This is a genomic window from Acidovorax sp. NO-1, assembly GCF_000238595.1.
Lineage (GTDB): Bacteria > Pseudomonadota > Gammaproteobacteria > Burkholderiales > Burkholderiaceae_C > Acidovorax.
Genome location: NZ_AGTS01000099.1, coordinates 1 through 43,917 on the forward strand (window position 1 = coordinate 1; position 43,917 = coordinate 43,917).

General features: G+C 64.9%; 35 protein-coding genes and 1 tRNA gene. 22 read left to right on the plus strand and 14 right to left on the minus strand.

The features are described 5' to 3' along the window. Nucleotides 1-46: 46 nt before the first annotated feature. Nucleotides 47-826: an IclR family transcriptional regulator C-terminal domain-containing protein gene (locus KYG_RS15680; RefSeq protein ID WP_008905907.1), complete on the minus strand. Its 780-nt coding sequence runs from the start codon at nucleotides 824-826 to the stop codon at nucleotides 47-49. Between the two features lie 201 nt (nucleotides 827-1,027). On the opposite strand from KYG_RS15680, the gene pobA reads away from it, so the two are divergent. Further along, nucleotides 1,028-2,239, plus strand: a complete 1,212-nt coding sequence (pobA, locus tag KYG_RS15685; protein ID WP_008905908.1) for a 4-hydroxybenzoate 3-monooxygenase — start codon at nucleotides 1,028-1,030, stop codon at nucleotides 2,237-2,239. Nucleotides 2,240-2,470: 231 nt separating this feature from the next. Next, nucleotides 2,471-4,249 carry an alkaline phosphatase gene (locus KYG_RS15690; RefSeq protein ID WP_008905909.1) on the plus strand — a complete coding sequence of 593 codons (1,779 nt, stop codon included), beginning with the start codon at nucleotides 2,471-2,473 and terminating at the stop codon, nucleotides 4,247-4,249. An 87-nt stretch (nucleotides 4,250-4,336) separates the two neighbouring features. On the opposite strand, the gene purH is transcribed toward KYG_RS15690, so the two are convergent. The 4 genes from purH to KYG_RS24495 form a co-directional block, all read right to left on the minus strand. Then, the gene (gene purH / locus KYG_RS15695) at nucleotides 4,337-5,944 is read right to left on the minus strand and encodes a bifunctional phosphoribosylaminoimidazolecarboxamide formyltransferase/IMP cyclohydrolase (RefSeq protein ID WP_192810333.1); all 1,608 of its coding nucleotides are present in this window, start codon (nucleotides 5,942-5,944) and stop codon (nucleotides 4,337-4,339) included. A 92-nt stretch (nucleotides 5,945-6,036) separates the two neighbouring features. Continuing rightward, the gene (locus KYG_RS15700; protein ID WP_007853190.1) at nucleotides 6,037-6,270 is read right to left on the minus strand and encodes a Fis family transcriptional regulator; all 234 of its coding nucleotides are present in this window, start codon (nucleotides 6,268-6,270) and stop codon (nucleotides 6,037-6,039) included. Next, a complete protein-coding gene (dusB, locus tag KYG_RS15705; protein WP_008905911.1) occupies nucleotides 6,267-7,313 on the minus strand; it encodes a tRNA dihydrouridine synthase DusB in 1,047 nt (348 codons plus the stop codon). The genes KYG_RS15700 and dusB overlap by 4 nt, the downstream gene beginning before the upstream one ends. A 150-nt stretch (nucleotides 7,314-7,463) precedes the next feature. Further along, nucleotides 7,464-8,051, minus strand: a complete 588-nt coding sequence (locus tag KYG_RS24495; protein ID WP_139019401.1) for a M15 family metallopeptidase — start codon at nucleotides 8,049-8,051, stop codon at nucleotides 7,464-7,466. Nucleotides 8,052-8,212: 161 nt separating this feature from the next. Between KYG_RS24495 and KYG_RS15715 the strand changes: the two genes are divergently transcribed. Next, on the plus strand, nucleotides 8,213-8,737 hold the full coding sequence (locus KYG_RS15715) for a YqaA family protein (protein WP_008905913.1): 525 nt from the start codon (nucleotides 8,213-8,215) through the stop codon (nucleotides 8,735-8,737). Here KYG_RS15715 and KYG_RS15720 read toward each other — a convergent pair. From KYG_RS15720 to KYG_RS15750, 7 genes are all read right to left on the minus strand, one after another. Further along, entirely contained in the window at nucleotides 8,712-10,352 is a 1,641-nt protein-coding gene (locus KYG_RS15720; RefSeq protein WP_008905914.1) for a bifunctional aminoglycoside phosphotransferase/ATP-binding protein, read from the minus strand. The genes KYG_RS15715 and KYG_RS15720 overlap by 26 nt on opposite strands. A gap of 14 nt (nucleotides 10,353-10,366) precedes the next feature. Beyond that, complete coding sequence (locus tag KYG_RS15725; RefSeq protein ID WP_034694950.1) at nucleotides 10,367-11,611, minus strand: efflux RND transporter periplasmic adaptor subunit; 1,245 nt, start codon at nucleotides 11,609-11,611, stop codon at nucleotides 10,367-10,369. Between the two features lie 45 nt (nucleotides 11,612-11,656). After that, entirely contained in the window at nucleotides 11,657-14,026 is a 2,370-nt protein-coding gene (locus KYG_RS15730) for an FtsX-like permease family protein (protein ID WP_008905916.1), read from the minus strand. Between the two features lie 67 nt (nucleotides 14,027-14,093). Further along, a complete protein-coding gene (locus KYG_RS15735) occupies nucleotides 14,094-14,840 on the minus strand; it encodes an ABC transporter ATP-binding protein (RefSeq protein WP_008905917.1) in 747 nt (248 codons plus the stop codon). A 240-nt stretch (nucleotides 14,841-15,080) separates the two neighbouring features. Then, on the minus strand, nucleotides 15,081-15,989 hold the full coding sequence (rarD, locus tag KYG_RS15740) for an EamA family transporter RarD (protein WP_034694952.1): 909 nt from the start codon (nucleotides 15,987-15,989) through the stop codon (nucleotides 15,081-15,083). Nucleotides 15,990-16,123: 134 nt separating this feature from the next. Further along, the gene (gene ychF / locus KYG_RS15745; RefSeq protein WP_008905919.1) at nucleotides 16,124-17,218 is read right to left on the minus strand and encodes a redox-regulated ATPase YchF; all 1,095 of its coding nucleotides are present in this window, start codon (nucleotides 17,216-17,218) and stop codon (nucleotides 16,124-16,126) included. 83 nt (nucleotides 17,219-17,301) lie between these two features. After that, nucleotides 17,302-18,171, minus strand: a complete 870-nt coding sequence (locus tag KYG_RS15750) for an MOSC domain-containing protein (protein ID WP_008905920.1) — start codon at nucleotides 18,169-18,171, stop codon at nucleotides 17,302-17,304. Nucleotides 18,172-18,261: 90 nt separating this feature from the next. Between KYG_RS15750 and KYG_RS15755 the strand changes: the two genes are divergently transcribed. The 12 genes from KYG_RS15755 (at nucleotide 18,262) to mdoH (ending at nucleotide 32,474) form a co-directional block, all read left to right on the plus strand. After that, nucleotides 18,262-19,395, plus strand: coding sequence for an FAD-dependent monooxygenase (locus KYG_RS15755; RefSeq protein ID WP_008905921.1), 1,134 nt, complete (start codon nucleotides 18,262-18,264; stop codon nucleotides 19,393-19,395). A 53-nt stretch (nucleotides 19,396-19,448) separates the two neighbouring features. Continuing rightward, the gene (locus KYG_RS15760; RefSeq protein ID WP_008905922.1) at nucleotides 19,449-20,174 is read left to right on the plus strand and encodes a DsbC family protein; all 726 of its coding nucleotides are present in this window, start codon (nucleotides 19,449-19,451) and stop codon (nucleotides 20,172-20,174) included. A gap of 82 nt (nucleotides 20,175-20,256) precedes the next feature. After that, a complete protein-coding gene (locus KYG_RS15765) occupies nucleotides 20,257-22,071 on the plus strand; it encodes a M61 family metallopeptidase (protein WP_008905923.1) in 1,815 nt (604 codons plus the stop codon). 73 nt (nucleotides 22,072-22,144) lie between these two features. Beyond that, nucleotides 22,145-22,924, plus strand: a complete 780-nt coding sequence (locus tag KYG_RS15770; RefSeq protein WP_008905924.1) for an enoyl-CoA hydratase — start codon at nucleotides 22,145-22,147, stop codon at nucleotides 22,922-22,924. Nucleotides 22,925-22,949: 25 nt separating this feature from the next. Beyond that, nucleotides 22,950-23,026 (plus strand) — tRNA-Met (locus KYG_RS15775). Nucleotides 23,027-23,199: 173 nt separating this feature from the next. Then, nucleotides 23,200-23,637, plus strand: coding sequence for a hypothetical protein (locus KYG_RS15780; protein WP_008905925.1), 438 nt, complete (start codon nucleotides 23,200-23,202; stop codon nucleotides 23,635-23,637). 126 nt (nucleotides 23,638-23,763) lie between these two features. Beyond that, entirely contained in the window at nucleotides 23,764-25,107 is a 1,344-nt protein-coding gene (gene miaB, locus KYG_RS15785; RefSeq protein ID WP_008905926.1) for a tRNA (N6-isopentenyl adenosine(37)-C2)-methylthiotransferase MiaB, read from the plus strand. Nucleotides 25,108-25,129: 22 nt separating this feature from the next. Continuing rightward, nucleotides 25,130-26,593, plus strand: a complete 1,464-nt coding sequence (locus KYG_RS15790) for an ATP-binding protein (protein ID WP_008905927.1) — start codon at nucleotides 25,130-25,132, stop codon at nucleotides 26,591-26,593. Nucleotides 26,594-26,651: 58 nt separating this feature from the next. After that, the gene (locus KYG_RS15795) at nucleotides 26,652-27,281 is read left to right on the plus strand and encodes a hypothetical protein (protein ID WP_237707278.1); all 630 of its coding nucleotides are present in this window, start codon (nucleotides 26,652-26,654) and stop codon (nucleotides 27,279-27,281) included. A 30-nt stretch (nucleotides 27,282-27,311) separates the two neighbouring features. Next, nucleotides 27,312-28,727: a sigma 54-interacting transcriptional regulator gene (locus KYG_RS15800; RefSeq protein WP_008905929.1), complete on the plus strand. Its 1,416-nt coding sequence runs from the start codon at nucleotides 27,312-27,314 to the stop codon at nucleotides 28,725-28,727. A 238-nt stretch (nucleotides 28,728-28,965) separates the two neighbouring features. Beyond that, nucleotides 28,966-30,480, plus strand: a complete 1,515-nt coding sequence (locus KYG_RS15805) for a glucan biosynthesis protein G (RefSeq protein ID WP_008905930.1) — start codon at nucleotides 28,966-28,968, stop codon at nucleotides 30,478-30,480. An 8-nt stretch (nucleotides 30,481-30,488) separates the two neighbouring features. After that, nucleotides 30,489-32,474 (plus strand): glucans biosynthesis glucosyltransferase MdoH, encoded by a 1,986-nt coding sequence (mdoH, locus tag KYG_RS15810; protein ID WP_034694955.1) that lies wholly within the window; start codon nucleotides 30,489-30,491, stop codon nucleotides 32,472-32,474. Nucleotides 32,475-32,586: 112 nt separating this feature from the next. Here mdoH and ffh read toward each other — a convergent pair whose 3' ends face one another. Continuing rightward, nucleotides 32,587-33,963 carry a signal recognition particle protein gene (gene ffh / locus KYG_RS15815; RefSeq protein WP_008905932.1) on the minus strand — a complete coding sequence of 459 codons (1,377 nt, stop codon included), beginning with the start codon at nucleotides 33,961-33,963 and terminating at the stop codon, nucleotides 32,587-32,589. Between the two features lie 69 nt (nucleotides 33,964-34,032). Here ffh and KYG_RS15820 point away from each other — a divergent pair, with 69 nt between their 5' ends. From KYG_RS15820 to KYG_RS15850, 7 genes are all read left to right on the plus strand, one after another. Continuing rightward, nucleotides 34,033-34,830: an inner membrane protein YpjD gene (locus KYG_RS15820; RefSeq protein WP_008905933.1), complete on the plus strand. Its 798-nt coding sequence runs from the start codon at nucleotides 34,033-34,035 to the stop codon at nucleotides 34,828-34,830. Then, entirely contained in the window at nucleotides 34,827-35,045 is a 219-nt protein-coding gene (locus KYG_RS15825) for a PP0621 family protein (RefSeq protein ID WP_008905934.1), read from the plus strand. The genes KYG_RS15820 and KYG_RS15825 overlap by 4 nt, the downstream gene beginning before the upstream one ends. Nucleotides 35,046-35,053: 8 nt before the next feature. Beyond that, complete coding sequence (locus tag KYG_RS15830) at nucleotides 35,054-36,757, plus strand: nitrogen regulation protein NR(II) (RefSeq protein ID WP_008905935.1); 1,704 nt, start codon at nucleotides 35,054-35,056, stop codon at nucleotides 36,755-36,757. 11 nt (nucleotides 36,758-36,768) lie between these two features. Beyond that, nucleotides 36,769-38,286: a sigma-54 dependent transcriptional regulator gene (locus tag KYG_RS15835; protein WP_008905936.1), complete on the plus strand. Its 1,518-nt coding sequence runs from the start codon at nucleotides 36,769-36,771 to the stop codon at nucleotides 38,284-38,286. Continuing rightward, nucleotides 38,270-38,899 carry a 1,6-anhydro-N-acetylmuramyl-L-alanine amidase AmpD gene (gene ampD / locus KYG_RS15840; RefSeq protein ID WP_034694958.1) on the plus strand — a complete coding sequence of 210 codons (630 nt, stop codon included), beginning with the start codon at nucleotides 38,270-38,272 and terminating at the stop codon, nucleotides 38,897-38,899. Before KYG_RS15835 ends, ampD begins: the two co-directional genes overlap by 17 nt. Nucleotides 38,900-39,264: 365 nt before the next feature. Then, entirely contained in the window at nucleotides 39,265-42,207 is a 2,943-nt protein-coding gene (locus KYG_RS15845; protein ID WP_008905938.1) for a ribonucleoside-diphosphate reductase subunit alpha, read from the plus strand. Between the two features lie 136 nt (nucleotides 42,208-42,343). Then, complete coding sequence (locus KYG_RS15850) at nucleotides 42,344-43,540, plus strand: ribonucleotide-diphosphate reductase subunit beta (protein ID WP_008905939.1); 1,197 nt, start codon at nucleotides 42,344-42,346, stop codon at nucleotides 43,538-43,540. A gap of 162 nt (nucleotides 43,541-43,702) precedes the next feature. On the opposite strand, the gene KYG_RS24855 is transcribed toward KYG_RS15850, so the two are convergent. Then, nucleotides 43,703-43,917: hypothetical protein (locus tag KYG_RS24855; protein ID WP_008905940.1), on the minus strand; the 215-nt coding region annotated here is incomplete at its 5' end.

The window sequence follows — 43,917 nt, forward strand, 5'->3', positions numbered from 1 at the left end:
AGGCTGTTTCTATTAATATTTCCAACTTCCAACTCCACGGTAGCGTTCACAGCAGCCCGCGCAATTCGCGGGCGGCCTCCTGCAGCAGCGGCAGCATGTCGCGCTGCAGGCTGCTCTCATCCACCTGCTTGGGCGACGCCACCACATTCAGCGCCGCCACCGTGTCGCCCTGCAGGTTGCGCAGGGGCACGGCCAGCGCGTGCACGCCCAGCTCGTGCTCTTCCACCGCCAGGCAATAGTCATCGCGCCGCACCTTGGCAACCACCTGCCGCAGCGGGCCGACCTGGGTGATGGTGTGGGGCGTGAGGCGGTGCAGTGAGCAGGCCTTGAGCCACGCAGTGAGTTGGGCAGGAGGCAATGCCGCCAGCAGCACGCGCCCCGTGGACGTGGGGTGCGCCGGCAGCCGCGCCCCCAGGTGCAGGCCATAGGCCAGCACGCGCGACGGCGTGCCGTACACCCCGCTGCGCGCCACGATCACCACCTCGTTGCCATCCAGTACCACGGCCGAAAACGACTGCTGGGTCTGCGCCGCCAGCCGGTTCAGCGTGGGCTGCAGCACGCGCGGCAGCCGGGCTGAGGCCAGGTAGCTGCCTGAAAACCGCAGCACCTTGGGCGCCAGCCAGAAGTAGCTGCCATCCGTCTCCAGATACCCCAGGTGCGCCAGCGTCAGCAGGTGCCGCCGCGCCGCAGCGCGCGTGAGACCCGTGCGCTGCGCGGCCAGCGTGGCATTGAGCCGCTGGCGCTCGGTGTCAAAACTCTCCAGCACGGCCATGCCCTTGGCCATGCCTTCGATGAAATCTGCCTTGGCGATGGGAAAGGTGGTCATGGTTTGCCTGGGGCGCCTGGGATCGGTAGCCTGGTCGAAGACTGGAGGTGAGCCGAGGCCATGGAAGATTGCGCGATGATCGCACATCAGATCCATCAATCGCACGATAGCGGCGCGGGCCGGGCTTCAATTGACATGGATCAACCTACGCTTGGCCCTGTTCCTTTACCGCTCTCTAACGCCTTTGTGAGGTTGTCCACCATGCGTACCCAGGTTGCCATCATCGGCGCAGGCCCCGCCGGTCTGCTGCTCGGCCAGTTGCTCTACAAATCCGGCATTGACGCCGTCATCATCGAACAGCGCAGCCCCGACTACGTGCTGGGCCGCATCCGCGCTGGCGTGCTGGAGCAGGTCAGCATGGACCTGCTGGACCAGGCTGGCGTTGGTGACCGTGCCCATGCCGAGGGGCTGCCCCACGATGGCATCGAACTGCTGTTCAAGGGCCAGCGCCACCGCATCGACCTGCACGAGCTGACCGGCGGCAGCCGCGTGACGGTGTATGGCCAGACCGAAGTGACGCGCGACCTGATGGACGCGCGCGCGGCAGAAGGCTTGACCACCGTGTACGACGCGCAGAACGTACAGGTGCACGACTTCGACAGCCAAAGCCCCCGCGTGGCCTACCAGAAGGACGGTCAGACGCACGAGCTGGCCTGTGACTTCATCGCAGGCTGCGACGGCTACCACGGCGTGTGCCGCGCCAGCGCCCCGGCCGATCTGCTCAAGACTTACGAACGTGTCTACCCCTTTGGCTGGCTGGGTGTGCTGGCCGATGTGCCGCCGGTGTCGCACGAACTGATTTACGCCAACACCGAGCGCGGCTTTGCGCTATGCAGCATGCGCAGCGCCACGCGCAGCCGCTACTACGTGCAGGTACCCAACACCGACAAGATCGACAACTGGACCCTCGACCAGTTCTGGACCGAGCTGGGCAACCGCCTGGACCCCGAGGCGCGCGCCAATCTGGTCACCGGCCCGGCGCTGGAGATGAGCATTGCCCCGCTGCGCAGCTTTGTGGCCGAACCCATGCGTTTTGGCCGCATGTTCCTGGCGGGCGATGCGGCCCACATCGTGCCGCCCACCGGCGCCAAGGGCCTGAACCTGGCCGCCAGCGACGTGGGCTATCTGTGGACCGCGCTGTCCGAGTTCTACAACGACAAATCAGCCGTTGGCATCGACACCTACTCCGAGCGCTGCCTGCGCCGCGTGTGGCGGGCAGAGCGCTTTTCGTGGTGGTTCACCTCGCTGATGCACCGCTTCCCCGAGACGGGCGAGTTCGGCCAGAAGATCCAGGAGGCCGAGCTGGACTACCTCGTCAACTCGCGTGCAGCCTCGGTGTCGCTGGCGGAGAACTATGTGGGCCTGCCGATGGACTTTGGACAGCGCAGCGAGCGCGACGACGCAGCAGCCTGAAAAACAAGCGACGCAAATGGACGAGCGGGCCCGGTACAAAGGACGCGCCCCATCGGTCACCACAACCGCTTGAGGCGCACGCTTCGGTTTCGTGGAATCGCCACACCGGCTGGGTCGACAAAGGCAGGCGCAGAGTCGCCGCGGGCAGGGCGGTGCGCGCCTCCCTTCAGCCTTCACGGCATCGTCATATCGGAGTGCGAACCTGTCTGGCTTTACCAGGACTCCAGCCCCATGAATCGCCCTCCCCGTTCCGACCGCCCATTGACCCACCTGCTGCGCCACGATGGCGCAGAAGACCCCTCCTCGGCCCCCGCCGATGTCGGCCGCCGAGTGTTTGTGCGCCAGCTCGCTCTCGGCGCCACGGCATTGGGCACATTGCCGCTGGCTGCCTGCGGTGGCAGTGATGATGACGCTCCCGCTGTCAGCTTTGTGCATGGTGTGGCCAGCGGCGACCCGCTCAGTGACCGCGTGATCCTGTGGACGCGCATCACGCCGCCCGGGGGCCACACGGCGGACATCCCGGTGCAATGGGAAGTTGCGACGGATGCGGCCTTCACCACCGTGGTGGCCAAAGGCCAGGCCACCGCCACTGCCGCCAAAGACTTCACCGTCAAGGTCGATGCCACTGGCCTCAAGCCCGCCACGGCCTACCACTACCGCTTCAAGGCCTATGCGGCCCAGTCGGCCGCGGCACGCACCCGCACGCTGCCCACCGGCAGCGTGGCACAGGTCAAGCTGGCAGTGTTCTCGTGCGCCAACTACCCGGCGGGTTACTTCAACGTGTACGCCGACGCCGCGCGCCGCAACGACCTCGATGCCACCGTGCACCTGGGCGACTACCTTTACGAATACGCGCGCGGAGGCTACGCCTCGGCCAGCGCCGCGCAGCTGGGCCGCCTGTCGCAACCCGCCACCGAAATCCTGTCGCTGGCCGACTACCGCCTGCGCCACGCGCAGTACAAGACCGACCCCGACCTGCAGGCCCTGCATGCCGCCGCCCCCATGATCGCCGTATGGGACGACCACGAGATCACCAACGACACCTGGGCCAACGGCGCCGAAAACCACCAGGCCGCCACCGAAGGCAGCTTTGCGGCGCGCAAGGCGGCAGCCCTGCAGGCCTACCACGAGTGGATGCCCACGCGCAATGCGCAGCCCGATCTTATCTACCGCAGCTTCAACTTTGGCAACCTGGTGGCGCTGCACATGCTCGACACGCGCCTGATCGGGCGCGACGAACAGGCCGACTACACCCGTTTCTTCACCGCCACCGGCTTTGACGCAGCAGGCTTTACCGCCGCCGTGGGCGCCCCCGCCCGCCAGATCCTGGGCAGCACGCAGAGCCAGTGGCTCCAGCAGCAAATGGCCGCATCCACCGCCACCTGGCAAGTGCTGGGCCAGCAGGTGCTGATGGGGCGCATGAACATTCCGGCGCCCATCCTCATCGAGACCATCCAGCCCGGCGCAGGCGTGACGGTGTCGCAATACGCAGCCATCATCGCCAAGGCCCAGACGGCCCCCGCCACGCTGACCGCCGCCGAAAAAGCCATCCTGGCCCAGCCCTCGATTCCGTACAACCTCGACGCCTGGGACGGCTACCAGGCTGCCCGCGAAACCGTGCTGGGCACGGCCCGCAGCCTGGGCAAGAACCTGGTGGTGCTGTCGGGCGACACGCACAACGCCTGGGCGAATGAACTGGCGGACATGGGTGGCAATGCGGTGGGCGTTGAATTCGCCACCTCGTCAGTGTCGTCGCCGGGCTTCGAGGAATACCTGCCCAAGGAGAACCCGGCCACGCTGGCGGGCGCGCTCCAGCAGCTGATCACGCCGCTCAAATACTGCGACACTTCGCGCCGGGGCTACATGGTGGTGACCGCCACCGCCACCGAATGCCGCGCCGACTGGGTGTATGTCAGCACCATCACCAGCCGCAACTACACCGCCAGCACCGACAAATCGCTCAAGGTGCTGGCCGGTGTCAGCGGGCGCGGTCGCATCGTGGCGGCCTGACCGCCATGTGCTCCGCGCAGGCGCGCAGACAACAAAAAAGCGGCCAAGGCCGCTTTTTTTCAGGGAGTGATGATCAGCACCCTGACATCAGTGGCGGAAATGCCGCACACCGCTGAAGACCATGGCCACGCCACGCTCGTTGGCGGCGTCGATCACTTCGTTGTCGCGCATCGAACCACCGGGTTGGATCACGCAGGTAGCGCCCGCATCGACCACCACGTCCAGACCATCGCGGAAGGGGAAGAACGCGTCGCTCGCCACGACCGTGCCTTGCAAGGTCAGGCCTGCGTGGCCTGCCTTGATGCTGGCGATGCGGGCCGAGTCCAGGCGGCTCATCTGGCCCGCACCAACGCCCATGGTCATGCCGCCCTTGCAGAAGACGATGGCGTTGCTCTTGACGTACTTGGCGACCTTCCAGGCGAACAGCAGGTCTTCCATTTCTTCCAGCGTGGGCTGCTTCTGGGTCACGACTTTCAGGTCGATGAGAGACAGCTCGTGGTTGTCAGCGGTCTGAAGCAGCAGGCCCGAGCCGATGCGCTTGGCGTCCATGGCGTTGCGGCCGCGTTCCCAGTCCGTCTTGCCGCCATGCGCGGGCAAGGCAATTTTGAGCAGGCGCACATTGGCCTTGGCCTTGAAGATCTCTAGCGCCTCGGCCGTGAAGTCGGGGGCCATCAGCACCTCGACAAACTGTTTGCTCACCTGGGCCGCAGCCTGGCCGTCCACCACGCGGTTGAACGCGATGATGCCGCCGAAGGCGCTGGTGGGGTCGGTCTGGAAGGCCTTGCTGTAGGCGCTGAGCGCATCCAGTCCCACGGCCACGCCGCAGGGGTTGGCGTGCTTGACGATCACGCAGGCAGCGGCTTCAAAGCTCTTCACGCATTCCCACGCCGCGTCGGCATCGGCGATGTTGTTGTAGCTCAGTTCCTTGCCCTGCAGCTGCACACCGGTGACCAGCGAGCCGGGCGCGGGGTGCAGGTCGCGGTACAGGGCGGCTTGCTGGTGGCTGTTTTCGCCATAGCGCAGGTCCTGCACCTTGGTGAAGATGCCGTTGCTCTGGCCGGGGAACTGGGTACGCGTGGGCACGTAGGTTTCCGACAGTTTTTCTTCTTCGAACGTGACGGAGGAGAGGTAGTCGCTGATGGCCCCGTCGTACTGCGCGATGCGGTTGAACGCGGCCACCGACAGCGCAAAGCGCAGCTTGTCGGACAGCTTGCCGCCCGCTTTCAATTCAGCCAGCACGGCCTCGTACTGGTCGGCCGAGGTGATCACGCCCACGTCCTTCCAGTTCTTGGCGGCGCTGCGCACCATGGCGGGGCCGCCGATGTCGATGTTCTCGATGGCGTCGGCCAGCGTGCAACCGGCCTTGGCCACGGTGGCTTCAAAGGGGTAGAGGTTGACCACCAGCAGGTCGATGGTGTCGATGCCGTGTTCCTTCAACGCCGCCATGTGTTCGGGCAGCTCACGGCGCGCCAGCAGGCCGCCGTGCACCTTGGGGTGCAGTGTCTTCACGCGGCCGTCGAGCATCTCGGGGAACTGGGTGACCTCGGCCACTTCGGTCACGGGCAGGCCCTTGTCGGCCAGCAGCTTGGCGGTGCCGCCGGTGGACAGGAGCTTGACGCCCAGCGCATGCAGCGCTTGGGCGAATTCGACGATGCCGGTCTTATCGGAGACGGAGAGGAGTGCGTTCATGGCAATGGTGGTGCGGAGGTTTTGAATAAAAACAGGCCCCAGCGCTTATCCATCAAGCGCTAGCAGCTATAAATTTAATAGTATTGAGCCCGCGGATGCTAGAGCAGCTTGTGCTCGACCAGCTTCTTGCGCAGGGTGTTGCGGTTCAGTCCCAGCCATTCGGCGGCACGCGACTGGTTGTTTTCGGCCTGCTGCATCACGACTTCCAGCAGCGGCCTTTCGACCACCCGCACCAGCATGTCGTACATGCCATCGGGCGTCTCGCCGCCCAGGTCGCGAAAGTAGCCCTGCAGGCTCTCGCGCACGCATTCCTCAATGTGTTTCTTGCTCATGCAGCCATTCCCTCTTGTTCTTCTGAGTCAGCGTCCACGCCGGTGGCGGCGGGCAGCCGGTCCATCTGCTGCCCCAGGGCATCCAGGTGGTCGGCCACGGCCTGCCACTGCGTGGCGCTGTCTTCGATCGTATTGATGTGTTGCCTGAAGGCCTCGCCGCCCGGCAGCGCGCGCAGGTACCAGGCAATGTGCTTGCGCGCACTGCGCACGCCGGTCAGCTCGCCATACAGGCTGTAGTGGTCTTGCAGGTGGTCCAGCAGCAGGCGCCGCACCTCGGCCACCAGCGGTGGTGCCAGGTGTTCGCCCGTGGCCAGAAAGTGGCCGATCTCGCGGAAGATCCACGGCCGGCCCTGGGCAGCGCGGCCGATCATGATCGCGTCGGCGCCGGTGGCGGCCAGTACATCGCGCGCCTTTTCGGGCGAGGTGATGTCGCCGTTGGCCACCACGGGCACCTTCACCGCCGCCTTGACGGCAGCGATGGTGTCGTACTCCGCATGGCCCTTGTAGCCCTGCTCGCGCGTGCGGCCGTGCACGGTGAGCATCTGGATGCCCACGCTTTCAAACTGCCGCGCCAATGCCACGGCGTTCTTGTGCTCCTGGCACCAGCCGGTGCGCATCTTCAGTGTGACGGGCACATTAAAACGCGCGCAGGCCTCGACCACCGCAGCGGCAATCTCCACCGCCAGCGCCTCGTTCTGCATCAGGGCGGAGCCCGCCCATTTGTTGCACACCTTCTTGGCCGGGCAGCCCATGTTGATGTCGATGATCTGCGCGCCGCGTTCCACGTTGTAGACCGCAGCCTCGGCCATCATCGGCGCATCGGTGCCGGCGATCTGCACGGCAATGGGCCCCGGCTCCCCGTCATGGTTGGCCCGGCGCGAGGTCTTGAGGCTGTTCCACAAATCCTTGCGCGAGGTCACCATCTCGCTCACCGCATAGCCCGCGCCCAGCGCCTTGCACAGCTGGCGAAACGGCCGGTCGGTGACGCCCGCCATCGGGGCGACGAACAGGCGGTTCGCCAAAGGAATGTGGCCGATGTGCATGGGCGGAGTGAAAGGCGGGCGCAGCAGATGCTGAAAAAGGAGGCAGGATTGTACCTGCTCAAAATTTCAGCAGTTGAAATGATCCGCGCGCGTGCTGCAGGGGCTGCCCGCCCTGTCAGCCACCCTCAACGGCCAGTGGTTAACCCGGTGTCAGCGGGACGCAATGTCGGTCGCCACCACGGCAGGTGACGTCGCGCCGCGCTGTGCGAAATGCCACCAGGCGTCTTGCAGGTTGCGGAAATCGTGGCGCGCCATCAGTGTGTAAAGCCACTGGCGGTTGTACTGCACGTCGGGAGAGAAACCCTTGGCGCCCGGTTGGGCACCGGCCAGCGAAACGCCTGCCGGCGTGCCCATGTCCACATCATGACCATCGGCCAGAGGGCCACGCACCACTTTGCTGGCTTTCATGCCGTCCACGACGCGTACCTGTACCACCCAGGCTCCGCTGACCGCGTTGCACTTGGCAGTCAGGGCCATGCCTTGCTGCTGCAACTCGTGGCCGATACGGTGCAATGCGGCGTCCGTGGCCGGGGTGCTCTGGCAGGGCGCCGAGTCCAGGCCGCGCACTGGCTGGCCCAACCCGGCCACGGTGTCGGTCGACGCAGCCGCCTGCACGCCGCTCAGACTTGCCGCCAACAATGCAACCACAGCGGCGCTGCAGCGTGCAGCGCGGGCAACCCGTGTACGGTGGGTGTGGAGTGTCTGCAGGTTCGAACGGAGCTGGGTCTGTGATGGCATGGGGCCTCCCGTGGATTGCGTTCAGGGGTCTTGTTGCTCCACGATACAAATGCGGGCTGCAGGCGCCCATGCGTGCATTGCGCACACCGATGTAGGACAGCTCCCTGAGCGGCCGCAGCACAAGCCGGGCGGCCCTACACTCGCCGCCTATGGAAATCTGGATGCACCAGCTGCTGGAATGGCTCGCCCTGCCCCAATTCGGCCTGGGCACGGTCTTTATCGTGTCGTTTGTCTCGGCCACGCTGTTGCCAGTGGGCTCGGAGGCTGCGGTGTTTGGCCTGATCAAGCTCAACCCCGACCTTTTCTGGCCCGCCATTGGTGTTGCCACTCTGGGCAACACCCTGGGCGGCGGCGTGAGCTGGTGGATGGGCCTGGGGGCGCACCGCGCCTGGGATGCGGCACGGCGACACCGCCGTTTGAACCACCCCACCGGCACTGATGCCAAACCGGCGCGCGAGCTCAGCCGCACCGAGCGCCGCGCGCGCGTCTGGCTGCGCAAATGGGGGGCCAAGACCTGCCTGCTGAGCTGGCTGCCCGTGGTGGGCGACCCGCTGTGCGCCGTGGCGGGTTGGCTGCATCTGCCGTTCTGGCCCTGCCTGGCCTACATGGCGGTGGGCAAGTTCTTTCGCTACCTCGTCATGACCACCGTGCTGCTGCACTTCATGCCGGGGCAACTGGCGATGTAGCCGGCATGCTGCCATCGGCGCACGGCAGCAGCACATTCCAGTTCACCGGCCGGGTGGTGTCCACATGCACCGTCAGCGCCTCTTCGGCGGGCAAGAGCGGCTGGGCCGCAGCCCATTGCGACTCCAGCACCTGCACCGAGGCTTCCGATGCATCGCCACCCGCCAGCTGGCGGCTGCGCACCCGCTCGCGCAGCACCGCCAGGGGCGCCTCGAACGACAGGATGCGGCATGGCACCTGCGCCTGCGCCGCCAGTGCCATGAAGCGCTGGCGCATGGCGGGGTTCAGGAACGTGGCGTCCACCAGCACGGTGAAGCCCGCCTCCAGGGCACGACGGGCTGCCTGCGCCAGGGCTTCGTGGGTGCGCTGCGAGGCCTCGGCCGTGTAGATGCCACCCGGCACGGCCGCGCTGGACGCCTGCGGCGCCAGGCCGAACAGCCGCTTGCGCTCCACATCGGCGCGCACGCGCACCACGCCGCGCTCGGCAATCAACGTCTGCGACTGCGTGCTCTTGCCCGCGCCCGAGAACCCATGCGCCAGCCACAGTTCGACCGTGCGGGGCTGAATAAAGCGCAGCGCCAGCGCCAGATAGCGCTGCAGCTCCCGCAGGCTGGCCGCGTGCTCGTCGCCCCCACCCTCACCCTCCACCTGCGCAAGCCGCAGGCCCGCCACGCGAGCGCGCACCAGGGCCCGGTACACGCGGTAATACTGCAGCACCTGCAGACCGGCGTAGTCGCCCGTGTGCTCCAGCCAGGCATTCAGAAAACGCCAAGCCAGGTCGGCGCGGCCACGCGCTTCCAGGTCCATGGCCAGAAAGGCAATGTCGGGCACGCAATCGATCCAGCGCAACGCCGGGTTGAACTCGATCGCATCGAACAGCTGCGGCTGACCGTCGATCAGCACCAGATTGGCCAGGTGCAGGTCGCCATGGCATTCGCGCACCCGCCCGGACTGCAGGCGCTGCGCAAACACCGGCCCCAGCGCAGTGCCTTGCGCGCCACACCACTGCGCCAGCTGCCGCAGCGCGGGGCCCATGTCGGGCACCCACTGCGCCACCAGCGGCTGCAGCGCCGCCAGGCAATCCTGCACCGGCGCCACGACGGCCTGTGCGGTGCCCCAGCTCTGCTCGGCAGGGGCCACCGCCGCGCCGGCATGGAACTGCGCGACCTGCTGCGCCAGAGCGTCGATGTGGCTGGGCAGCAGGCGCTGCTGCTCCAGCAGGTGGCTCAGCAGCGCCTCCTGCGCAAAGCGGCGCATGCGCACGGCGGGCTCCGCGTCGGCCGGGGCCATTTCGGCGGGCTGCAACTGTAGACAGCCCGCCTGGCCGCTCAGCGCCACCAGCCCCAGGTACAGCGCCGGCGCGGTGCGGCGGTTGATGCGCAGCTCTTCCTCGCAGGCGGCGCGCCGCAACGCGGGGGTGCTGAAGTCCAGAAAATCCAGTTTCAGCGGCTTCTTGAGCTTGTAGACAAAGTCGCCTGCCAGCAGCAGCCAGGAGATATGGGTTTCGATCCACTCGACAGCGCCGACCGGATGGTCAAAGGCCTCGGGGCTGCGCTGCAACTGGCGCAGGCGCTGCTCGGCGGCGGCATAGGCTTCAACCAGGGATTCAGGGGCCATGGGCCAACACTCCGTCAGGGGGTGCGCACCTTGACCCGGGCACCGTCGGTCAGCGCAGCGGGCGGGTACACCACCACCTGCGCGCCCGCTTGCAGCCCCTCTTTCACCCAGGCGTGGGTGCTACCACGCGCCTCCAGCACCACCGGCGTGCGCCGTGCCCGGCCACCCTCGACCACAAACACGGCCATGCGCGGCGCGGCAGCTTCCGCCATGGGGGCCGATGCGGCGCCGTCGCTGACAGGCAGCGGGAACAGCGCGCTCACCGACACCAGCGTGGCGTCCGGCGCCTCGCGGGTGAGCACACGCGCCACCACGCGGTAGCCGTCGCCCAGTGCGGCCCACTGCGCGGGCGGGCTGGTCAGGTCAATCAGCACGTTGACCCGCTGCTCTTCCACGCCCAACGCCGACACCTTGGTGAACGCGACCGGCTCCACGCTGCGCACGCGCCCCTGCAACACGCCCGGCCCGCCCCAGCGCTCGATGCGCACGGGGCTGCCCGGGCGCACCTGCAGCGCATCGGTGGACAGCAGCGGGGCCACCACTTCGAGCTGCGCGGTGTCGCCCACCTCGACCAGCACGGTGCCCAGCGCCACCACGCCCTCGCTGGCCTGCGCCACGCGCAGCACGCGGCCGGCCACGGGGGCCAGCACCTCGAAGGCCTTGCCGGCCGGAGCGCCGCCGGGACGCTCTACCACATCGAGCGCCGCACGGGCCTGGGCCAGATCGGCGCGGGCCACCTGCTGGTCCTGCACCGCGGCGTCGGTGTCTCTTTCGGCGGCCTGCAGCGCCAGGCGCTCGGTATCGAGCCGCGTCGGGGCCACAAAGCCCTGCTGGGCCAGCTGTTCACTGCGCCGCAGGTCGTTGCGGGCCTGCGCCTGCGCCACCCGGCTGCGTTCGATGCGCACGGCTGCGCGCTGCACATTGGCCTGTGCGGCAGTGACGCGTGCCTGCTGCTCGCGCAGGCTGCGCTCGTCGAGCAAGGCGGGCATGGCGGGGGTGATGCGCGCCACCACGTCACCCGCCTGCACCGCATCGCCCTCACGCAGCGCAATGCGCGCCAGCCGCCCGGCCAGGGGGGCCGAGATGCTGTAGCGGTCGCGCAGGCGGGTCTTCGCGTCTTCATCGATGCCCGCCTCGAAGCGCCCCTGCACCACGCCAGCCGCCTCCACCGGCAGCGGCCGGGGCGCAAACGCCCACACCAGCAGTGCACCCAGCACCACCAGCGCACCCCCAGCCAGCATCAACGTTTTCTTTTGCATTGCCATATCCCTGTTGCTTGCATTGTTCGCCTTGTTCGCCGCCGCCTATTCGCGCGTCTTGAGCGCTCCCACCATGTCCAGCCGGTCGATCTGCCGGCGCACCACCAGGGCGCTGGCCAGGCCGGCTGCCACCACGCACAGGCCCGCCCAGGCATAGGTGCGCGCACTGATGACCACCGGGAACAGAAACTGGTCGTTCTTGAGCAGTTCCACCAGCAGGTGCACCAGCCCCCAGCCCATGCACATTCCCAGCGGCAGCGCCAGCGCGATGCCAATCGCCAGTTCGCCCAGCAGCAGCGCCGACACTTCGCCCCGCGTAAATCCCAGCACGCGCAGGCTGGCCAGCTCCCAGGTGCGCTCGGCCAGCGCAATGCGGGCGTTGTTGTAGACCACGCCCACCGCGATCACGGCCGCAAACAGCGTGAGGATGGTGCTCATGATGCGCACATTGCGCGCGCTCACATCCTGCATGTTGCGCAGCAGCGTGGCCTTGCTGAAGGCGCCCGCCACCACCGGCAGGGCCTTGGTGGCCGCCAGAAAGCGCGCCTCCGAGCCCGGCTCCAGCGCCACGTCGAACTGCGAGGCCACATCGCCCTCTTGCAGCCAGCGGTTGAGCACGTCACGCTGCACATACGCGTTCAGTCCCATCATTTCGCGCACGGTGGCCTGCACCGGCACCTGCAGCGTGCGCTGGCGGCCCTCCAGCACCTCCAGGCGCACCATGTCGCCCACGCGCACGCCGAGTTTGTCGGCCAGGCGGTCGGTGAGCAGCAGGCCGGCATCGGGCACGGGGCTTTGCCGGCCATCCACGTCGATCACGCGCAAGATCTGCGCACCCGGTGCCACGCCTTGCAGCCCCACCCGCTCGCTGCGGTGGCCATAGGCCATGCGCACGGCCACGCTGCGCGTGGGCTCCACGCCCGTGACCCCGGGCAGGCGCGCCAGCTGCAGGCGGGCCAGGGCATCCACCGGCTCGGCCATCCACACGTTCACGTCGCTGCGCATCGCCAGGTGAAAAGTGGTGTCCACGATGTGATCGATGGCATCGCGAAAGAAGTTGCCCATGACCACAATGGCCACCGCCGCCGCCGTGCCACCAATGGTGAGCGTGGTGCGCAGGGGCTTGCGCTCCATGTTGCGCAGGATCATGCGCAGCCCGGCCGGTATGCGGCGCACGCCCAGGCGCTCCAACACCGTGCGGCGGTACTGGCCCGGCGCCGGCGGGCGCATGGCCTCTGCCGGAGCCAGGCGCACGGTGGCCCCGATGGCGCTGAGCGTGCCCAGCAGCGCGGTACCGCCCGTCACACCTGCACCCACCAGAATCAGCCACGGCGCGATGCGGTGTTCGAACACCGGAAAAAAGAAGAACTCGGCGTACAAGCCGGTCAGCATCGTGCCCAGCCAGTAGCCCAGCGCCACGCCCAGTGCCAGCCCCACCACCACGATCACGGCCACCAGCTTGAGGTAATGCCCGGCAATGGCCGCATTGGCATAGCCCAGCGCCTTGAGTGCGGCAATTTGCTCACGCTGCGTGGCCACCAGGCGCGAGAGCACCACATGCAGCAAAAAGGCCGCCACGGCCAGAAAGATGGCGGGCAGCAAGGTGCCCATCACGCGCTGCTCCTTGATCTCGTTGTCGAGCATGGAGTGCGATGCCTGGTCCTCGCGGCCGCGGGCGTCGCGACCGCCATAGGGCGCCAGCAGGCGCGAGAGGCCATCGAGCACGGCGGGCTCTGACGCCTGCGGCGCCAGCTTGACGGCGACGCGGTTGAATGCGCCCTGCATGTCGTAGGCTGCGGCCAATGCCTCGCGGTCCACCCAGAACACGCCAAAGCCGCGAAGGTCGGGCATGCCCGCCAGGCCCGCAAAGATGTATTCGGGCGACAGCGCCGTGCCCACGATGCGCAGCGTGCGGCGCTTGCCATTGACCAGCGCAATCAGCTCGTCGCCCGGGTGCAGCCCGCGCACGCGGGCAAAGCCTTCGGACACCAGCGCATCGATGGCGCTGTCGCTGCGGCCCTGCCCCGCGCCGGGCGGGGCCAGGGCACGCCCGCTGCGCACCGTGACCTGGTTCATGCGCGGCGGCTGGCGCAGGTCCACGCCAATGAGCTGGCCAATGATGGGATCGACCAACCCGGCGATTTCCACACGCACCACCTGCTCCACCGTCACCTGCACATCGGCCACGCCGCGCAACACCTCGGCCAGCGCCAGCGGCGCACGCTTGACGGCGGCAAACGCATCGGCAAAGTGGCCCTGGGCATAAAACTGGTCGCGCGCCAGCGCCAGCGAATCCACCGCCGACAAGGTGGTGATGAAGCCCCCCAGGCCGCTGGCCACCACCAGCGCGATGGTGAGCGCCTGGCTCCACATGCGGCGAAGGTCGCGCAGCAGTTTGCGGTCGAGGGCTTTCATCCTGTTGTGCCGCGGTGGATCAGCGAACCCCCAGCAGCGCACGAGCGCGCGGGCGATTTTTGGCGTGTCACCACGACAGCTCCGAAGGCGAGAGCCGGTGTGCGTTGCGCTCGATGCGTGCGATGGTGCCGTCCACCAGGTACACCACGCGGTCGGCCATGGCAGCGATGGCCGCGTTGTGCGTGATGACCACGGCCGTGGTGCCCAGCTCGGCATTGATGCGGGCGATCACCTCCAGCACCATCTTGCCGGTCTGGTAGTCGAGTGCGCCGGTGGGCTCGTCGCACAGCAGCACATCGGGGCGCTTGACGATGGCGCGGGCAATCGCCACGCGCTGCTGCTCACCGCCCGACAGCTGCGCCGGAAAGTGGTGCTGCCGCGGCGTCAGGCCCACCAGGCCAATCGCCTCGTCGATGGGCATGGGGTGCGGTGCGATGTCGGTGACCAGGGCCACGTTTTCGCGCACCGTCAGGCTGGGGATCAGGTTGTAGAACTGAAAAACAAAACCCACATGCTCGCGCCGGTAGGCGGTGAGCTCACTCTCGCTGGCGCCACTGAGGGCGTGGTCGGCAAAACGCACCTCGCCACTGGTGGGCACATCCAGCCCGCCCAGGATGTTGAGCAGCGTGGATTTGCCGCTGCCCGAGGCACCCAGCAGCACCACGAACTCGCCGCGCACGATGTCGAGATTGACACCGTGCAGCGCGCGCACCTGCACCTCCCCGGTCTGGTAGGTCTTGCAAAGATCGCGTGCATGGAACACCACGTCGGCAGCGGGCAGGGCCGGGGGGTGAGCAACAAGGGCTTCGGGCATCGGAGGCAGCGCAGTGCGCCGGGCGTGAGAACGACGCCAACCAGTGTGGGCGCAGCTTGATGCATGTCAACTGTGCTGGATCAAGCAAAACGCACAAAGGGCCGTCGCGGGCACGCCGGGATTGCAGCTGGCCGAAACGCATCCGCCTCCGTAGCCGGTACCCCGGCCAAGAAACGCTACTGAAAACATAGCTTTCAGCGCTTTACCCATAAGCGCCAGATGCCATTTCGACTGGTATTTTCAGCCCCGACTACCCCCGCCAAGCCGCACTGACGCGCTGGCGCCGCCCCGGTGCGCCCACCACCCCTCCACGCTGTACACCAGCAGAGCCGTCCAGATCAGTACAAAGCCCACCAGGCGTGCTGGCTCGAAGGGTTCGCGGAACAGCCAGACCCCCAACGCAAATTGCAGACTGGGCGAGATGTACTGGAGGATGCCCATGGTGGCCAAAGGAATCCGGCGCGCACCCGCGGCAAACAGCAACAGGGGCACCGCCGTCAGGGGGCCAGCCACCAGCAGCCAGCCCACGGTGGCGGCATCCCCGTGCACCAGCGCACCCTGCCCCTGCGACGCCCAGACACCCAGGGCCACCACCGCCACCGGCGCCAGCACCAGGGTCTCCAGCGCCAAGCCTTCCAGCGCCCCCAGCGTGGCCACCTTGCGCAGCAGGCCGTAAAAGCCAAAGCTCAGTGCCAGCACCAGCGCAATCCAGGGCACGCGGCCGGTCTGCACCGCCAGCCACAGCACGCCCGACGCTGCCACCGCCACGGCCAGCCACTGCCCGGGGCGCGGCCGTTCGTGCAGAAACACAAAACCCAGCGCCACATTCACCAGCGGCAGGATGAAATACCCCAGGCTGGCGTCCACCACGTGCTGGTTCTGCACCGCCCAGACATAGGTGAGCCAGTTGCCCGACAGCAGCAGCGCCGACACCACAAATGCCCCCAGCACCCTGGGCTGACCCCACAGCGCGCGCATCCAGCCCCACTGGCTGCGCACCGCCAGCACCGCGAACACAAACACCAGCGACCACACGGTGCGGTGGGCCACCACCTCCAGCGCGGGTACCTGGGCCACCTGCCGGAAATACAGCGGGAACAGGCCCCAAGCCATGTAGGCAAGGGCTGCATAGACGATTCCTGGGTTCATAGCGTGAGAAGTAGAGCGCAACCGGCCATGCGGGTAGCTCGGCCTGGGACACGACGGCAGAAAAAATCCCTGCAGCGCGAGACGGTGCAGGGATGGAGGGCGAATGCACGGGCGAGGGGCAAGGCCCCACCGGGTCAGACGTTGAACAGGAAGTTCAGCACATCTCCGTCTTTCACCACGTATTCCTTGCCTTCAGCACGCATCTTGCCGGCATCCTTCGCGCCCTGCTCGCCCTTGTAGGCAATGAAATCGTCGAACGCAATGGTCTGCGCGCGGATGAAACCGCGTTCAAAGTCACCGTGGATCACGCCTGCGGCCTGGGGCGCAGTGTCCCCGATGTGGATGGTCCAGGCGCGCACTTCCTTCACGCCGGCGGTGAAGTAGGTCTGCAAGCCCAGCAGCTTGAAGGCACCCCGGATCAGGCGGGCCAGGCCCGGTTCGGTCTGCCCCATCTCGGCCAGGAACATGTCGCGGTCTTCGTCGCTCATCTCAGCCATTTCGGCTTCCATCTTGGCGCAAATCGCTACCACAGGGGCGTTCTGGCTGGCGGCGTATTCCTTCAGGCGATCCAGGAAAGGGTTGTTCTCGAAACCGTCTTCGCTCACATTGCCGACAAACATGGCCGGTTTGGCGGTGATCAGGCACAGGGACTTGAGCAGGGGCTGCTCTTCCTTGGTGACTTCCACGGAGCGGGCAGGCTTGCCTTCGTTCAGCGCAGCCTGGATGCGCGTGAGCAGGGCCACCAGCTTGGCAGCGTCCTTGTCGTTGCCGGATTTGGCGGCCTTGGTGTAGCGGTTGAGCGCCTTCTCGACGGTACCCATGTCGGCCAGGCACAGTTCGGTCTGAATGACCTCGATATCGGAGATCGGGTCTACCTTGCCCGCAACGTGGATCACGTTGTCGTCTTCAAAGCAGCGCACCACGTTGACGATGGCGTCGGTTTCACGGATGTGGGCCAGAAACTGGTTGCCCAGGCCTTCGCCCTGGCTGGCACCGGCCACCAGGCCGGCAATGTCCACAAACTCGACGATGGCAGGCACGATGCGCTCTGGCGAGATGATCTCGGCGAGTTGCTGCAGGCGCGGGTCGGGCACTTCCACCACGCCCACATTGGGCTCGATGGTGCAGAAAGGGTAGTTCTCGGCGGCAATGCCAGCCTTGGTCAGCGCGTTGAAGAGGGTGGACTTGCCGACGTTGGGCAGGCCCACGATGCCGCATTGGAGGCTCATGGCAGGGCTTTCTAGGGTTCTGGGGACAAACCGCAGATTTTACGGGCCTGCCACCGCTCCCTTTGCTCAGCAGTCACGCGCCCTCATTCGAAGCGCAGATTGGCAGCCACCCGCTGCCCCACGCGCAGCACCTGGCCAGCCCCCTGGCGCACGATGGCATTCATTCCAAAGGTGATGGCGCCGTCAAGCCGCTTGTCCTTGCGGTAGCTGCGCAGCGTGTCACCCACCTCAGGGCTGGTCTCGGCAGTTGCCGGGTCGATGTTGGGAATGGGGCAGCGCCCGCAGGGCTTTACGGGTTGCAGGTGGACCTCTTGCTCCGGGCTGTCGACCCGCAGCAGATCCATGCGGTCTTCGTCGTGCGCGTCCAGCCCCGCCAGCACCACGTTGGGCCGAAACCGCTCAATGCCCACCGCAGCGTGGCCGCCCGCCTCCAGGCGCGCATTGAGCTGCGCCATCGAGGCCTCGCTGGCAATCAGCACCGGGAAGCCATCAGAAAACTGGTTGGGCGCCTCGATGCCCCCGGTCCATTGCATGCTCGACAGGCGTCGGTGTTCGGGGTCAAAACGCACCATCCGGCAGGGCTGCCCCAGAAAGTCGGTGAACCACTGCGCAGCGACAGCCCCCATGTCCCATGCGGGCACGGTGTCGCGCCACACGGTCACCGTGGCGGGCGCCTCGACGGCATCGATGGCCACATGCAACGCCAACATGCCGGGTGCGCGAAGCACCATTTCGTCGCGCTTGAGCTGGGGCCGCACCAGTGCCATGCGCGGCAGCGAGCGCTGGGTCAGGAACTTGCCTTCGGCATCCACCACCATCCAGGCGCGGTCCAGGTCGAGCCCGGTTTCAGTGAGCAGAGCTTCCTGCACCTCAATGCCCGCACACGATTTGACCGGATACACAAACAGGCGCGCGATGGTGCCAAACACGTCGGAATCAGGATGAAAGCTCACGCGATAAGGCTCCTCAAAGAAAGACCGGTAATTGGCGAGGCCGATTTTGCACTGCGCTGACGGTCCCAAGCCCCCTCCTACAATGCCGCCATGGCCCAAACCTTTGACATCTGTATCCGCGGCGCCGGTATCGTAGGAACGACTCTGGCACTGCTGATGGCCCGCGAACGCCTGAAAGTAGCCCTGTTGCCGGCCCCTGGCCCCAAGCCCGCTGCATCGGCCGATGTGCGTGCCTACGCACTGAACGCAGCGTCAAGGCAACTGCTCGAATCGCTTCGCAGTTGGCCCGACGCGGCACATGCCACCCCCGTGAAATCCATGCAGGTTCAGGGCGACCAGGGAGGCGCTGTCCGGTTTGATGCGGCCGCCCAGGGGGTAGAGGCGCTGGCCTGGATCGTCGATGTGCCAGCCCTGGAGGCACGGCTCAGGGAAGCCGTGCGTTACCAGCCACAGGTGGAAATGGTGGATGCCCCCGTTTCGGCAGCGCTGACCGTGGTGTGCGAGGGCCGCACGAGCAGCACCCGCGATGAATTTGGCGTGAATTTTCAGGTCACCCCGTATGGGCAGCACGCCATCGCCACCCGCCTGCACTGCGAACACCCCCACGGGCAGACGGCGCGGCAGTGGTTCTCACCCGAGGGGATCCTGGCCTTTTTGCCGCTTGGCGACGCCGGCGGGAACTCTGTGGCGGTGGTGTGGTCCGTTCCGCAGGAGCAGGTCGCGCCGCTTGTGGCCTTGTCCCCCGAAGAATTTGCGCAAAAGCTCCAATTGGCCAGCCAGGATACGCTGGGGACACTTGAACTGACGGCGCCGCGCGCAGCCTGGCCGCTGCAGATTGCATTGGCCGACCGTTGGTGCGGCCCCCTGGCGGAAAACGGCAGAAACACGCGCAGCTGGGTGTTGGCGGGGGACGCTGCACACAACGTGCATCCGCTGGCGGGTCAGGGACTCAATCTGGGGCTGGCCGATGCCCAGGCCCTGGCGGCCGCCCTGCATGGCCGCGACTATTGGCGCAGGGTGTCGGATCTGCGACTGCTGCGACGCTATGAACGCGAACGCAAGGCGGCCCTGGCTCCGATGGGCTGGGCAACCGATGGTCTGCAGCAGCTTTTCTCGCGCCCCGAGGCGCCACTGCAGGCATTGCGCAATTGGGGGATGAAGGGCTTTGAATGGAGCGGCCCTCTGAAAAACTTCGTGGCCCGCCAGGCCATGGGAATACATTGACCACACCGTCGGCCGACTTGGCAAGGCCGCAAGATTGCTTGAACGAGAACACCATGAAACTGATTCCGGGCCTCATCGCTGCTGCCGCGCTTGCGACCAGTCTTGCCACCTTTGCGCAAGAGGCTGACATCCGCAAGGCGCTTGCCGAACGCATCCCGCAGATGGACAAGATCGATGAGGTGCGCCCGACGCCCATGAAGGGTCTCTACGAGGTGCGAATCGGCACTGATCTCTTCTACACGGATGCCAAGGGCAACTATGTGATCCAGGGCGAGCTGATCGACACCAAGATGCGCCGGAACCTGACGGAAGATCGCATCGCCAAACTGACCGCTGTCGAGTTCTCCGAGCTGCCGTTGAAAGACGCCTTCACCATTGTGCGCGGTGATGGAAAGCGCAAGGTGGCCGTGTTTGAGGACCCCAACTGCGGCTACTGCAAGCGCTTTGAGCGCGACATGCAGAACGTTGACAACGTGACGGTGTACCTGTTCCTCTACCCCATCCTCAGCCCCGACTCTGCGGAAAAATCCCGCAATATCTGGTGCGCCAAGGACCAGGTGGCGGCTTGGCAGGATCTCATGGTGCGCGACAAACCGGTGCCAGCCGCCAGCTGCGACACCAGCGCCCTCCAGCGCAATCTGGCGTTCGGGCGCAAACACAAGATCACCGGTACCCCCACGCTGATTTTTGCCAATGGCACACGGGTACCTGGCGCCATTGGCGCCCGGGAAGTCGAAAAACGCCTGGCGGAAGCCAGCGGCGAAACCGCATCCAACTGATCTAACCCCCCGGCTTGCCCACAGCCCGGCCCGGTGCCGCGCCACCTGCCGGCCCCGCAAGCCGCCTCTGCTGCAGCCGTCCATGCCCTCACCCCGCAAAGAAGCACTCGCCGACATCCACTATCGCGTTGAACCGTCGGACCTGCACGCCCACATCTTTCGCGTCACATTGACCATCGCCCGCCCGGCCGCGCAGCAGGAAGTGGCGTTGCCTGTCTGGATTCCGGGGAGCTATCTGGTGCGGGAGTTTTCCAAGAACCTGCAAGGTCTGGAGGCCCGGCAGGGGAAGCAGCCCGTCAAGCTTACGCAGTGTGACAAGCACCGGTGGCAAGCCGACTGCGACACGCGCAAACCGCTGGTGTTGTCCTATGCGGTCTGCGCCTACGACACGTCGGTACGCACGTCCTGGCTTGACGCGTCACGCGGCTTTTTCAACGGCACCAGTCTGTGCCTGCGCGTTGAAGGACAGGAAAAACGCAAGCACACGCTCGACATTGCCAGCACTACCGCCACCGCCGGTTGGTCTGTCGCTACAGGGCTCTCGCCCCTCAAGACCGACAAGAAGGGTTTTGGTCTGTACGCTGCAGCGACCTACGACGAGCTGGTGGACTGCCCGGTGGAGATGGGCTCGTTCTGGATCGGCAGGTTTACAGCCTGCGGTGTACCCCACCGCTTCGTGGTGGCCGGAGCCGCGCCTTCTTTCGATGGCAAGCGATTACTGGAAGACACCCGCAAGATTTGCGAAACCGCGATCCGCTTCTGGCACGGTGATGGCGACAAGCCACCCTTCAAGAACTACCTGTTCATGCTCAATGCAGTGGGCGACGGGTACGGCGGGCTGGAGCACCGCAACTCCACGGCACTCATCTGCGGCCGGCGTGACCTGCCGCGCAGCGGGGAGGCCCGCCCGCAGGAGGGCTATACAACCCTTTTGGGGCTGATCAGCCACGAGTATTTCCACACCTGGAACGTCAAGCGGCTGCGGCCGTCGGAGTTCGCAGAATATGACTACACGCGCGAGAACTACACCGCGATGCTGTGGTTCTTCGAGGGGTTCACCAGTTATTACGACGATCTGCTGCTGCGGCGCGCGGGGCTGATTGACGATGCGGCTTATCTGAAACTCATCACGAAGACCGTGAACCAGGTGCTGCAAACCCCAGGCAGAGCCGTACAGACGGTGGCGCAAGCCAGTTTCGACGCCTGGGTGAAGTACTACCGCCAGGACGAAAACACCCCCAACGCCACAGTCAGCTACTACACGAAGGGCTCGCTCGTGGCACTGTGTCTGGACTTGGCGCTCCGCCGGGAGGGGCGCACCACGCTCGACGATGTGATGCGCGCACTCTGGCAGCGCAGCGCGGGTGGTCCGATGAGCGAAGCAGACCTGCGCACAGTGCTCAAGGATCTTGCGGGCCGCGCGTTGGATGAGGAACTAGACCACTGGGTGCACAGTACGGCAGAGCTCCCGCTTGCGGAGCTGCTCGCAGCCCAAGGCGTCGCGCTGAAGGACGAAAAACCGCAACTGGCCCAGCAGCTGGGTCTGCGCGTGGCGGAGAACCATAGCGTGCACATCAAGACCGTCTTGCGGGGCAGTCCCGCCGAGCGGGCTGGCATGAACGCTGGCGACGAATGGCTGGGCGTGGAGGTGCAAGGGCAAGGTTGGCGGATCACCAAGCTCGACGATGTTTCCTTCTATACCGGCAGCCACACCAGCCTTGAGGCGCTGGTGGCTCGCGACGGCCGACTGCTGCGACTGCCGGTGCAGCTCCCTGGCTTGCCGCCAGACACAACCTCCACCAAAGGCCGTCGCCACACGGGCACATCCCTTGCGGCTGCAGACACCGTCAGCCTGGGAATTTCGGATGCCGCTGCGCTCAAGCGCTGGCTCGGCTGACACGTGCGAAGCCCGACAGGGTTGGGTATATTCCCCGGGCAGTCATCACCAACCAAACCCCCCAGGAGATTTCATGGCTTACGAAACCATCGAGGTCCGCGTTGAAGCGGACAAGGTCGGCATCATCACGCTGAACCGGCCCAAGCAGCTGAACGCGCTCAACGATCAACTCATGAATGAACTGGGCACTGCCCTGCAGGCCTTCGACGCCGACGAAAAAATCGGCTGCATGATCATCACAGGTAGCGAAAAGGCCTTTGCAGCGGGTGCGGACATTGGCGCCATGGCCAAGTACAGCTTTGCCGATACCTACAAGGGCGACTACATCACCCGCAACTGGGAGGCGATCCGTTCCATCCGCAAACCCGTTATCGCCGCTGTGAGTGGTTTTGCACTGGGCGGAGGCTGCGAGTTGGCCATGATGTGCGACTTCATCATTGCGGCTGACAACGCGAGGTTCGGCCAGCCCGAGATCAAACTCGGCGTGATCCCCGGCGCGGGCGGCACGCAGCGCCTGCCGCGCGCCGTGGGCAAGTCCAAAGCCATGGACATGGCCTTGACAGCCCGCATGATGGATGCGGTCGAAGCGGAGCGTTCCGGACTGGTCAGCCGCGTGGTGCCACACGAGAAACTGATGGACGAGGCGCTGGGCGCCGCCATCATCATCGCCGGGTTCTCGCAGATTGCCGTGATGGCTGCCAAGGAATCGGTCAATCGCGCCTTCGAGGGCAGCCTGTCAGACGGTGTGATGTTTGAGCGCCGCCTCTTTCACGCCCTGTTCTCCACCCAGGACCAGAAGGAAGGCATGGACGCGTTCATGAACAAGCGCGCAGCGAACTTCACACACCAATAATTTTTGTTCTATAATATGGGGCTTCGGTCGTATAGCTCAGTTGGTTAGAGCGCAGCATTCATAATGCTGATGTCGGTGGTTCAAGTCCACCTACGACCACCAAATCCAAACCCACAGTGTGGCAACACACTGTGGGTTTTTCTTTGGAGCCATGCGCTCCTGGGGCCCATGTGTTTCAACATGCCCAGGCAGATGCCTGCCCGTTTGAGGGATTTGCGCGCCCCAAATTTCGGGTACGCCCTAGAATTCCTTTCTTCAGCCCCTGGATGTAAACCATGAACCGCTGCCCCACCGCCCTTCCTCTCAAGCCGCGCCTCGCCCACTATGTTGTGGCCGCAGGCATCGCCTGCGCTTTCATCGCAACGGCTTTGCCCCTTGCGGCCCAGGTACAGCCTGGGCTGGGAGGCACGCGCACATTCCCCGATGCAGCCCTGCGCGGGACGCTGACTCTCAACACGATCTCCGAAGCCACACTCAATGGCCGCACGATCCGCGTGGCGCCTGGCATGCGCCTGCTGAGTCCTCAGAACACACTGGTCATGATGCACGGGGTGCTTGGGCAGAGCTACAAGGTGAACTACGTCATCGAAAACAGCACCGGCATGCTGCTGACCGCCTGGATACTGACCGAGGGCGAGGCGGCACAGCCCCGCAAAGGCAGTGACGCCGTCGAGCGCAACTACCGCGCCGAATCCGACGCCGTCCGCAACTAGGCAAACCGGGCTCCCCTGCACGCTGCGGACCTTCGCGTGACGATGGCAGCAGCGCACGGCAGGCGCCGCGCCGCCGTTTTTCCCTGTTCGCCCACCGTTTTATTGCCCTTTCCTGCGAGCCTCGCCATGGCCAAAAAAGTCTTCATCAAAACCTTCGGCTGCCAGATGAACGAGTACGACTCGGACAAGATGGCCGACGTGCTCCATGCTGCACAAGGCTACGAGCCGACGCAGAACGTGGACGAGGCCGACCTCATCCTCTTCAACACCTGTTCGGTGCGTGAGAAGGCGCAGGAGAAGGTTTTCAGCGACCTGGGCCGCATCAAGCACCTGAAGGCACGTGGCGTGAAGATTGGCGTGGGCGGCTGTGTGGCCAGCCAGGAAGGCGCCGAGATCATCAAGCGCGCCCCGTATGTGGACGTGGTGTTTGGCCCCCAGACCCTGCACCGCCTGCCCGAGATGCTGAACCAGCGCGAGCGCCTGGACAAACCGCAGGTGGACATCAGCTTCCCTGAGATCGAGAAGTTCGACCACCTGCCGCCCGCCCGAGTGGAGGGCGCCTCGGCCTTTGTGTCCATCATGGAAGGCTGCAGCAAATACTGCAGCTACTGCGTGGTTCCCTACACCCGGGGCGAAGAGGTGAGCCGCCCGTTTGACGACGTGCTGGTGGAAGTGGCAGGGCTGGCCGACCAGGGGGTGAAGGAAATCACCCTGCTGGGCCAGAACGTGAACGCCTACCTGGGCAAGATGGGGGGCACGGCCGAGATTGCCGACTTTGCGCTGCTGCTCGAATACGTGTCCGACATCCCGGGCATTGAGCGCATCCGCTACACCACCAGCCACCCCAATGAGTTCACGCCCCGACTGATCGAGGCCTATGCCAAGCTGCCCAAGCTGGCCAGCCACCTGCACCTGCCCGTGCAGCACGGCAGCGACCGCATTCTGATGGCCATGAAGCGCGGCTACACCGCCATGGAATACAAGAGCACGGTGCGCAAGCTGCGCGCCATCCGCCCCGACCTGGCCATGAGCAGCGACTTCATCGTGGGCTTCCCCGGCGAAACCGAAGACGACTTCAACAAGATGATGAAGTTGATTGACGACATCCACTTTGACAACAGCTTCAGCTTCATCTTCAGCCCCCGCCCCGGCACCCCAGCGGCTGGCCTGCACGACGACACGCCGCACGACGTAAAGCTGCGCCGCCTGCAGCACCTTCAAGGCGTCATCAACGCCAACATCAAGTCCATCAGCGAGAGCCGCGTGGGCACGGTGCAGCGCATTCTGGTGGAAGGCGCTTCCAAGCGCGATACCACCGAGCTGATGGGCCGTACCGAATGCAACCGCGTGGTCAACTTTGTGGGCCAGCCGCGCCTGGTAGGCCAGATGGTGGACGTGACCATCACCGAGGCCAAGGCCTACACGCTGCGCGGTGAAGTGTGCACCCGCGAGGCGGCAGTCGCAGCCTGACGCGCACCCGGCACCCGTGGCAATGACGGCAGACACCCCGCCAAGCGCGGATCTTCGCAAAGCCGACGGCCCTCTGCACGGCCTCTCGTTCCAGCAGCTTTTGCTGCTGGCCTTCCTGCTCATAGCGGGACTGCTGGGGGTCAGCTCGTTGCGGGCGCTGTACACCCTGGAACAGCTCATGGTGCAAAGCCGGCTTGGTGCCGCCGAGGCCACCATGCTCAGCACAGCGGCCCAGGCTTTGAACCAGCGCGGGCAGGCCTTGGAACGCGCGGCACGCCAGTCCCTGGTGCTGCGGGATGCACCGCTGCGGCGCAGCTTCAACGAAATGTCCGTAGAGGCACAAGCCGTTCTCGACCAGTTGCACCAGGGCGGCCTTCCCGAAGAACAGGCCAGCCAGTGGCGTGCGCATCTCGACGCCGTGAAGGTACTGCTGGATGCACCGCCGGAACGGGCCCTGGAAAACGAGCAACGGGTAGCGGAAGAATTTGTCATGCTCGAAGCGCTGCATGCTGCCATCGTGCAATCGGTCCAGGACATCAATGCGCAACGCAACCGCGCACTGCAGCACCGGGTGGAAGCGAGCCGCCGCAACGTGACGCACCAGGTGGTAGGGGTGATCGTCCTGGCGCTCGTCCTGGCCCTGGCGCTGGGCATCTGGCTTGCGCGTCCATTCAAGCGGCTGGAAGGCACGATTCGGCGGTTGGGCGAGAACCAGCTTGAAGCGCCCGTGGTGATCTCCGGCCCCGACGACGTACGCCGCGTGGGGCAGCAGCTGGAATGGCTGCGCCTGAGGCTGCTGGAACTGGATTCCGACAAGGCCCGCTTCCTGCGTCATGTCTCGCACGAACTCAAGACGCCGCTGGCCGCGATGCGCGAGGGCGTGGCGCTGCTGCAGGACGGTGTGACCGGCGAGCTCACTGCCGGCCAGCGCGAAGTCACACAGATCCTCCACCACAACACGCTGGTTTTGCAAGGTGAGATTGAAGCCTTGCTGCGCTTTAACGCTGCAGCCTTTGAGGCACGCCAGCTGCAGCGGCGCGACACCGACCTGCTCGCACTGCTGGAAGCCCAGGTGGAAGCCCAGCGGCTGCAATGGCAGGCGCGGGGCCTGCGGGTGCTGGTGGAAGGATCCGCCATCTTGCTGCCCGTGGATGCCGACAAAATCGCCTCGGCAGTCAGCAACCTGCTGTCCAACGCCATTCGTTTCTCGCCCAAAGGGGGAACGGTGCGGCTATCCCTCTCCCGCCATGCAGACTGCGTGCGCGTGGACGTTTCGGACCAGGGCCCCGGCGTGGCCGAGGCCGACCGCGACCGCGTGTTCGAACCGTTTTACCGTGGCATCCGCCAGCCAGACGACGCAGTGCGCGGCACTGGCATCGGGCTTTCGATCGTCCAAGAGTACATCGTCGCCCACGGTGGCAATGTAAGGCTCGTTCAGGATGGTGTTCACTCTTTCTTTCGCATGGAACTACCGCATGCCGCTTAGTTGTCTTCCTGTCTGCTTCACAGGCACAGGCCCGTCGGGCTTCTCAGCACGGCTGTTGTTGCTCACTGCATCCCTGGCGCTGGCCGGCTGCAAGGCTGCTGCACCCCAGGCGCTGGCAGCGCCTGTGCCGCCCATGACCACGACCGCGGTAAAGCCGGAGCCCGTAGAGGCCCCGCAGCTTCCGGAGGGCGCACAAGTGGAATCGGCCTCCAGAGAGCCCGCTGGTACGGTGCCGCCAGGTGACGTGCTGGCACAGACAGACCGCATTGTGCGGATGGCACCCGCCGATCTGACCAAAGAGATTGCCCGACTGGGCGAGGCGGAAGACGCCTTGACGGAAAACCCGCTTCTTCTGGCTGTCGCCTTGGCCCAGACGCGCCAGCCCGTCGATACGGCCCGTGCCCTGGGCCTGACGCAGCGCGTATTGGGCAACTCCACTGCGGCTGCGCAGGCGCTGCACCCGCTGGCGCGTCTCCTGGAGTCACGGCTTCTGCAACAACGCAGGCTGGAAGAGCAACTGGAGCGCCAAACCCAGCAATTGCGCGACGCTCAGCGCCGCAACGACCAGCTCAACGAGCGGCTGGAGGCCGTGCGTGCCATCGAACGCAGCCTGACCACGCGACCTGCTCCGCTTCCTGCAGCGCCCGCCCCGCCTGCGGGCAGCAGCCCCCAGCGAACCACGCCCTGACCTTGCCGCAAGGTGTTAAAGGAAACCGCCATGGCAGCCGCCCCCATTCCATCCCGCACAGCGCCGCGTTCCCGCATCCTTGTCGTGGACGACGACCCTGACATGCTGCGGCTCTTGTCGCTGCGCCTGCAGGCCGCGGGGTACGACGTAGTGGCCGTGGGCTCGGCAGAGGCGGCTCTGGCCCAGCTGGACATGGCGCGCCCGCAGCTCGTGCTGAGCGATGTCCGCCTGCCGGGGCGCGACGGCCTTGCACTGTTCGACGAAGTGCGGTCACGACACCCTTCGCTGCCTGTCATCCTGCTCACAGCCCACGGCACCATTCCTGATGCGGTGGAAGCCACTTCGCGGGGCGTTTTCACCTACCTCACCAAGCCATACGACGGCAAGGAACTTCTGGAAAAGATTGCCCAGGCGCTGGCGTTGGGGGCGCCCGCGGTTGAGCAAGCCCATGCCAACGAAGCCTGGCGCGCCGACATCGTGAGCCGGTCCAACCGGATGACCGACTTGCTGGCCGAGGCCTACATGGTGGCGCAGTCGGACGCCAGCGTTCTGCTGCTGGGCGATAGCGGCTCGGGCAAGGAGCTGCTGGCGCAGGCCATCCACCGTGCCAGCCCCCGTGCACGCAGTCCCTTTGTGGCGGTCAACTGCGGCGCCATTCCCGAGGCCCTGCTCGAATCCGAACTGTTCGGCCACGTCAAAGGCGCCTTCACCGATGCGGTGAGCAACCGCATGGGCCTTTTCCAGACCGCGGAAGGCGGCACGGTGCTGCTCGACGAGATTGGCGACATGCCGCCCGCCCTGCAGGTGAAGCTGCTGCGGGTGCTGCAAGAGCGCGCGGTGCGCCCCGTGGGCGCCAGCCAGTCCATTCCCATCAACGTGCGCATCATTTCGGCGACCCACCGCGACCTCGAAGCGGCCATGGCCACGGCCCAGTTCCGCGAAGACCTGTACTACCGGCTAAATGTGGTCACACTGGCACTGCCCACCCTCGCAGACCGGCGCGAAGACATCGCGTTGCTGGCCAACCACTTTCTGGACAAGCTCGCGCGCAAGTACGGCAAGCGCTTGTCTGGCTTTGCGCCCGAGGCGCTCAAGGCCCTCACCCTGGCCGCATGGCCTGGCAACGTGCGCCAGCTTTACAACGTGGTCGAGCAGGTGTGCGCACTGTCCACCACGCCTCTGGTGCCCCTGACGCTGGTGCAGCGCGCGCTGCGCACGCCGTCTACGCAGGTGCTGAGTTTTGCCGAGGCCCGGCAAAGATTTGAACGCGAGTACCTGGTGGGCCTGCTCAAGATGACGGACGGCAACGTGGCCGACGCCGCGCGGCTGGCCCAGCGCAACCGCACCGAGTTCTACCGGCTGCTGCAAAAGCACGCACTGACCGCCGGAAACTTCAAGAACGATGGGCCAGACAGCGATGACGTCGCTGATCAGCGACACGATTAAGTTGTTGATTTGATTAATTTTTTCCCCATCGGCCGGCCTTGACGTCGCCATACGGCGACAAAAACCCGGGGTTTGCCCGCCAATCTGCAACCCGCACAACTGCTTACATGCGGTCAACGTCCTAACTCATTGATTTAAAACAGTTTTTTGAAGCTGGCACAGGGTTTGCCCTAGTCTCAGCATGCAAGCTGTTTTTTCCCAACGTTCGCGCTTCGCAGGCCACCTTCCACAGGCCGCGATGGCGCTGGCCGCCGCCCTGTGGGCAGGCGCCGCACAGGCCCAAAGCTTCGATTTCGACAGCGTCACCCGCATCGCCCGGGAACGGGCGGAGAAGCCCTATCGCGCATCCAGCGACAAGCTCCCCGCCGACCTCGCCAAACTCAACTACGACCAGGTGCGCGACATCCGCTGGCGCCCCGACCGTGCCCTGTGGCGCGCCGAAAAGCTGCCGTTCGAGGCCATGTTCTTCCACCTGGGCCTGTACCAGAAGGAGCCTGTGCTGATCAACGAGGTGACACCGCAGGGCGCGCGCCACATCGGCTACAGCCGCGCGGACTTCGACTACGGCAAGAACCAGGTGCGGCCGGAGGCCTGGGGCGACCTGGGCTTTGCGGGCTTTCGCCTGCACAACCACCTCAACTCCAGCGCCTACAAGGATGAGCTGGTGGTCTTCCAGGGCGCAAGCTACTTCCGCGCACTGGGCAAGGGCCAGCAGTACGGCCTGTCGGCGCGCGGGCTGGCCATCGACACCGTGGGTGGCAGTGGTGAAGAGTTCCCTCGCTTCACAGAGTTCTGGCTGGTGCGGCCCGATGCGTTGTCCACGCAGGTCACGGTGTATGCGCTCCTGGATTCGCCCCGCGCCACCGGCGCCTACCGTTTCGACATCCAGCCGGGCCCGCAGACCACCACCACCGTGCGCAGCCGCATTTTTGTGCGGGCAGGCAAGAGCGACAAGCCCATCGCCACGCTGGGCATCGCACCGTTGACCAGCATGTTCTTCTTCGGCGAGAACCAGCCGCGCAAGGACGATTTCCGGCCAGAGGTGCACGACTCCGACGGTCTGATGATTGCCACGGGCGAGGGCGAATGGCTCTGGCGCCCCCTGCAGAACCCCAAGCAGACGCTGGTCACATCGTTTGCCACCAAAAACCCCAAGGGCTTTGGCCTGATGCAGCGCGATCGGCAATGGTCGAACTATGAGGACGTCGAAGCCCGCTATGAGCGCCGCCCGAGCGCCTGGGTGCGCCCCCTGCACGACTGGGGCGCCGGGCGGGTGGAACTGGTGCAGCTCCCCACACCGGATGAGACGCACGACAACATCGTGGCGTACTGGGTGCCCGCCCAGCTACCCGCCTCTGGCCAGGCCCTGGAATTTGCCTACGAGCTGAGCTGGCAGGGCGATGAACAGCAGCGCCCGCCTGGTGCCTGGGCCACGCAATCGCGCCAGGGCATGGGCTACACCCAGCAGACCGCCGAGGCCCTGCGCCAGCAAGTGCAGTACGTCGTTGATTTCGATGGGCCCGCGCTCAAGGCCTTGCCCCCCGATGCGCCCGTGAAAGCCGTGGTCACAAGCGATGCCAACGGCAAGGTACTGGAAAGCATCGTCTACCGCAATCCGGTCACTGAGCAGTGGCGCATGACCCTTCGCATCCAGCGCCAGAAGGCCGATCGACCGATCGAGCTGCGCGCCTTTCTTCAACACGACAACAACGCTGTGAGTGAAACATGGACGCACATCATTCTTCCCGAGTAAGCCCCCAGATGCACCCACACCCACACCCACATCCATCCCAGCGCAGCACTGTGCGGGGAGAGCGGCATCCCAATTCCGTCACCGCCCCTCCGGTCCACCGGGGTTCGATGGTGCCTGTTCCATGGCGGGGCTTCTGGAACAGCCTGGGAACGGCGCTGCTGCTCAAGCTCACAGGCCGTGCCAAGGCGCACCGTCAGGCGTCGGCCACTGCCCACTCTTCGCAGGCATGGGAGAGCGCTGCTCAGCGCCGTCGCTGGACCTTCGCGGTGCTGACTGCACTGACGACGGCGCTCGCAAGCCTCCTGTTTGCCGGGGTTCAGCCGGAATACGACAACGCCTGGCTGGGCTACGGCCAGATTGCGCTGTTTGCCCTGCTGTCCGCATGGGTTGTCACCGGCTTTCTCACCGGGCTGATGGGCTTTTGGGTCATGCTGCGCGGCGACCGGCATGCGCTGTCTGTGCGCAGCGTGGTGGAACACCAGCTGCCTCCCGATGCGCGCACGGCCATCATCATGCCGATCTGCAACGAGGACGTGGCCACCGTGTTCGCGGGGCTTCGGGCAACCTGCGAGTCGGTCGCTTCCACCGGCCATGGGGCCACCTTCGACGTGTTCGTGCTGTCCGACAGCTACGACCCCGCCATCGCCCAGGCCGAACGCGCTGCGTGGGAAGAACTGCGCACCGCCCTGGCCCAGCACAGCCAGCAGCCGCAGGTACAGGTGTACTACCGCCTGCGCACTCGCCGCACGCACCGCAAGGCCGGCAATGTGGCCGATTTCTGCCGCCGCTGGGGCAAGGACTACCGCTACATGGTGGTGCTGGACGCCGACAGCGTGATGAGCGGTGACTGCATCGTTTCCATGGCCAAGCTGATGGAAGCCAACCCCACGGCGGGCATCATCCAGACGGCAACCCAGGCCATCGGCCACGTCACGCTGCACGCCCGCGCGCAGCAGTTCGCCTCGCGCGTTACGGGTCGGCTGTTCACGCTGGGCATGCAGTACTGGCAGCTGGGTGAATCCCACTACTGGGGCCACAACGCGATCATTCGCGTGGCACCCTTCATGGAACACTGCGCCCTCGCGCCCATCAAGGGCAAGGGCGGCTTGGCGGGCGGCATCATGTCGCACGATTTCGTCGAAGCGGCTTTGATGCGCCGCGCGGGCTTCCACGTCTGGCTGGTGTCGGACCTCATCGGCAGCTATGAACAGCAACCCCCTGACCTGCTGGCCGAGCTGCAGCGCGACCGCCGCTGGTGCCAGGGCAACCTGCAAAACGCACGCCTGATGGCCGAGCCCGGCATCCACCCCGTACACCGCTCCATGTTCGTCACGGGCGCCATGGCTTACCTCTCGGCACCGCTGTGGCTGGCCTTCCTGACGCTGGGCACAGCGCTGTGGCTGTCGGGTGCCAAGTTGGTGGCCAACTGGCACATCCTGCCTGCCGAACTGCTGGCGCTGTGGGCCTTCACGCTGACCCTGCTTTTCCTGCCACGTGTCCTGGGCGTGGCCGCAGTCTTCATGCGCCGGGAGCACCACGAGTACGGGGGTGCCTGGAGCCTGCTCAAGAGTGCTGCCCTGGAGAGCGTGCTGGCCATTTTGCAAGCCCCCATCCGGATGCTGGCCCATTCGCTGTTCGTTCTGATCGCGCTGACAGGCCTGAAACTGGAATGGAGATCCCCCCCGCGCGAAGCCCATGCCGTGCCGTGGCGCCACGCCGCGCGCCAGCTGGCCCCGATGAGTCTGGTGATTGGCCTGCTGGCAGTAGGCGTGTCGCTCATCGACAGCAGCGCCCTTCTGTGGCTCATGCCCGTGGGCCTGCCATTGGCGCTGGCGATACCACTGGCTGTGTTGACCAGCCAGATTGCATTGGGAAAGGCGATGCGTGCCCAGCAGCTGCTGCTGATTCCCGAGGAATCCTGGTCGCCCCCGGTACTGCGGCGGGCGTGGCTGCACGCCAGCCGTCTGGCCGCGCCCGCACTGAAGGTTGCCTAGGCGTTCTGACTGCACCTGCAAAAAAGCGACGTCAAGTCGGCTTTTTTTGCTTCTATTTTTATAGCTACTGGCGCTTTACCAGTAAGCGCCAGAGGCCAAAATGACCTGAATTTCAGAAGGGCATCTTGGGCATTCCGCCACCCATGCCCTTCATGCCGCCCATCTTCTTCATCATCTTCATCAGGCCGCCGCCCTTCATCTTTTTCATCATGCCCTGCATCTGCTCGAACTCCTTGAGCAGGCGGTTGACCTCTTGCACATGCACGCCAGCCCCGTTGGCGATGCGCTTCTTGCGGGTGGCCTTGATGAGTTCGGGCTTGCGACGCTCCAGCGGCGTCATGCTCTGGATGATGCCCTCCTTGCGCTTGATGTCTTTCTCGGCCTTGTCCATGTCCATGGCACCGGCCTTGGCGGTGAGCTGCGACGGCAGCTTGTCCATCAGGCTGGAAAGCCCGCCCATCTGCTTCATCTGCTGGATCTGCGAAAGGAAGTCATTCAGATCGAACCCGTCGCCACTCTTGACCTTGGCCGCCAGCTTCTGTGCGGCCTCCATGTCCACCCCGGCCGTGACCTGCTCCACCAGAGCCACGATGTCGCCCATGCCCAGGATGCGGCCTGCATGGCGCTCGGCGTCGAACACTTCCAGGCCGTCGAGCTTTTCAGACACCCCCGCAAACTTGATGGGCGCACCCGTGATCTGCCGCACCGACAGCGCGGCGCCGCCGCGCGAATCACCATCGAGCTTGGTGAGCACGATGCCGGTGAGCGGCAACGCTTCCTTGAAGGCCTTGGCGGTGTTGATCGCGTCCTGGCCCTGCATGGCATCGACCACGAACAGGGTTTCGACCGGGTTCAGCGCGGCGTGCAGGTCCTTGATTTCCTTCATCAAGGCTTCATCGATGGCCAGGCGGCCCGCCGTGTCGACCAGCAGCACGTCAAAGTAGTGCTTCCTGGCGTAGTCCAGTGCGGCGTGGGCGATGTCGAGCGGCTTCTGGTCGGGCGTGCTGGGGAACCATTCGGCGCCCGCCTGTTTGGTCACCGTCTTGAGCTGCTCGATGGCGGCCGGGCGGTACACGTCGCCCGACACGGTCAGCACCTTTTTCTTGCGCTTTTCGATCAGGTGCTTGGCCAGCTTGGCCGTGGTGGTGGTCTTGCCCGCGCCCTGCAGACCAGCCATCAGGATCACGGCGGGCGGCTGGGCGGCCAGGTTGATGTCGGCCACGCCCTCGCCCATGGTGGCGGCCAGTTCACGATTGACGATGCTGACCAGCGTCTGACCGGGCTTGAGCGAGCCCAGCACTTCCTGGCCCAGCGCCTTCTCTTTGACGCGGGCAATGAAGTCGCGCACCACCGGCAGGGCCACGTCGGCTTCGAGCAGGGCCATGCGCACCTCGCGCAGCATGTCCGTGACGTTGGATTCGGTGATGCGGGCCTGGCCACGCATCTCCTTGACGAGGCGCGTGAGTTTGTCGGTAAGGGCGGAGGCCATAGGGGAGAAGTCCGGTGTTGCCTGCGCGTCAGGGTGCTGGCGGTGGGGCGAAAGGCTAAACTGCGATCCATGATTTTAGCGAGTAGCTCTCCCGCCAGCTGGCTGCTGGCCCTGGCTGCGGCCGTGGCATACGCCGTGCCCGCCGCCGCATCCTCGCGGCTGGGCGCAACAGCGGCCCGCAATGCGCTGCTGGTGGCCTGGCTGCTGCACGCCACAGTGCTGGTGTGGGGCCTGTGGGGCGACACGCCCCGATTCGGGTTTGCGCCCGCCTTGTCGATGACTGCGTGGCTGGTGCTGACGGTGTACGCCGTGGAGCGGCAACTGTTTCCGCAGATGCAGTCGCGCTGGATGCTGGCGGCGCTGGGGGCCATGGCCATCGTGCTGGCGGTGCTCTTCCCGGGCCAGCCGCTGCATGTGACAGCCTCCGCCTGGCTGCCACTGCACCTCGCACTGGGCATTGCCTGCTACGGATTGTTTGCGGCCGCCGTGGTGCATGCCTGGCTGATGACGCGTGCCGAGCAGCGCATCCGCCAGGCCGAAGACCCCCACAGTGGCATTCCCCTGCTCACACTGGAACGCCTGACCTTCCGCTTCGTGACGGCAGGCTTCATCCTTCTGACCGCCACGCTGCTGGCGGGCTGGCTGTTTGGTGACACCCTGTATGGCAGGGCGTGGCGTTGGGACCACAAGGCCGTTTTTTCGCTGCTGGCCTGGTTCACCTTCGCCACCCTGCTCCTGGGACGCGCACGTTTCGGCTGGCGGGGCCGCAATGCGGTACGCGTGCTGTACGCCGGGGCGGCGCTGCTGCTTCTGGCTTACGTGGGGTCACGTTTCGTCATGGAAGTCGTTCTGGGTCGCAGCACATGAAATACCTGGTCTTGCTGGTCGTACTGGTCGTGGCCTTTGGCATCTGGCGCAGCCGCCGCCCCTCGGCACCGTCGCCCGCCCCCCGTCCGCTGGCGCTCCCCCAGGACATGCTGGCATGCGCCCGGTGTGGCATCCACATCCCTCAGGCTGAAGCTTTGATGACGGGCCAGCTGGCCTATTGCTGCGCCGACCATCAGCAGCGGGGTCCCGTCTGAATCACCCCATGCAACCTCTGTCTGCGGACGCCATTGCACCTGCCCTGGAGGCGCCATTCGTGCGCCTTTGGCGCGGGTTCCTGACCGGCCGGGCCATGGTTGCGCTAGCGCTGCTGGTACTGCAGGGCGCAAGCCAGGCTATCAACCAGGCCACCCAGCCTGCCGTTCTGGCTGTCTGCGCCGCCTATCTCGTCGCCACCATCACCTTGCGCGTACTGACAGCCCAACAGCCGCCCTCACCCGGAGCCGGCCCACAATGGCTACCTTCCATCGGGGTCGATCTGGCAGCCATCACGGCCCTTCAGCTTCTGAACGCGGGGGCCATGAACTACACCCCCCTGTTTGGCCTTCCCATTCTCATGGCGGCCGTCCTCGGAACGCTGACCCTGGCGCTGGGGACAACGGCAGCGGTGACGTTGCTGTTGCTGGGGTGGGCATGGTGGGTAGGCTCTGGCACTGCGGGCGACGACGCCCCCCGTTACCTGCAAAGCGCGCTGACCGGCACGGGCTATTTCATCGTGAGCTACCTCGTGCACCAGCTGGCGGTGCGCCTGGCGCGCGAGCAGGAACTGGCACTACAGAGCCAGATCGCGGCCCGGGTGCAAACGCAGGTGAGCGCCCTGGTGATCCAGAACCTGACCGACGGCGTCCTCGTCGTGGACGAAGGCGACGTTGTACGCCTGGCAAACCCGGCAGGGCTGCAGTTGCTGGGCGGCGCCTCGCCTCCCGAGTTGCCGTTCGCATTGGCCTCCCTGCCGCCTTGGAATCCGCTGGTTCTGCTGGCGCGGCGTACCTTCCGGCAGGAGCAGCCCCAAACCGCTGATGTGGACCTGCTGCATCCGGGGCAAAGCCCGACCGGCTTGCATGTGCGGACCTGGCTGACTTCCACGCGCGAGGCCGCGCGCCACGCACACACCGAGCGCCTGTGCGTGATGTTCCTGCACGATCTTCGCGAAATGGAAGCCCGCCTGCGCACCGAAAAGCTGGCCGCCATGGGGCGCATGTCTGCTGCGGTGGCCCACGAAATCCGCAATCCGCTGGCCGCCATCGTGCAAGCCAATGCGCTCCTGGAAGAGGATCTGAAAGACCCTGCCCAAAAACGCCTGGCCCACATGGTCCAGCAAAACGCCGACCGCCTGGCACGCATTGCGGAGGAGGTGCTGGACATCGCCCGCGTGCAGCACCAGATCAGCCACGCGCCAGCGTCCACCCTGCCTCTGGACGAAACGGTATCCCAGATATGGAATGACTGGCAGGCGCAGGATCCGTTGCAGCGCCGTGGCGTGGTCCTGCTGGAAGCTGGCAATACGCAGGTCGAATTCGACAACGAGCATCTGCGTCGGGTGCTGGTCAACCTTCTGGACAACGCGCTGCGGTACGTCGGTCAGGAGCCGGACTCCCTCACCGTCACCACCCGCGCCGCACCGTCAGGCCAGATCAGCCTGCAAGTCTGGAGCGACGGCGCCCCGATGGACAAATCGGTAGAGCGCCATCTGTTCGAGCCATTTTTTTCCTCGGAGAGCCGCTCGAGTGGACTCGGGCTCTATATATGCCGCGAACTCTGCCAGCGCCATGGGGCTTCGATCAGCTACCAGCGTCTCACCCGCACCACACTGCGTGGCGAGGTAGGTGGCAACGCTTTTACCGTGGGGTTCCGGCGCACGACCCGCCCTACCGAATCCGCCACGCTGTTTGACACCATCGTGGTCTGAAACACCTTGCCATGAACGCCCCTGTTGCTTCCATCCTTGTCGTCGACGATGAACCTGATCTTCGGACCCTGTACGAACTGACCCTGCTGCGCGAAGGTTACCGCGTGGAGACCGCCTCCAGTGTGCAGGAGGCCCGGGACCAGCTCAAGGCGCACCGTTTCGATGCCGTCATCACCGACATGCGGCTTCCGGACGGTTTTGGCATGGAATTGCTTCAGGACCTTCGCGAGCAACAGCGCCGCGAGCGGTGTGTGGTCATGACCGCCTACGGCTCTGCCGAGAATGCCGTGGAAGCCTTGCGGTCCGGTGCATTCGACTACATGACCAAGCCGGTGGATCTCAAGCAGTTCCGTTCGGTGGTTGCATCGGCAGTGCAGGGGACCGGCGGTGTGCCCGCCCCCCGGGCTGCCCGTACCGGGGGTGTGCAAGGCCGGCAGGGCAACTTCAGCGCCGACCCCTTGGCGGCGGGCACTGCCCTGGACCGCCTGGTCGGAACTTCCGAGGCCATGCGCAACGTCAAACAGCGGGTGGCCAAGGTGGCGCGCGGCATGGCGCCTGTGCTGATCCACGGGGAATCGGGCACGGGCAAGGAACTGGTGGCACAGGCGTTGCACGCCAGCAGCCAGCGCGCGGACGGGCCTCTGGTGGCCGTGAACTGCGGAGCCATCCCGGAGAACCTTCTGGAGGCGGAGTTCTTTGGCGCTCGCAAAGGTTCGTATACCGGCGCCAGCCAGGACAGGGACGGCTACTTCCAGGCCGCGCGCGGAGGCACACTTTTTCTGGATGAAATCGGTGATCTGCCTTTGGCCATGCAATCCAAGCTGCTGCGCGCCATCCAGGAACGCAGCGTGCGCCCCCTTGGATCGACCCAGGAAGAAACGGTGGACGTGCGCATTGTCAGCGCCACGCATCGCGACTTGGCCGCCGACGTGCAGTCAGGCCGGTTCCGGCAGGATCTGTACTACCGGCTCAATGTGATCGAGATCGTCATTCCCCCATTGCGCGAACGCCGGGAGGACTTGCCGATGCTGTGCACCGCGCTGCTCGCGCGCATCGCCCAGGAATCTGGCATGCCAGTACCCTCTCTCACCGAGCAGGCACTGCAAGCCATCGCGGCGCACCCGCTGACCGGGAATGTCCGCGAACTGGAAAACCTGCTGCACAGAGCCGTCGCCCTCAGCGACGGTGATGAACTGAATGTGGACTGGCCGATGGGGTCATCGGCCCCCTCCAGCCCAAGGGCCTCCCCCGAGCCCACAAGCCCACCAAATGCCGAAGGGCCGCAGCCCTATCCACCGCCCCCGGCCATTGGCAATGTAGGTTGCACTGTACCCCTGCCCAACGATCTTCAGGCATGGCTCGACCAGCTGGAGCGGGACATCCTGATCCGCGCGCTGCGCGAAGCGGGCTTCAACAGGACAGCCACCGCAGCCCGGCTGGGCATCAGTCTGCGCCAGATTCGCTACCGTATCGCCCGACTGAACATTGCCGTCCCGAATGATCAGGATCCGCATGACGAGATCGACTGAAACGGCGGGTGAAGGACTCCCACTTTGGGACGGGGGATGGCACCGCGCGGCCACGAGGCTCGAATCTCCCAACCACGGTGCGCGCCCCAACCTGGCTGGCTCCCCCATCGACCTCATCGTGGTGCATTCGATCAGTCTGCCGCCCGGCGAATATGGCGGAAACGCCGTGCAGCAGCTCTTCACCAACACCCTCGACTGGGACGCCCATCCCTATTTTCAGAGCATCCGGGGCCTGAAGGTGTCGTCGCACTTCTTCATCGAGCGGTCCGGCGCTCTTTGGCAGTTTGTTGATTGCGACCACCGGGCGTGGCATGCGGGTCAATCCGCTTACCGCGGACGCAGCCAATGCAATGACGATTCCATCGGCATCGAACTGGAGGGTCTGGAAGGACACACGTTCGATCCCGCGCAGTACCGGACATTGGCCTCGCTCTGCCTCGATATCGCGCGCCGTTACCCCATAAAACACGTAGCGGGGCATGAGCACATAGCACCGGGCCGCAAGCATGACCCGGGCCCGGGTTTCGACTGGGCGCAGCTGAAGCAATCCCTGAACTGGCCAGCGCGCCGGTTTCCTGCTGCCACCGGTCCTGGCCAGCAAGGCATCCGCTGACTCCACTGGCGAAGCAGCTCGTCAAGCTCTTTTTTTATTGTGCGCCCGCACATACCCGCATCCCCAGACGTCATGCGGGTTGTGGAAGAAAAATCTCCGGAAACGCCTTTCCTTGCGTGAGTTTCGCTCTGCTTTTTTGTGGCGACAAGGGTTTTGCGGGGGCGAGGCCATCGTCTTTTGGCATCGCAAACAGGCGATTTCAAATTTCCGGTGAATTTACGGCGGTACACTACCGGTAGTGTCTTGAATGCCTGCGACACACCATATATAGTGTGCGCCAGACCGCCGCCTGCCGCACCACCCACCTACTGCTGCGGCACCTAGACTCCGCACCGTTCCCCAGACAGCCCACAGAAGAGGATCCCATGCAAGCTGCTTTGAACACGCCTTCCACGCCCCACGCCACGCCCACCGAGGCACCAGCCAACCAGTCCGCGCAAGCAATGGCTGGCAGCTCTCTAGCGCACTATCAGATCATTCGCCGAAATGGCGCGGTCGTGCCATTTGAACCGCAGAAAATCGCCGTCGCAATGATGAAGGCCTTTCTGGCCGTTCATGGAACTCAGGGCGCTGCCTCCGCCAGCGTGCGCGAAGTGGTCGATACGTTGACCAGCAACGTCACACGCGCTCTGATGCGGTCCCGTCCTGGCGGCGGCACCTTCCACATAGAAGATGTGCAGGACCAGGTCGAGCTGGGCCTGATGCGTGGCGGCCACCACGAAATTGCCCGCGCCTATGTGCTGTACCGCGAGCGCCGTACGCAAGAGCGCGCCCGCCAGGCCGAACAGCAAAGCCCTGCGGTGTCCATTCCCCTGCTGCATGTGCTCGATGGCGGCGAGCGCGTCGCACTGGACTCGCACCGCCTGCAGGCATTGATTGAATCAGCCTGCGTGAACCTCGGTGCCGACGTGAAGGCCGACCCCATCGTGGCCGAGACCATGCGCAACCTGTATGACGGTGTGCCCATGGACGAGGTCTACAAGGCCTCGATCCTTGCTGCGCGTACCCTCATCGAGAAGGACCCGGACTACACCTATGCCACCGCCCGCCTGCTGCTGCACACCATCGTGCGCGAAGTGCTGGGCCGCGAGGTGACGCAGGATGGCATGGGCCAGGCGTATATCGAATATTTCCCGCAGTTCATCAAGAAGGGCGTGGACAACGACCTGCTGGATGAGCGCCTGATGCAGTACGACTTGCAACGCCTGGGCGCCGCACTCAAGGCAGACCGCGATCTGAAGTTTGATTACCTCGGTTTGCAGACCCTGTACGACCGCTACTTCCTGCACGTCAAAAAAACCCGCATCGAGCTGCCGCAGGCCTTCTTCATGCGTGTGGCCATGGGCCTGGCGCTCAATGAAACCGATCGCGAAGCCCGCGCCATCGAGTTCTATGAAGTGCTCTCGTCGTTCGACTTCATGTCGTCCACCCCCACGCTGTTCAACAGTGGCACCCTGCGCTCGCAGCTGTCCAGCTGCTACCTGACCACGGTGCCCGACGACCTGGATGGCATCTACGAGTCGATCAAGGAAAACGCCCTGCTGTCCAAGTTTGCTGGCGGCCTGGGCAACGACTGGACTCGCGTGCGCGCCCTGGGCTCCCACATCAAGGGCACGAATGGCGAATCGCAGGGCGTGGTGCCCTTCCTCAAGGTGGTCAACGACACGGCCGTGGCGGTGAACCAGGGCGGCAAGCGCAAGGGCGCCGTCTGCACCTATCTGGAAACCTGGCACCTGGACATCGAAGAGTTCCTGGAACTGCGCAAGAACACCGGCGACGATCGCCGCCGCACGCACGACATGAACACGGCCAACTGGATCCCTGACCTGTTCATGCGCCGCGTGATGGAAAAGGGCACCTGGACGCTGTTCTCCCCTTCTAACGTGCCCGACCTGCACGATCTGTTTGGCGCCGACTTCGAAAAGGCCTATGTGGCCTACGAAGAAAAGGCTGCACGTGGCGAGATCAAGCCCGCCAAGACGATCCAGGCCACGGACCTCTGGCGCAAAATGCTGACCATGCTGTTCGAGACCGGCCACCCCTGGATCACCTTCAAGGATGCCTGCAACGTGCGCTCGCCCCAGCAGCACGCTGGCGTAGTGCATTCTTCCAACCTGTGCACCGAGATCACGCTCAACACCAGCGACACCGAAACCGCCGTCTGCAACCTCGGTTCGGTCAACCTGCTGCAGCACATCAAGGACGGTCAGATCGACCACGACAAGCTCAAGAAAACCATCACGGTCGCCATGCGCATGCTCGACAACGTGATCGACATCAACTACTACGCCGTCAAGAAGGCCCGCGATTCCAACCTGCGCCACCGCCCGGTCGGCCTGGGTGTGATGGCATTCCAGGACAGCCTGTACGAACTGCGCATCCCCTACGCTTCGCAAGAGGCGGTGGAATTCGCCGACAAGTCGATGGAAGCCATCTGCTACTACGCCTACTGGGCGTCCACCGAACTGGCCAAGGAGCGCGGAAAGTACTCCAGCTACAAGGGCTCGCTGTGGGATCGCGGCATCCTGCCTTTCGACACGCTGGACATGCTCGCGCAGGCCCGGGGCGGCTATGTGGAAGTGGACCGCTCTTCCACGCTCGACTGGGATGCGCTGCGCAAGAAGATTGCGCTGGACGGCATGCGCAACTCCAATTGCGTGGCCATTGCGCCCACCGCCACCATCTCCAACATCATCGGCGTCGATGCGTCGATCGAGCCCTCGTTTGGAAACCTGTCGGTCAAGTCCAACCTGTCGGGGGAATTCACCATCATCAACGGTGGTCTGGTGCGTGACCTCAAGCGCCTGGGGCTGTGGGACGACGTCATGATCATGGACCTCAAGCATTTCAAGGGTTCGCTGCACCCCATCGACCGCGTGCCGCAGGACATCAAGGCGCTTTACTCCACGGCCTTCGAGGTCGAACCCCAGTGGCTGGTAGAGGCAGCCTCGCGCCGCCAGAAGTGGATTGACCAGGCACAGAGCCTGAACATCTACATGGCCGGCGCATCGGGCAAGAAACTCGACGACACCTACAAACTTGCCTGGATCCGGGGTCTGAAGACGACTTACTACCTGCGCACGCAAAGCGCTACGCACGTCGAGATGAGCACGGTCAACACGCGCCAGCTCAACGCAGTTTCGTCAGGCAATGATGGTGGCTCCTCTGCTTCTCTGGCTGCCCCCCACGCCAGACCCAGCGCGCTGGAAGCTGCGGCCGCAGCAGCGGCCCAGCAGACATCCGCAGTGCCTGCCACCGACGTCAAGTTCTGCGCTATCGATGATCCTGGCTGCGAGGCCTGCCAATAACGCACGTGCTGCGCGACGCCTTGGGTTATCGCGGGGCGTCGCGCGTGTGCTGTGAAGCAACAAATCGTTGCTGGACAACGCTTGAGTGCTTTTCTTTTCGCAGCACTGCTTTCATAATCCGAACACTGGAAAATCTATGTTGACCTGGGACGAAGAAGTCAAACCCTCATCGCAAAATCAACTGGACGGTGGACTGAACAAGAGCCACCTGGCGGGACAGCCGCCTTTGCCTTTCCAGACCCCGTCGCTGCAGGAAGTGCACGCATCGATGACTGCCTCGTCGGCAACACCAGCAGCACCTGCAGCTGCCACACATCGCAGGGTGAATGCGGCCGACAAGCGCATCATCAACGGCCAGACCGACGTCAACCAGCTGGTGCCTTTCAAGTACAAGTGGGCGTGGGAAAAGTACCTCGCAACCTGCGCCAATCACTGGATGCCCCAAGAAGTGAACATGACGCGCGACATCGCGTTGTGGAAGGATCCCAACGGCCTGACGGACGACGAGCGCCGGATCATCAAGCGCAACCTGGGGTTTTTTGTCACTGCCGATTCTCTGGCCGCCAACAACATCGTGCTGGGCACCTATCGGCACATTACAGCGCCAGAGTGTCGTCAGTTCCTGCTGCGCCAGGCGTTTGAAGAAGCGATTCATACACACGCCTACCAGTACATCGTGGAGTCACTGGGGTTGGACGAGAGCGAAATTTTCAACGCTTACAACGAAGTCCAATCCATCCGCGACAAGGACGAGTTCCTGATCCCCTTCATCGAGGCGATCATGGATCCAAACTTCCACACCGGCACCCCCGAGAACGACCAGACCCTGCTCAAGTCGCTGATCGTTTTCGCCTGCCTGATGGAAGGCCTGTTTTTCTATGTTGGCTTCACGCAGATCCTGGCCCTGGGCCGCCAGAACAAGATGACAGGTGCCGCCGAGCAGTACCAGTACATACTGCGCGACGAGTCCATGCACTGCAACTTCGGCATCGACCTGATCAACCAGCTCAAGCTCGAAAACCCCCATCTTTGGACAGCCGAATTCAAGGCCGAAATCAAGGCGCTGTTCCTCAAGGCGGTGGAGCTGGAGTACCGCTACGCGGAAGACACCATGCCACGTGGCGTGCTGGGCATGAACGCCTCCATGTTCAAAGGCTACCTGCGTTACATCGCCAATCGGCGTGCTACACAGATCGGACTGGAAACGCTGTTCCCCAACGAAGAGAACCCGTTCCCGTGGATGAGCGAAATGATCGATCTGAAGAAGGAACGCAACTTCTTCGAGACCCGGGTTATTGAATACCAGTCCGGTGGTGCGCTGTCCTGGGACTAGCGTCTTTTTCGCATCACACCACCATGGATATCTACACCACGTCCCCTCACAACTGCGCCGCAGGGCGCTGCGAGTGGGGCGTTTCCGTGTTCATGGGGATGGAGTTCCTCTCCATCCCCATGGATCACTTTCTGTCCAATGCAGACAGCGAGTGCTCTTTGTCTATTGACCCAAGGAGAACATGATGGCAACTGCGAAAAAACCAGCCGCTAAAAAAGCAGCACCGGCAAAGAAAGCCGCTCCCGCCAAGAAGGCTGTAGCAGCGAAAAAGGCTGCACCTGCCAAGAAGGCAGCAGCACCGGCAAAGAAAGCCGCTCCCGCCAAGAAGGCTGTAGCAGCGAAGAAGGCCGCACCTGCCAAGAAGGCAGCGGCACCGG

Excerpts from the sequence above, each read along its gene's own strand:
- KYG_RS15800 (WP_008905929.1), top strand. The coding sequence starts at position 27,312 with ATGGCAGCCGCCCCCATTCCATCCCGCACAGCGCCGCGTTCCCGCATC.
- KYG_RS15830 (WP_008905935.1), top strand. The coding sequence starts at position 35,054 with ATGCAACCTCTGTCTGCGGACGCCATTGCACCTGCCCTGGAGGCGCCA.
- KYG_RS15770 (WP_008905924.1), top strand. The coding sequence starts at position 22,145 with ATGGCTTACGAAACCATCGAGGTCCGCGTTGAAGCGGACAAGGTCGGC.
- ampD (WP_034694958.1), top strand. The coding sequence starts at position 38,270 with ATGACGAGATCGACTGAAACGGCGGGTGAAGGACTCCCACTTTGGGAC.
- KYG_RS15735 (WP_008905917.1), bottom strand. The coding sequence starts at position 14,840 with ATGCCCGAAGCCCTTGTTGCTCACCCCCCGGCCCTGCCCGCTGCCGAC.
- KYG_RS15680 (WP_008905907.1), bottom strand. The coding sequence starts at position 826 with ATGACCACCTTTCCCATCGCCAAGGCAGATTTCATCGAAGGCATGGCC.
- KYG_RS15820 (WP_008905933.1), top strand. The coding sequence starts at position 34,033 with ATGATTTTAGCGAGTAGCTCTCCCGCCAGCTGGCTGCTGGCCCTGGCT.
- KYG_RS15755 (WP_008905921.1), top strand. The coding sequence starts at position 18,262 with ATGGCCCAAACCTTTGACATCTGTATCCGCGGCGCCGGTATCGTAGGA.
- ychF (WP_008905919.1), bottom strand. The coding sequence starts at position 17,218 with ATGAGCCTCCAATGCGGCATCGTGGGCCTGCCCAACGTCGGCAAGTCC.
- KYG_RS15780 (WP_008905925.1), top strand. The coding sequence starts at position 23,200 with ATGAACCGCTGCCCCACCGCCCTTCCTCTCAAGCCGCGCCTCGCCCAC.
- pobA (WP_008905908.1), top strand. The coding sequence starts at position 1,028 with ATGCGTACCCAGGTTGCCATCATCGGCGCAGGCCCCGCCGGTCTGCTG.
- mdoH (WP_034694955.1), top strand. The coding sequence starts at position 30,489 with ATGCACCCACACCCACACCCACATCCATCCCAGCGCAGCACTGTGCGG.
- rarD (WP_034694952.1), bottom strand. The coding sequence starts at position 15,989 with ATGAACCCAGGAATCGTCTATGCAGCCCTTGCCTACATGGCTTGGGGC.
- KYG_RS15825 (WP_008905934.1), top strand. The coding sequence starts at position 34,827 with ATGAAATACCTGGTCTTGCTGGTCGTACTGGTCGTGGCCTTTGGCATC.
- KYG_RS15845 (WP_008905938.1), top strand. The coding sequence starts at position 39,265 with ATGCAAGCTGCTTTGAACACGCCTTCCACGCCCCACGCCACGCCCACC.
- KYG_RS15765 (WP_008905923.1), top strand. The coding sequence starts at position 20,257 with ATGCCCTCACCCCGCAAAGAAGCACTCGCCGACATCCACTATCGCGTT.
- KYG_RS15805 (WP_008905930.1), top strand. The coding sequence starts at position 28,966 with ATGGCGCTGGCCGCCGCCCTGTGGGCAGGCGCCGCACAGGCCCAAAGC.
- KYG_RS15835 (WP_008905936.1), top strand. The coding sequence starts at position 36,769 with ATGAACGCCCCTGTTGCTTCCATCCTTGTCGTCGACGATGAACCTGAT.
- KYG_RS15725 (WP_034694950.1), bottom strand. The coding sequence starts at position 11,611 with ATGCAAAAGAAAACGTTGATGCTGGCTGGGGGTGCGCTGGTGGTGCTG.
- KYG_RS15720 (WP_008905914.1), bottom strand. The coding sequence starts at position 10,352 with ATGGCCCCTGAATCCCTGGTTGAAGCCTATGCCGCCGCCGAGCAGCGC.
- KYG_RS15700 (WP_007853190.1), bottom strand. The coding sequence starts at position 6,270 with ATGAGCAAGAAACACATTGAGGAATGCGTGCGCGAGAGCCTGCAGGGC.
- KYG_RS15730 (WP_008905916.1), bottom strand. The coding sequence starts at position 14,026 with ATGAAAGCCCTCGACCGCAAACTGCTGCGCGACCTTCGCCGCATGTGG.
- KYG_RS15850 (WP_008905939.1), top strand. The coding sequence starts at position 42,344 with ATGTTGACCTGGGACGAAGAAGTCAAACCCTCATCGCAAAATCAACTG.
- KYG_RS15790 (WP_008905927.1), top strand. The coding sequence starts at position 25,130 with ATGACGGCAGACACCCCGCCAAGCGCGGATCTTCGCAAAGCCGACGGC.
- dusB (WP_008905911.1), bottom strand. The coding sequence starts at position 7,313 with ATGCACATCGGCCACATTCCTTTGGCGAACCGCCTGTTCGTCGCCCCG.
- ffh (WP_008905932.1), bottom strand. The coding sequence starts at position 33,963 with ATGGCCTCCGCCCTTACCGACAAACTCACGCGCCTCGTCAAGGAGATG.
- KYG_RS15760 (WP_008905922.1), top strand. The coding sequence starts at position 19,449 with ATGAAACTGATTCCGGGCCTCATCGCTGCTGCCGCGCTTGCGACCAGT.
- miaB (WP_008905926.1), top strand. The coding sequence starts at position 23,764 with ATGGCCAAAAAAGTCTTCATCAAAACCTTCGGCTGCCAGATGAACGAG.
- KYG_RS15715 (WP_008905913.1), top strand. The coding sequence starts at position 8,213 with ATGCACCAGCTGCTGGAATGGCTCGCCCTGCCCCAATTCGGCCTGGGC.
- KYG_RS15690 (WP_008905909.1), top strand. The coding sequence starts at position 2,471 with ATGAATCGCCCTCCCCGTTCCGACCGCCCATTGACCCACCTGCTGCGC.
- KYG_RS24495 (WP_139019401.1), bottom strand. The coding sequence starts at position 8,051 with ATGCCATCACAGACCCAGCTCCGTTCGAACCTGCAGACACTCCACACC.